General features: G+C 69.3%; 45 protein-coding genes and 2 pseudogenes. 36 read left to right on the top strand and 11 right to left on the bottom strand.

Features of this window, described 5'->3' with window-relative positions; genetic code table 11:
• Positions 1–120 precede the first annotated feature (120 nt).
• From GJ743_RS13880 to GJ743_RS13850, 7 genes are read left to right on the top strand one after another with little or no spacing between them, the layout of a single operon-like run.
• On the top strand, positions 121–1,314 hold the full coding sequence (locus GJ743_RS13880) for a MinD/ParA family ATP-binding protein (protein WP_328289189.1): 1,194 nt from the start codon (positions 121–123) through the stop codon (positions 1,312–1,314).
• A gap of 19 nt (positions 1,315–1,333) precedes the next feature.
• On the top strand, positions 1,334–1,621 hold the full coding sequence (locus GJ743_RS13875; RefSeq protein ID WP_129232918.1) for a hypothetical protein: 288 nt from the start codon (positions 1,334–1,336) through the stop codon (positions 1,619–1,621).
• 41 nt (positions 1,622–1,662) lie between these two features.
• A complete protein-coding gene (locus GJ743_RS13870; protein WP_155052509.1) occupies positions 1,663–2,307 on the top strand; it encodes a hypothetical protein in 645 nt (214 codons plus the stop codon).
• A complete protein-coding gene (locus GJ743_RS13865) occupies positions 2,307–3,707 on the top strand; it encodes a hypothetical protein (RefSeq protein WP_155052508.1) in 1,401 nt (466 codons plus the stop codon). The genes GJ743_RS13870 and GJ743_RS13865 overlap by 1 nt, the downstream gene beginning before the upstream one ends.
• A complete protein-coding gene (locus GJ743_RS13860) occupies positions 3,704–5,350 on the top strand; it encodes a hypothetical protein (protein ID WP_129232915.1) in 1,647 nt (548 codons plus the stop codon). The genes GJ743_RS13865 and GJ743_RS13860 overlap by 4 nt, the downstream gene beginning before the upstream one ends.
• Positions 5,347–6,798 (top strand): ATP-binding protein, encoded by a 1,452-nt coding sequence (locus GJ743_RS13855; RefSeq protein WP_155052507.1) that lies wholly within the window; start codon positions 5,347–5,349, stop codon positions 6,796–6,798. The genes GJ743_RS13860 and GJ743_RS13855 overlap by 4 nt, the downstream gene beginning before the upstream one ends.
• Positions 6,799–6,805: 7 nt before the next feature.
• Positions 6,806–7,882 (top strand): hypothetical protein, encoded by a 1,077-nt coding sequence (locus tag GJ743_RS13850; RefSeq protein ID WP_155052506.1) that lies wholly within the window; start codon positions 6,806–6,808, stop codon positions 7,880–7,882.
• A gap of 569 nt (positions 7,883–8,451) precedes the next feature.
• On the opposite strand, the pseudogene GJ743_RS13845 reads toward GJ743_RS13850, so the two are convergent.
• A pseudogene (locus GJ743_RS13845) lies at positions 8,452–9,270 on the bottom strand (IS256 family transposase); the annotation flags it as partial.
• A 425-nt stretch (positions 9,271–9,695) separates the two neighbouring features.
• On the opposite strand from GJ743_RS13845, the gene GJ743_RS13840 reads away from it, so the two are divergent.
• The 3 genes from GJ743_RS13840 (at position 9,696) to GJ743_RS13830 (ending at position 14,584) form a co-directional block, all read left to right on the top strand.
• Positions 9,696–10,244 (top strand): MarR family winged helix-turn-helix transcriptional regulator, encoded by a 549-nt coding sequence (locus GJ743_RS13840; RefSeq protein ID WP_155052505.1) that lies wholly within the window; start codon positions 9,696–9,698, stop codon positions 10,242–10,244.
• 268 nt (positions 10,245–10,512) lie between these two features.
• Positions 10,513–13,125 (top strand): glycoside hydrolase family 2 TIM barrel-domain containing protein, encoded by a 2,613-nt coding sequence (locus GJ743_RS13835; RefSeq protein ID WP_155052504.1) that lies wholly within the window; start codon positions 10,513–10,515, stop codon positions 13,123–13,125.
• A 754-nt stretch (positions 13,126–13,879) separates the two neighbouring features.
• A complete protein-coding gene (locus GJ743_RS13830; protein WP_155052503.1) occupies positions 13,880–14,584 on the top strand; it encodes a hypothetical protein in 705 nt (234 codons plus the stop codon).
• A 281-nt stretch (positions 14,585–14,865) separates the two neighbouring features.
• On the opposite strand, the gene GJ743_RS13825 is transcribed toward GJ743_RS13830, so the two are convergent.
• Positions 14,866–16,071 carry a flavin reductase gene (locus tag GJ743_RS13825; protein ID WP_155052502.1) on the bottom strand — a complete coding sequence of 402 codons (1,206 nt, stop codon included), beginning with the start codon at positions 16,069–16,071 and terminating at the stop codon, positions 14,866–14,868.
• 272 nt (positions 16,072–16,343) lie between these two features.
• Between GJ743_RS13825 and GJ743_RS13820 the strand changes: the two genes are divergently transcribed.
• Positions 16,344–17,150: an LLM class flavin-dependent oxidoreductase gene (locus tag GJ743_RS13820; RefSeq protein WP_155052501.1), complete on the top strand. Its 807-nt coding sequence runs from the start codon at positions 16,344–16,346 to the stop codon at positions 17,148–17,150.
• 23 nt (positions 17,151–17,173) lie between these two features.
• Here GJ743_RS13820 and GJ743_RS13815 read toward each other — a convergent pair whose 3' ends face one another.
• A complete protein-coding gene (locus GJ743_RS13815; RefSeq protein ID WP_230386791.1) occupies positions 17,174–17,743 on the bottom strand; it encodes a helix-turn-helix domain-containing protein in 570 nt (189 codons plus the stop codon).
• Positions 17,744–17,871: 128 nt separating this feature from the next.
• Between GJ743_RS13815 and GJ743_RS20000 the strand changes: the two genes are divergently transcribed.
• The 5 genes from GJ743_RS20000 to GJ743_RS20215 are packed head-to-tail and all read left to right on the top strand — an operon-like array spanning position 17,872 to position 22,781.
• Positions 17,872–18,750: a fumarylacetoacetate hydrolase family protein gene (locus tag GJ743_RS20000; RefSeq protein WP_328289188.1), complete on the top strand. Its 879-nt coding sequence runs from the start codon at positions 17,872–17,874 to the stop codon at positions 18,748–18,750.
• 29 nt (positions 18,751–18,779) lie between these two features.
• Entirely contained in the window at positions 18,780–19,151 is a 372-nt protein-coding gene (locus GJ743_RS13805) for a cupin domain-containing protein (protein ID WP_155052498.1), read from the top strand.
• The gene (locus GJ743_RS13800; protein ID WP_196217008.1) at positions 19,148–19,897 is read left to right on the top strand and encodes a gamma-glutamyl-gamma-aminobutyrate hydrolase family protein; all 750 of its coding nucleotides are present in this window, start codon (positions 19,148–19,150) and stop codon (positions 19,895–19,897) included. Before GJ743_RS13805 ends, GJ743_RS13800 begins: the two co-directional genes overlap by 4 nt.
• Positions 19,894–21,408, top strand: a complete 1,515-nt coding sequence (locus GJ743_RS13795; protein WP_328289187.1) for an aldehyde dehydrogenase family protein — start codon at positions 19,894–19,896, stop codon at positions 21,406–21,408. Before GJ743_RS13800 ends, GJ743_RS13795 begins: the two co-directional genes overlap by 4 nt.
• Before the next feature lie 17 nt (positions 21,409–21,425).
• Complete coding sequence (locus tag GJ743_RS20215; protein ID WP_196217007.1) at positions 21,426–22,781, top strand: LuxR C-terminal-related transcriptional regulator; 1,356 nt, start codon at positions 21,426–21,428, stop codon at positions 22,779–22,781.
• Here GJ743_RS20215 and GJ743_RS13785 read toward each other — a convergent pair.
• Positions 22,765–23,706: a PDR/VanB family oxidoreductase gene (locus tag GJ743_RS13785; protein WP_196217006.1), complete on the bottom strand. Its 942-nt coding sequence runs from the start codon at positions 23,704–23,706 to the stop codon at positions 22,765–22,767. The genes GJ743_RS20215 and GJ743_RS13785 overlap by 17 nt on opposite strands.
• Before the next feature lie 148 nt (positions 23,707–23,854).
• Here GJ743_RS13785 and GJ743_RS13780 point away from each other — a divergent pair, with 148 nt between their 5' ends.
• A complete protein-coding gene (locus tag GJ743_RS13780; protein WP_155052494.1) occupies positions 23,855–25,069 on the top strand; it encodes a cytochrome P450 in 1,215 nt (404 codons plus the stop codon).
• A gap of 8 nt (positions 25,070–25,077) precedes the next feature.
• On the opposite strand, the gene GJ743_RS13775 is transcribed toward GJ743_RS13780, so the two are convergent.
• On the bottom strand, positions 25,078–26,454 hold the full coding sequence (locus GJ743_RS13775; RefSeq protein ID WP_155052493.1) for a glutamine synthetase family protein: 1,377 nt from the start codon (positions 26,452–26,454) through the stop codon (positions 25,078–25,080).
• Between the two features lie 172 nt (positions 26,455–26,626).
• Between GJ743_RS13775 and GJ743_RS13770 the strand changes: the two genes are divergently transcribed.
• From GJ743_RS13770 to GJ743_RS13730, 9 genes are all read left to right on the top strand, one after another.
• Positions 26,627–27,535, top strand: coding sequence for a VOC family protein (locus tag GJ743_RS13770; RefSeq protein WP_155052492.1), 909 nt, complete (start codon positions 26,627–26,629; stop codon positions 27,533–27,535).
• Between the two features lie 97 nt (positions 27,536–27,632).
• On the top strand, positions 27,633–28,805 hold the full coding sequence (locus tag GJ743_RS13765; RefSeq protein ID WP_196217005.1) for a PucR family transcriptional regulator: 1,173 nt from the start codon (positions 27,633–27,635) through the stop codon (positions 28,803–28,805).
• A gap of 38 nt (positions 28,806–28,843) precedes the next feature.
• On the top strand, positions 28,844–29,656 hold the full coding sequence (locus tag GJ743_RS13760) for a VOC family protein (protein WP_155052490.1): 813 nt from the start codon (positions 28,844–28,846) through the stop codon (positions 29,654–29,656).
• A gap of 166 nt (positions 29,657–29,822) precedes the next feature.
• Entirely contained in the window at positions 29,823–31,199 is a 1,377-nt protein-coding gene (locus GJ743_RS13755; protein WP_155052489.1) for an acyl-CoA dehydrogenase family protein, read from the top strand.
• Positions 31,196–31,993, top strand: coding sequence for a VOC family protein (locus GJ743_RS13750; protein ID WP_155052488.1), 798 nt, complete (start codon positions 31,196–31,198; stop codon positions 31,991–31,993). Before GJ743_RS13755 ends, GJ743_RS13750 begins: the two co-directional genes overlap by 4 nt.
• A 246-nt stretch (positions 31,994–32,239) precedes the next feature.
• A complete protein-coding gene (locus GJ743_RS13745) occupies positions 32,240–33,781 on the top strand; it encodes an APC family permease (RefSeq protein WP_155052487.1) in 1,542 nt (513 codons plus the stop codon).
• Between the two features lie 73 nt (positions 33,782–33,854).
• On the top strand, positions 33,855–34,445 hold the full coding sequence (locus tag GJ743_RS13740; RefSeq protein WP_155052486.1) for a TetR/AcrR family transcriptional regulator: 591 nt from the start codon (positions 33,855–33,857) through the stop codon (positions 34,443–34,445).
• A gap of 274 nt (positions 34,446–34,719) precedes the next feature.
• The gene (locus GJ743_RS13735; protein ID WP_155052485.1) at positions 34,720–36,297 is read left to right on the top strand and encodes a 4-hydroxyphenylacetate 3-hydroxylase N-terminal domain-containing protein; all 1,578 of its coding nucleotides are present in this window, start codon (positions 34,720–34,722) and stop codon (positions 36,295–36,297) included.
• A 264-nt stretch (positions 36,298–36,561) separates the two neighbouring features.
• Positions 36,562–37,878, top strand: a complete 1,317-nt coding sequence (locus tag GJ743_RS13730; RefSeq protein WP_155052484.1) for a hypothetical protein — start codon at positions 36,562–36,564, stop codon at positions 37,876–37,878.
• Positions 37,879–37,951: 73 nt separating this feature from the next.
• Here GJ743_RS13730 and GJ743_RS13725 read toward each other — a convergent pair.
• Positions 37,952–38,152, bottom strand: a pseudogene (locus tag GJ743_RS13725) (site-specific integrase); the annotation flags it as partial.
• Between the two features lie 334 nt (positions 38,153–38,486).
• Between GJ743_RS13725 and GJ743_RS13720 the strand changes: the two are divergent.
• Complete coding sequence (locus GJ743_RS13720; RefSeq protein WP_155052483.1) at positions 38,487–38,879, top strand: hypothetical protein; 393 nt, start codon at positions 38,487–38,489, stop codon at positions 38,877–38,879.
• Positions 38,880–39,372: 493 nt separating this feature from the next.
• On the opposite strand, the gene GJ743_RS13715 is transcribed toward GJ743_RS13720, so the two are convergent.
• Positions 39,373–41,169, bottom strand: a complete 1,797-nt coding sequence (locus GJ743_RS13715; RefSeq protein WP_155052482.1) for an acyl-CoA dehydrogenase — start codon at positions 41,167–41,169, stop codon at positions 39,373–39,375.
• A gap of 230 nt (positions 41,170–41,399) precedes the next feature.
• Between GJ743_RS13715 and GJ743_RS13710 the strand changes: the two genes are divergently transcribed.
• The 4 genes from GJ743_RS13710 (at position 41,400) to GJ743_RS13695 (ending at position 47,394) form a co-directional block, all read left to right on the top strand.
• Positions 41,400–43,439: a zinc ribbon domain-containing protein gene (locus GJ743_RS13710; protein WP_155052481.1), complete on the top strand. Its 2,040-nt coding sequence runs from the start codon at positions 41,400–41,402 to the stop codon at positions 43,437–43,439.
• Positions 43,440–43,591: 152 nt separating this feature from the next.
• A complete protein-coding gene (locus tag GJ743_RS13705; protein WP_155052523.1) occupies positions 43,592–44,983 on the top strand; it encodes an MFS transporter in 1,392 nt (463 codons plus the stop codon).
• A gap of 88 nt (positions 44,984–45,071) precedes the next feature.
• Positions 45,072–45,980: an alpha/beta fold hydrolase gene (locus GJ743_RS13700; RefSeq protein ID WP_155052480.1), complete on the top strand. Its 909-nt coding sequence runs from the start codon at positions 45,072–45,074 to the stop codon at positions 45,978–45,980.
• A gap of 22 nt (positions 45,981–46,002) precedes the next feature.
• Positions 46,003–47,394 carry an MFS transporter gene (locus GJ743_RS13695; RefSeq protein ID WP_155052479.1) on the top strand — a complete coding sequence of 464 codons (1,392 nt, stop codon included), beginning with the start codon at positions 46,003–46,005 and terminating at the stop codon, positions 47,392–47,394.
• A gap of 61 nt (positions 47,395–47,455) precedes the next feature.
• Here the strand turns inward: GJ743_RS13695 and GJ743_RS13690 are convergent, their stop codons facing one another.
• Positions 47,456–47,743, bottom strand: coding sequence for an iron-sulfur cluster assembly accessory protein (locus GJ743_RS13690; RefSeq protein ID WP_155052478.1), 288 nt, complete (start codon positions 47,741–47,743; stop codon positions 47,456–47,458).
• Positions 47,744–47,854: 111 nt separating this feature from the next.
• The gene (locus GJ743_RS13685; protein ID WP_155052477.1) at positions 47,855–48,535 is read right to left on the bottom strand and encodes a hypothetical protein; all 681 of its coding nucleotides are present in this window, start codon (positions 48,533–48,535) and stop codon (positions 47,855–47,857) included.
• An 88-nt stretch (positions 48,536–48,623) separates the two neighbouring features.
• Here GJ743_RS13685 and GJ743_RS13680 point away from each other — a divergent pair, with 88 nt between their 5' ends.
• Positions 48,624–49,586 carry an aldo/keto reductase gene (locus GJ743_RS13680; RefSeq protein ID WP_328289186.1) on the top strand — a complete coding sequence of 321 codons (963 nt, stop codon included), beginning with the start codon at positions 48,624–48,626 and terminating at the stop codon, positions 49,584–49,586.
• Positions 49,587–49,761: 175 nt separating this feature from the next.
• Positions 49,762–51,828 (top strand): DEAD/DEAH box helicase, encoded by a 2,067-nt coding sequence (locus tag GJ743_RS13675; protein ID WP_328289185.1) that lies wholly within the window; start codon positions 49,762–49,764, stop codon positions 51,826–51,828.
• A gap of 193 nt (positions 51,829–52,021) precedes the next feature.
• On the opposite strand, the gene GJ743_RS13670 is transcribed toward GJ743_RS13675, so the two are convergent.
• Positions 52,022–52,591, bottom strand: a complete 570-nt coding sequence (locus tag GJ743_RS13670) for a GIY-YIG nuclease family protein (protein ID WP_155052476.1) — start codon at positions 52,589–52,591, stop codon at positions 52,022–52,024.
• Between the two features lie 174 nt (positions 52,592–52,765).
• Positions 52,766–53,782: a LacI family DNA-binding transcriptional regulator gene (locus GJ743_RS13665; RefSeq protein ID WP_155052475.1), complete on the bottom strand. Its 1,017-nt coding sequence runs from the start codon at positions 53,780–53,782 to the stop codon at positions 52,766–52,768.
• A gap of 137 nt (positions 53,783–53,919) precedes the next feature.
• Here GJ743_RS13665 and GJ743_RS13660 point away from each other — a divergent pair, with 137 nt between their 5' ends.
• The 3 genes from GJ743_RS13660 to GJ743_RS13650 are packed head-to-tail and all read left to right on the top strand — an operon-like array spanning position 53,920 to position 57,553.
• On the top strand, positions 53,920–55,443 hold the full coding sequence (locus GJ743_RS13660) for a sugar ABC transporter ATP-binding protein (RefSeq protein WP_328289192.1): 1,524 nt from the start codon (positions 53,920–53,922) through the stop codon (positions 55,441–55,443).
• Positions 55,440–56,480 (top strand): ABC transporter permease, encoded by a 1,041-nt coding sequence (locus tag GJ743_RS13655; protein WP_328289184.1) that lies wholly within the window; start codon positions 55,440–55,442, stop codon positions 56,478–56,480. Before GJ743_RS13660 ends, GJ743_RS13655 begins: the two co-directional genes overlap by 4 nt.
• Entirely contained in the window at positions 56,477–57,553 is a 1,077-nt protein-coding gene (locus tag GJ743_RS13650) for an ABC transporter permease (protein ID WP_155052474.1), read from the top strand. Before GJ743_RS13655 ends, GJ743_RS13650 begins: the two co-directional genes overlap by 4 nt.
• Positions 57,554–57,671 lie beyond the last annotated feature (118 nt).

Raw genomic sequence — 57,671 nt, 5'->3', positions numbered from 1 at the left:
GAGCCGACAACCAACGCTATCGCGGTCAAGGACGCGGCCCAGGCATGCGGGCGGTGCGGGTCGGACCAGCTCGGGTCCCAGTTCTGCACCGCCTGCGGTGCACCGCGATCCCACGCGCAGGTGCCGACCGAATCAACACCATCCGAGGCGCCGACCCCCGCGGCGCCCGTGGACGCAGCGGCGCCGGGCGTGTTCGCCGGGGCGCAGCGCGCCGCCGGGTACGTCGAGAGCCCGCACACCATCCACGGCGCCGAGCTCGCCGAGATCCGCGCGATCGCCCGGCAGCAGCACGACACCGAACCGGAGGTCGAGCTGCCAGCCGACCCGCATCCGACGGTTGACGCGACCCTGACGACGACGCCACCCGCGGCGGAGCTGAGCGTTGAGCAGTTCGTCTCGCTCACCGCCCCGCACGCATCCGTCGTGGCATCGACCGGGATGCGCGGGCTGCTCGGCAGGCTCGGTATCCGGGTCGCGCCGGGCCGTGCCGAGCAGGCCGAACGCGAGCAGGCCGATGCGGTCCGTCGGGACGAGCAGACCATCCGGCAGGCGACCTGGATCAGGGCGGTCAGCGTGCTCGTCGCCAACCGCAAGGGCGGCACCGGGAAGACCCCCGTCTCGCTCCTGCTCGGCGGAACACTCGCCGCGATCCGCGGCGGCTCGGTCGCGATCGTCGAAGTCGCAGACGACCCCGGCGCGCTCGCGTTCCGGGCCGAAGGCACGCCGCCGCGCGGCATCGGCGAACTCGTCCGCGACATCGACACCATCCGCACCGCCGGGCAGCTCGCTGGCTACACCGCTCCGCAGACCTCGTTCGCAGCTGTCATCGGCTCCCCGGGCCGCCGCGAGCGCCTCACCCGCGACGCCGTCAGCCGAGTCGCCGCGGTGATCGACGAGTACTACGCGATCCGCGTCATGGACTCCGGAAACCAACCCAGCTCCGACGCCTTCCACGCCGCCACCGCCGCCGCCGACGTCCTCGTCGTCCCCGTGCTGAACGCCGGCGACGCGGTCCTCGAAGCGCTCGCGATGCTCGAGGAATTGCGCAGCCTCGGCGGCCACGCCGCTGAGCTCGCCGATCAGGCGATCATCGTCCGCCTGACGGACGGACGTCCGGAGCACCCTCACGTCGTTGACCGCATCACCGAACTCCTCGACACCGCCCGGGTCAGCGTCGTGCTCGAGGTCCCGTATGACGCGCACATCGCCGAACGCGGGCAGCTCACCCTCGACCGCCTCGCGCCAGCGACCCGTCGGGCGTTCACCCGGCTCGCCGCCGAGACCATCACCTCCCTGCAGCACCGCATCCGATAACCAGGCAAGGAGCACCAGCATGCAAAACCCTCTCGACGGCATCGTCCCCGACTTCGCGATCTTCGGCGCCGAGTTCACCGAACTCTGGCAGAAACTCATGGCCGGCCTCTGGGGCCTCGCCCTGATCGCGTGCGCCGCGTTCCTGATCATCAGCCTCGCCCAGCTCTCCGCAGCCGGCGGCTCCAACGGCAACCCCATGGAATACAAGAACGCCCGCACCAAAGCCCTCTGGGCCGGCCTCGGACTCGGCCTCCTCGCCGCCGTCGCCGTCATCGTCGGCGCCATCCTCGCCATCTTCGGAAACTGAAACCGGCCGTGCGCGCACAACCTCGCCCACCTCGACGGATCGTGCCCTGGATCCTTGCCGCCGCTGCAGCGATCGCGCTCACCGTCGCCGGCGGCGTCTGGATCACCGACCGATGGAACGCCGACGGCGACCACGCCGCGCCCATGACGTCCGACGACGCGACCGCCACGCCGACGTTCGATGCTGACCCCACTGGATGCCTCGGTGGGGGCTCTCGCGATGCTGCGATGGTTCTCGCTGCGCAGGACCAGGCACCTCACACCAGCAATGGCGCCGTCGAAGTTGCGGCGGCGGTGTTGCGGTGGATGCACCAATATCCGGTGCCTTCGGTCGACGACATCGATCAGTTCGAGCAGCAACTGGTTGCCAGCTCGTCGCCGTACGACCTCGCCTCCGCTTACGCGGACGACCCGAACACATCCGGATCCCTCGTTCCAGACGGAACGCCCTTTCATCTGTCGACCGTGCCCGGCGTGTGGCACCTCGAGTCGTACTCCGACGTCGACGCGGTGGTCACCGTCGGCGCGGGTCTCGTGATTGACGGTGAGCTCCACCCAACCTTCCGGATGGCCAAGACCTTCACCCTTACTTGGGCAGACGACGGATGGCAGTTCGACGAGGCCAGTCTCGATCGAACGACAGAGGAACTCTTCGCGATCGGGACGCCCTTCACCGGAGGCTGCTGATGCTCACGCTCGACCCGTGCGACAACCCACTCTGCAGCCTCACCGGACTGGGCGAGACGATCGGTGGGACGATCAACTTCTGGCAGGACCCGGCGGGGAACACGTTCCAGATGTTGAAGGATGCCGCGTCGGGGTTGGCGCAAGACGTGCTACCCGCGCTGGGGACGGCAACGATGCCGGATCTGAGCGCGGAGTGGTTCCTCAACGCGTATGCGATCTCGTTCGCCGGCGGCATCCTGGTCGCGATCGTGCTGCTGCTGCCGCAGTTCGTCCGGGTCGCGCGGGGCACGATGGCAGGCCGAGACCTGCTGGATTCGATCGTGCTGTTCTGGCCCGCGTTCATGATCGGCGCGATGTTCGGGCCGATGTTCGGCATCCTGCTGGTCCAGTTCTTCCACGCCCTGTCGACATCCGTAATGGGGTGGGGCATCGCGGGCAACTACGCCGAGGTCGTCGACACCCTGGTCGTGATGATCGAGCGGGCGGACCCGGCCGGGATCACCGGGGGAGTGTTCATCGGCATCATCCTCATGCTGTGCATGGTGGTCGGGTTGTTCCTGGTCGTGCTGATGCTGATCGTGCAGCTGGTCACGTTGTATTTCACCGGGATCCTCGCCCCGCTCGTGTTCGCGTGGGTGACGACTCCGAACGGCCGCGACGCGGGCTTCCGGATCGGGTACCTCTGGCTGGGGATCCTCGCCGCGCACCCGCTGCTGTTCTTCCTCCTCGGGTCCGCCTACGGGCTGATGGCCAGCAACGTCACCACCCTCGGTGAGAAGGACGCCCTGCAGGCGCTGGTGACGTTCATCGTGTCGTTGCTGGCGATCTACATCGCCGCGCTCGCCCCGCTGATGCTGCTGAAGTTCGCGCCGATCCCGATGCCCGCCGGTGTCGGCGGCACGAACGGGCCCACGCTGAACGGCCAGCAGATCGGTCCGGCCAGCATGACCGAAGCCACCAACCGCTACGCCGACCAACCCGTGGATGCTGCCACGAGCCCGCAGCCCGCCATGTCGGAAACGACCGCCGCCGACGTCCCGGTCAGCGAGCTTGGCGGGGCAGACGGTGGTGGGTTGTCGGATGTCGCCGCCGCCCAGACAGGACCGGCCGGCGCCGTCGGCGAGGCCGGTGCAACCGGTGCGGCGGGCCTCGCAGGTGCCGAGGGCGGCACAGCCGCCGCGGCAACGGGTGCGGCGTCGACCGCGGGCGCGGCGGAGACGGTCGCCGCGGCCGGTGCCGCTGAGTCCGCGACCGGGGTTGGGGCGGCGATCGGGGTACCGACGCTGATCGCCGCGGCCGGGTTGAAGGCCGCGGAGGCGGGGCAGCAGCTCGGCAACGCCGCCGCCGAGCAGGCCGTCGAACCCATGGAAGACGGCGTCATCGGAGGGAGCCGCCCATGACCCCAACACAGGCGCCCGTGGTCCGGCATCTCGGCGGGGAGGCCGGGCACCGGTCCTTCTTCGGCGGCACGAGCTCGAAGGCCCGCACCAGCTCACTGATCGTCGTCGTGCTCGCGTCAATGCTGCTCACCATCTTCATCGGCTGGCCCGCGCTGCTGTTCGGCCTGGTCGCGGTGGTGGTGACGCTGGTGCTGACCGCGCGCACGCACCGGGGCACGATCCTCGGCCGGCGGAAGAAGCGGCGACGGTGGCGGGACCGGATCCAGGCCGGCACCGACGCGTTCGTCCCGTACGACGTCGCCGCGTGGGACCAGCTCGAGCAAGCCGCCTGCGACGCGAAAGGCCGCCACGCCAAATGGCAGGCGCGGCGCGCGTTGAACGGGATGCGGGCCAACCCCGACGGTGCCGACGGGATGGGCTGGCTGCAGTACGGGCGCGGCATCCCCGGAATCGCCTGGCACGCACCCGTCGGGGAACCGGCGTACCTGTCGGTCGTGTTCACCGTCAGCGGGCAACTCCGCGGCATCGAGTCCCGCACCGTGATGAACCGCGCCGCAACCGCCTGGGGCGCCTTCCTCGCGGCCCGTGCTGTTCCCTCGGTGCTGGTCGAGGACGTGCAGACCGTCACCCGAGTCCTGCCCGCCGACACCGCGCTGCAGGAGTTCTGGGTCCTCAACAACCTCGACCCCACCGCCCCGCCAGCTGCACGGGCGTCCTATGAGGAGGTGCTGCGCCGAACCGGGGACGGGGCAATGGTGCAACGCCACTTCATCACCGTGAAGTGGCCACTCACCCCGGAGTTCACCGCCGCCGCCGCGAAGCACGGCGACGGCCGCGACGGATGGCGGAACCTGATGGCCACCGAGATCGGCTCCGTGTACCGGGGCCTGGTCGACGCGCGCATGGGCGCGGTCGAGGTGCTCTCAGCACGGCAGGTCACCGCGGCTATGCTGCACCAGCAGAACCCGTCCCGCCCGCTCGACTACGTCGCCGACGTACACCCCTCCCGAACCGGACTGCCCAGCCACGACGAGTTCTCCGCCCACATCGTCGACGACCGCGACCCCGTCACCGGGGCACCAGTGACCTGGTGGCACCGCACCGCCCGCATCGACGCCCGCAACCTCTCCACCGGCGGCCGCACGCAGCTGTGGATGCTGGAGCTGCTCATCGGCCGCGACCTCGACTTCGTCCGCACAGTCAGCTTCCACCTCCACCTCGTACCCGCCGCGGAAGCGAAAGCGGCCGCGAACCGCGACCTCGTCCGCGACCAGGCCGACGCGATCTCCAAGACCGAGCACGGCACCGTCGACCTCGACGAAACCAGCACCGCAATGACCGCGTCCCGCCGCCGCCGCACCGACCTGCGCGCCGGCACCGGGCACCACGGCGTCGCCTGGACCGGGTACGTCACGATCTCGGCACGCTCCCGCGACGAACTCGCCCGTGCGTCCCGGCAGCTTGAGGAAGCCTGCCAGACCGCGCTCGGGATCGAGTACCTCGACTGGCAGGACAGTTACCAGGCCGCCGCGTCCGGCACGACCTGGCCCATCGGCCGCGGCCAGACCGCGACCGACCGGTCACTGTCCGCCCGCGCCTACCGGCTCCTCGCCGGCCGCACCGAGAAGGAGGCCCTCACATGACCGACACCACCCCGGCCACGAGCCGGATCTGGTCCCTCCCCGTCCTCCGCGCATTCGCCCCACCACCCGAGACGACGCCCGCCGAGCAGGCGGCGCACACCACCGAGCTCGTCCCGTGGGAACGACCTGGCGCACCCCTCCGCACCAACCACCGCGCCGCCGCGCGCGGGCACTACGCGCCCTCCGTGGTCGGTGCGCCGACATCGACCCGGCAGGCGGAGATCCTCAATACCGCACTGATCGGACCGCCCACCGGCACCAAGGGGGTCGTCAACGGACGCGACGTGCTCTCCCGAACCTCGGTCACCCACGACCCGATCACCGCGTACAACGCGCAACCCCGGGAGGTCTCCAGCCCAAACACCGTCGTCATGGGCGACGTCGGCGCCGGCAAATCCAGCTTCGTCAAGACCGTCTGCGTGCTCCGCCCCCTCGTCCTCACCGGCCGGCGGGCGGTCGTGTTCGACAAGAAGGACCAAGCCGGCGAAGGCGAATACTCCAACGTCGTCCGCCGGTACGGCACCGAACCCATCAGGTTCACCGCAGACGGCACCGGCACCCGGCTCAACCTCCTCGACCCCGTCATCGCCCGCGGCACCGGCACCCGCGGCCAAGCCCGCCTCCTCGCCACCATCGCCCGCCTCGCCCGCGACGACCAGCACCTCGACGGCGCCGAACATGAAGCACTCCGGGCCGCGCTCCGGCGCACCCTCGCGAAGTTCGAGGACGGTCGGGTGCCGACCCTCGCCGACGTGGTCCCGAACCTGGGCGTCATCGACGACGACCAGTACCGGGACCTTTCACCGAGCGCGAAGGACGCGCTCCACCATGCGGGCCTCGCGGTGCGGTGGACGCTGAACGGGCTCCTCGACGAATACGCCGGCCTGCTCGATGGGGAAACCTCGGCCAGCGTCGACCTGACCGGGAAGCTCACCTCGTTCGACATCTCCCAACTCCCCGACGACGGGCCCGCGGTGCCGGTCGTGATGGCGATCGGGAACATGTGGATGCTCGGCCGGCTCCGCGCCGACCGCGGCTGGGCGACCACCGTCGTCTACGAAGAGGGCTGGCACATGATCGGTGGCCCATCTGCGCGCCTGATCAAGGCCAACCAGAAGCTCTCCCGCGGTCTCGGCATCGCGAACGTGTTCGTCATGCACAAGGGCACCGACGTTCCCCGAGACTCACCCGGGGTCACCATCATCCAAGAAGCCCAGAGCATCTACGTGTTCCGGCAAGGGCGACCTGAAGACGCCGCCTGGTGCACCGACACCTTCGGATTCGACCCCGACACCACCGACCAGATCACCCGTCTCCGCGACGGCCACTACGTGTTCAAGTACGGCGCCCACCCCGAAACCCACGTCCAACACATCCGCTCCAACTGGGAAATCGACGTCACCAACACCGACGAAGCTCTCGCCGCCCCCACCGAGCGGAACCGGTGACCAGCGGATGCGGGCCCGGAACATCGGCATCGCCGGCGCGATCATCTTCGGCACCCTCCTCGGCGGCGCATTCATGCTCAACACCGCAACCGCCAGCTGCGGCGGCGGCACCATCAACCCCACCACCGCCGAACAGTCAGGCCCGGTCGCCGGATACGACGGTACCCAACTCGGCATCGCCGCGATGATCATGAACTCTGCCGCGAAGCTCGGCCTGCCGCCCCGCGCGGCCACGATCGCGGTGATGACCGCGATGGGGGAGAGCTCGCTCCGCAATCTCGACCACGGCGACCATGTCGACAACACCACCATCGGCGTCTTCCAACAAGGCGAGTCCTACGGAACCCGCGCCGACCGACTCAACCTCGCAACGGCCGCCACAGCCTTCCTCCGCCGACTCGCCCAGGTCCCCAGCTGGGACACCATAGAGCCATCGTTGGCAGCGCACACCGTGCAGATCAACCAAGACCCCGACCACTACACGCCCTACTACTCAGCCGCCGTCGAAGTCGTCAACGCACTCACCAGCACATCCAGCGCCGGCGCCTGCGGCATCGACGGTGACGCGACGACGCTCGCACAGGAACTCGCCGCGGCCGTCGAGGCCGGCCGGCTCCGTGTGCTCGAGCCTCGCTACCTCGAGCAGATCACCGACATCGCCGTAGGCCGCAACGTGCCCGGATGCGGCATCGAGATCGGCACCCTGCAGGTCATCGTCCTCGCCGTCCGCACCTTCGACACCGTCGGCATCAGCGACCTCAACCGACACTGCACCGGCTCACTCCTCGGCGCCGGCACCAACTCCTCACACTGGACGAAAGGCGGTGGCCACGCCGTCGACTTCTACTCGCTCGACGGACATGCCCTCACTGGTGCCGACTCATACTCCGTACGCCTCATCTCGATGCTCGACCCCGCCATGCCTGCCGGAGCCCGCGTCGGCCAGGCGCAGTGTCGAGCCGCCGTAGGTAGTGCGATCGCGTTTCGCAATCTCGAAGAGTTCGACGACAGCTGCAACCACCTGCACGTCGACCTCCCTAACGCTTCTGGCTCACTTCTCACCGGGTTGGCGAATGTGTACTGAGGAACTCGAATCCCTGATCGCCGCAACGGAACCTGACTGTCCAAACTGTGGCACACGGTGCATGCGGAATCGCGGCCACGCGTACTGTCGTCGATGCGGCGTGCTCGTGCTCCCGCGAAACTAGCTTGAGCGCGGACCCGAGGGGCGCTCCGCTCGAAGCATCGTTCCGGAAGCAGGCGCTGGCGACGCCCAGTGAGTAGAAAGCGGTGTGTCGGTCGGCTTCGCGGTGACGCCGCGAGCACGATGACATGTCAGTGACCGGGTCTACCGTCCATGACAACGAGCACACAGGAGAGGGATCATGGCGCTGAAGACGTCGCTGGCAGGTCGGGTGCGGAACACAACGCTGCCGAAAACCCATGCGCTACTCCCGCTCCACGAAGCGGTCGTCAACGGTATTCAGGCGATCGACAGTCGGTTCCCCAACGATGCCGCTGGTCGAGGTCGTCTCACGGTTCGAATCCATCGAGAGGCACAGGCGGAGTTCGACCTCGGCACCGGAGCTCCCGGCCGCGCACCGCTCAAGATCATCACAGGCTTTAGCGTCGAGGACAATGGGAGGGACTGCCCCGGAACGTGCCCCGGATCAGGTGGATGATGCAGGTCTGAACCGTCGCGAGCGGCCAGACTGTGTTGATCGATTCGGGCAGCCCCTTCAGGCCATCGCACACGACGATGCAGACGTCCTCGGCGCCGCGGTTCTTGATCTCGGTCAGCACTCCGAGCCAGAACTTCGCGCCTTCGCCGCCGTCACCGACCCAGATGCCGAGGATGTCGCGTTCGCCGTTCACGGTGACGCCGACGGCAATATAGAACGGCTTGTTCTGCACCTGCCCGTCGCGGACCTTCACGACCAGGGCGTCGATGAACACCACGGGGTAGACGCGGTCCAGCGGCCGGTTGGCCCAGTCCGTCATCTCCTCGATCACCTTGTCCGTGATCCTCGAGATCGTGTCCTTCGACACGGATGCGCCGTAGACCTCGTCGAAGTGCGCCGCGACCTCACCGGTCGTCAGCCCGCGCGCAGTCAATGAGAGGACGATCTCGTCGACGCCGGTCAGGCGCTGCTGCCGCTTCTTCACGATCGCCGGGGTGAACGACCCGTCCCGGTCCCGCGGCACATCGATCTGCACCGGGCCGACCTCGGTCAGCACGGTCTTGGACCTGGTGCCGTTGCGGACGTTGCCGCCCTCGGCGGGCTCGTGCTTGTCGCGGCCGAGGTGCTCGGTCATCTCCGCCTCGAGCGCGGATTCCAGCACCCGCTTGGTCAAGCCGTTCAGCAGCCCGTCCGGGCCCAGCAGGTCAACGCCTTGTTCCTTCGCTTGCTTCAGCAGCTGCTCAGCGAGCTGCTGCTCATCGATGATCTCTCCCGTCACGGGATCGATCATCTCGGTCGTGTCCATCACGGCCTGTTCCTTCCGGTCAGGCCGACCCAGAAACACCGAAAATCAGACAGTCCCCAATCCGCGGCAATCGGAGCGGTCTCTGCACTGTTCAAGATGATCGAGGAAGCTTGAATTCTTGCGGATCTTGGCCCAACTGCGGCCTGTTGATGGAAGGATGCGGGTTCAAATCCCACCGGTAAGCGAGGGCTGAGACATCGTTCGAACTTGACATATGGGTCGCGCGGTATCTAATCGATGGAGGTTCGCACCAAGGTCGCGCGCGGATGAGAAGGCAGAATCAGGCAGCAAGCCGCCGGTGATTGTGAGGGCAGGTACCCTCGTCGTATCGACGGCGCCTGGCGGGTCGCGGGTGCGGCCGACCGTGCCGGTCGACACTCAAGTTGCGGTGGCGCTAGGTTCGATGTGGGGTGGTGTCGGTGACGGTCCAGTCGGAGGGCAAGCAGGGAATCGTCCTGCCGATCGGCGCTGAGAGCGGATCGTCGGACTCGGTTGAGCGTGCGCAGCTCATCGCCGATGGCGTCCAGCGGATCGTCCTGTGGTCGCAGTCTAGGCGCGTGCTTCAAGGTTCCATGGAAGCGACCGGATTTCCTTTGCGGGGGGACGAATCGGCCTTCCGTTTGCTGACGGAGGTGATCCGACGAGGTCCACTCCGCCCGGCCGAGCTGGCGGAGATTCTGAGTACGGGTCGTGCGAACGTCAGCAAGATCGTCGCTCGTCTCGAATCCATTGGCCTCGTTCAACGAAGGACGAATGCTGCGGATACTCGATCGGTGTTCGTCGAGCTCACACCTTCGGGATTGGCCTTCGCGAACGAGTTTGCAGCCACGGGCAGACGGTTCTACGACCTTCTCTTCAGCGCTTGGTCCGAGCCGGATGTCGATGCCCTGGAGCGGCTGCTCCCGCGGCTCGCGGAGGACCTCGAAACGTTGACCGCAGTCCGGCTCTCGTCCAGCTGAGACGGCGGGGTGTTCGGTGGCGGTGCTGCCAAACCCATCTGAAGACCCGTCGTCGTCGGTGTCCGGGCTACAGGCTCGCCTTCGTGAGCGAAGGCTCCCGCGGCTCGCGGATCCGCCGGTGGAGGGGCTGAGCTCCGTTGAGGCCACCTTGCGCCGAGGAAGCCACGATGATAGTGTCCGCTGCGACACTATGTGACCGGTCACTTTTCTGACATCGCGAAATGTTAGCGCTAACGGGCCGGCGACTCACCTCAATGGAGAAGTGGAAATGGAACTCAAGACACTGTGCCGGCGGTTAGGTGCCCTCGTCGTTTCGGCCGTGCTCGTCGGTGGAGGCATGACCGTGCTCGCTCAGCCTGCGGCGGCCGCGCCAGCGCCAACGAGCGTGGCCGTGGACGCCCGGAGCGTCGACTTTGATGACGGATGGCGGTTCGCGTTGGGCGACCCCGATGGTGCGCAGGAGCCGGGGTTCGATGATTCGTCCTGGGAATCGGTTCAGGTGCCGCACGACTGGTCGATTCATCAGGACTTCGCTCCAGGCGGATCGACCACCAGCAACGAAGGTCTGCTGCCGGCTGGCGACGGGTGGTATCGGAAGTCGTTCACCCTGCCGGAATCAGCGTCCGGGAAGCGGATCAGCGTCGACTTCGATGGTGTCATGGGTGTCACCCAGGTGTTCCTGAACGGGCAGCAGCTCGGGGTCCACAACTATGGCTATACGTCGTTCAGCTTTGACATCACTGACCTCGTCCGAACAGACGGGGGAGCGAACGTCATCGCGGTTGGCGTGTCCAACATCAAGCCGAACTCCCGGTGGTACACGGGAAGCGGCATCTATCGGGACGTGACGCTGACGGTCACGGACACGGTCCACGTCGACCGGCACGGGACGTATGTCACGACCCCGACGCTTGAAGCTGATGTGTCGAACGGCGTCGCGAACGTCGCCGTCGAGACGACCATCGCGAATGATTCCGGCACCGAGCAGAACGTCGCGCTGGAGACGTCCGTGATCGATGCTTCAGGTGTGGAAGTAGCCAATGGGGTCTCACCGGCCAAATCGGTTGCTTCCGCTGGCGCTGAGGTGTTCAGTCAGAGCATCGCCGTTCCGGACCCTCGGTTGTGGTCGCCTGAAGACCCCTACCTCTACACGGTCATCTCCAACGTCACGGTCGACGGCAGCTTGGTCGACACATACCAGACGGTGACGGGCCTTCGCTCCTTCCGCGTCGATGGTCAGGGTGCGTACTTGAATGGCGAGCCGTTCGTCATCCGTGGTATGAACATGCACCACGATCTGGGCGCTCTCGGCGCTGCGGTCAACCGGAGCGCGGTCAAGCGCCAGCTCGAGATCCTGAAGTCCGCTGGCGTGAACTCGGTCCGAATCTCACACAACCCGGGCTCGCGGGTCCTGATCGAGGAGGCGGAGAAGCTCGGCATCACACTGTTGGAGGAGGCGTTCGACCAGTGGCGTGTCGCCAAGACCTCGAACGACTACTCCCAGTTCTTCCCCACCGATGCGAAGCAGGACATCCAGGAGATGGTCCAGCGCGACAAGAACTCACCCGCCGTGATCATGTGGTCGATCGGCAACGAGATTCCGATCAATGTCGCCAGCCCTGACGCTCGTGTCCAAGCGATTCAGGACGCCCAGAACCTGAACCAGTGGGTCAAGGAGATCGATACGACACGCCCGACCACGTGGGGCGAGCAGTCGCAGCAACCCAGCGACCCCTATGCGGCAATTCGCAACGTCCTGGATATTCCGGGTGTTAATTACGGAGACCGGAACACGCTGCGGTCGATCTCGCAGTCGCATCCGAACGGCGTCGTCCTGCAGACCGAGGCATCCTGGGGCTTCCGCAGCCGGGGCTACTACTACAACCCGAAGGGATTGATCGGTCGGTTCGCGGATCTCGTCGATCCGGTGAACGGTCAGCCGACCTACCCCGAATCGTGGCAGGCATCCTCCTACGACAACGAGTTCCCGTTCGGGGTCCCCGCCCTCTTCGACTCGTCGACCTCCCTTCGGCACGTCTACGAGGAGCCGCGAGTGCTCGGTTCCTACCTCTGGTCGGGATTCGACTACTTCGGTGAGACCGCGCCCTACGCAAGTGTCACCGCTCGGACGAACGCCAACGGTGAACTGGAGCAGCCGAAGAACTCGTATTCGGGCATGGTCGACACCGCCGGCTTCAAGAAGGACCTGTACTACCTGTACCAGTCCCAGTGGACCACCGAACCCATGGTTCATCTGCTCCCGCAATGGAACTGGGCAACCGGTGACACCGTGACCGTGTGGGCATACACGAACGCCGACTCGGTGAAGCTGTACCTCAACGACCAACTGATCGAGGAGAAGGCCTTCGAGACGAAGACGGGGCCGCGCGGTGAGTATCGGGTGAGCGCCAACGGGAAGCTCTACCTGACCTGGGACGTTCCGTTCCAGCCCGGTACGCTCCGCGCCGAGGCCTATCGAGACGGACAACTGGTCGCGAAGGACGTCGTGTCGACCGCGGGAGCTCCGGCGAAGCTGGCGTTGACACCGGATCGGTCGACCGCCTCACCCGATGGCGAAGAACTCGTGTTCATCACAGCGGACGTGCTCGACAAGAAGGGCGTCCTCGTCCCCGATGCCGACAACAGGATCACCTTCGACGTGACCGGTGGTGAGATCGTCGGTGTCGACAACGGCAACCCGATCAGCCTGGAACGGTACGCAGACAGCAACGTACGCCGGGCGTTCTCCGGGAAAGCACTCGTAATCGTACGACCGGACGGAACCGCGCCACACGTCACTGTGACCGCCACAGCCGAAGCGAACAAGGGATCCGGGCAGATCAAGGCAAAGGTGAAGGTGAAAGTAGAGAAGGCACGGTAGTTACGACCGCCTCCTGATCAACGCTCCACGAGTTCGGCCGGCCAACATCGGTCGACAGCCGGGACGGTGGCCCGCATCGCAGTCAGCGGGCCACCGTTCCTCGCTCTGCCCGCACCGGGCGCCCGGCGCGTCAAAGCGATGGCTGGCCATGGCACGCCGCCCCAGAGGCTGACCACATTTTGACCACACTTGGGCCATTCGAGCCGTGAACCAGCAGAGGTCACTGTGAGCCGAAACGGCCGTGATCTCGCCGTTCTGAAACCCAGACATCCTGGCTCCACGCCGCGAATACGAGCACACGGCTCATAATCGTGGTGTCGCGGGTTCGAGTCCCGCCCTCGCTACACGAAAACCCCCGGTCATCCGGGGGTTTTGTCGTTTCTCGATGCGGCGAGACTTGCTTGTGGTCTCGGCGGTGTCGTGGGTTCGAATATTGGACCTATCGTCCAATGCGCCGCTGATCTGGCATTTCTCGCGCGGGTGATCGCGTCGGAGTGATCCGCGTTCAACGCTTATTCAACGCTTATCCGGACTTTGGCCGGAGCCGCAGACCTTCGCGCTCGCTCCAGGATGCCGTGATTGCAGGTGGCCGCCGCCTGCACCATTGGTGGATATCGTTGGGCAAACGTCGATCTCACACGAGGGTGCAATGAGTGCAAGTGGTGGCCGTCGCGGAGCACGCCCCGCTCCGAGAACGCGTTCTTCGGGCAACGGCAAGAGCTCAGTCGCCGCGTGGCTGGGGATCAGCGCAGCTGTGGCCACCATCGTCGGCGTGGTCGTGGCGGTCGTCGCGTTGATGATTCAGCTTCAGGATCGTGAGAACAAGAACGTGCTCGCATGTCAGGAGATCGCCAAAGTCTTCACGAGGATGAGCGGACCTTCGGGCCTGAGCTCCGGTGCTCCCGGTTCGGACACTCGCACCGGAATCACCGAGGCGCTGAGTATCGCAGAGTCAGACAGTGAGGTAAAGGAGGCCCTCGGTGCCTACTTGGAATCCTACGATCGGGCGATGGTCGCTCGGGGTTCGGAATCCGTCAGTGTGCACGATCAGAACACTGCGTTCTTCGCCTGGGTCGACCAGTCGTATGAGGTGGGTGAGGCGTGTGCGAGCGTCGGTGTCCGACTAACAATGTCGAAGGGTCCAGATTCCGCGGACGGCAGCATCAACGCGGAAGACGCGCGGTCGTTCTGCAACGCCGCGCTTAGAGTTGCCACTGTCGCGAGCTCGTCCTCGGAGCGAGCCCCCGAGGATCAGGATCAATTGCTCGTGCTGAGCAGCGTCATCGACAACGGATTGCCCCGTGAAGTTTATGACGCTGCGATCGACCTGCAGGCCGCGTATATTGCGGGTGCGCTGGCACAGACGAAGAATCCGGCGGATCCGGCGTCGGTCGACATCGTGGCTGAGTTCTGTATCAGCGTGCCGGAGGCCGCGGCCTGGCCAGGCAGCTCGTCGTAGCTGTGTCGGGCTATCCGCACTACTCGTGCGGCACCGTGGTGAAGCCGGCCGCGATGATGTCGACGATCCAGAGCCCCGAGGTCGAGTGCGAACGCACCCGCCTGATGCAGCCTCGCGCGACCACTAGCCCGTCCCCATCGCATCTGGCGGGCGAGCGAACCCAGACTGCAACCCGCCTACGCAGCAGGCCTGACGGCCGATTCCGCTGGGCACCCAGATCGCCGTGGCGTGTATCCATGTGATCGCGCATGGCGCAGCCTGGAGCGGAAGCCCCATCGCGCTCAGTCGCGCGGGTCGCGCCCGCCGATCGTTTCGGTGAGTCGACGCGCTGTCTCCTGCGCGCCGCGGGTGATCGCATCGAAGCGCTCCCAGTCGGCGCCCGGGCCGAAGCCGCTCACGACCAGCTCTACGATCGCGTGCCCGTCAGCGTCGAACACCGGCACCTGGAAGGAGCTGACCTCGCGGTACCACTCACGGCTGTCGGCGAGCGCCCGGTACTCCTCGTTGACCTGCGTCCATAGCGCGGCGAGCTCGGCGCGGCTCGTGTCGGGATTCGCGACGACGACGTCGAACGCCTCGTCCATCGCCGTGCCGAGCGAGATGGCGTATCCGCGCTCGCGAACGCGATCCTGCATCGCCTGCAGCACCGGGCGGTCCACTTGGCCGAGGAGGTGCCGCGAGCTTTCCACCCACAGCTTGTGCGCCTCCTCGCTGGACCAAGTCGCAAGCGCCGGTGAGAGCGGTGCGGCGAACGGGAATGTCATGCCGAGCATGCTCGACAGGCCCCGGTTGGGTCGTAGGTTCGCTGCGGCGAGCACCACGACGCTGTCGCGCACGACGGTCGAGAGGATGCACTCGACGTCGGCGCGCTGGGCGAACTCCTCCATGGTGCCGCCCATCGCCTCGACGAGTCGGAGTTGCTCGCCGAACTGGTGGAGGTCGAATTGCAGCGATGGCACCGTGAACGAGCCGTACCCGCCCTTGAGGAAGATGAGCGGGAGGCCGCAGCTGCCGTCGCCGACGCCGAGGCTCGTGACATCCGCCAGCACGATCTGGTGGTCGCCGGCCGGCACGGTGTCGCGTACGTCGGCGGTGAACCAGGCGACGGCGTCGCGCAGGCGGGGGAGTCCGTCGGGCGTGGTGTCCCACACTCCGTATGCGAAGCGGTCGTCGGCGCCGCGCGCGAACTCGCGACAGAGCGTCTCGTGGCCCGAGCCCAGCACGTTGGCGACGAAGCGACCGGTCTCGATGATGCGGGCGGCGTTCCATGAGGTCGAGGTCGGCATGAACGAAATGATCGGTGGTTCCTCGGAGACGGCCGAGAACGTGCCGACGACCATGCCGATCGGGTTGCCGTCGCTGTCGACCGAGGTGATGAGGGTGACGCCCGTGGGGTACTCGCCGAGCACGGTGCGCCACCACTGCGACTTCTGCCGTGCCGACAGGGCGGCGGCGTCGGCCGGTTGCGTGGTGTGTGTCATGGTCATCCCTCGACCTCCTGTTCACGAGCACGCCGGTGTGCTGGGCGTGACGTCACGGTACCCGCGGCGCGGTGCGCGATCCGAGGTTCGTCGATACAGGAGTGCGGCATTCATTTGTGCACGGTGAACAACCTGTGCGGCGCCGGCGGGCTCGCGAAGGCGATCGCTGTGCACCATCTACAACATGATCGCGGTCCGGGCGGCGTGCACTCCGGTTCCGTCGCCCGCTGTCGGCCCGCACATTGCGAGGGGATGCCGTGTGCGGCTGCCATGGGCGGATGGAGATCAACTTCTGCATCCGCGTCGAGAACGAGCGCGCGGCCGACGTCCTCGACGCCGTCCGCGCCGTCGAGGACGAGGGGTTCGGCGGCGTGTCGTTCTCGGACGAGCTGATGGACCTGTCGATGGGCGGCGGTTGGAGCCACGACCCTTGGACGCTCATGGCGGTCGCGGCCGCGGTGACCGAGCAGATCACGATCGGCTCGATGGTCTTCAACGTGGCCAACCGCGATGCCGGCACCACCGCCGTGGCCGCGGCCACGCTGCAGGAGATCGCGGGCGGGCGGCTCTGGATGGGGCTCGGTGCGGGGACGAACGACGGCGAGGTCTACTCGCGCGACCAGATGGCGTTCGGCCGTCGGCCTGCGCCGCCGGCGGAGCGGCGCGCCTCGGTGCGCGCGTACATCGCGGAGTTGCACCGGATCTGGGCGCACGACCACTTCCTGCAGCCCGAACCGGTGCCGCCGCTGTTCTTCGGCGCGTTCGGGCCGCTCGCGGCCAAGCTCGCGGGTCGGCATGCCGACGGCATCGCCGCCGCGGTCGACGGGTACGGCGATGCTGCGCCCGGCATCGAGCAGCTCGTCGACATCGCGCGCGGGGCCCGGGCGGACGCGGGTCGTGCGGGCGACGTGCGGATCATCGCGCACACGGGGCCGGACGACGATGCGAGCGACCCCGAGTGGCGAGCCGGCTCGGCGGGCTACGACCGCCTCGAGGCGTTGGGCGCCGAGCGGCTGGTGCTCTTCATCCCGCCGCGCGTCGAGGCTGTGCGCGCTGCAGCGCGGTACCTGCCGCGCACGGTGTGAGCGGCGTTGCCGGCAGACGCGGCCTACTCGGCGAACGCCGCCGCGCGGGGGAACGTGTGCACGATCCAGATGGAGGCGTCGCCGTCGACCGCCTGCCAGCGGTGTGCCCGATCGGCGGGGTATGTCGCGTAGTCGCCGGCGTGCAGCACCTGCTCCTGGCCGACTGGTCCGACGCGGATGGACCCGTTGCGGACGAACACGTGCTCGCGTGCGCCCGAGCCGTGCGAGGCGCTCGTCTCGGCCTTGCCGTCGAGGAAGGTCTGGGCGTGGATCTCAAGGGAGCCTGCACCGATGACCTGGCTGCGGAGCACCCGGCCGAAGGACGAGTCGTCGCTGATGTCGACGCCTTCGCCGTCGCGGAGCACCTCGACGTCGGCGCGCGGGGGTGCCGCGATGAGCGTGGGCACGGAGACGTCGAACGTCTCGGCGATCGCGATGAGCGTGTCGAGGGTCGGGTTGGTGCGTCCGCGCTCCACCTTGAACAGCGTCGCCTTGGCCACGCCGCTGCGCTCGCTGAGCTGGGAGAGGGAGAGCCCATGGGCCTCGCGGAGGCGCCGAACGTTGTCTGCGAGCGCGTCGACGTGGTTGGTCATAGCTGCCATCCTCGCAGGCCTCGGGGGAGCCGACCGCGCTCCGGGTTGTACTCGTTTACGAGTACACATATAGTATCAAAGTAACCCGAGCGAGAATCCGTCGCTCACCTCAGATCGTGGAGGCATCCGTGTCCAAGGCAGTGCATTTCGAGACCACAGACGGCAAGCGCTGGATCGGCCGGCTCGACGGCGACGACATCGTCACCGCCGGCGAGGCGCCCGCACAGGGCTTCGTCCCCGACGAGGCCGGATGGACGGCGATCGTCGCGGCAGACGGTGAACGGCACGCCCTCGCCGACGTGCACGTGCTCGCCCCGGTCGCCCCGGGCAAGATCCTCGCGATCGGACTCAACTACCAGGCCCACGTGGAGGAGACCAACCTGCAGCGCCCCGACGTCCCCGTCGTGTTCGCCAAGCTCCCATCGTCGGTCACCGGGCCGTTCGACGACATCGTCATCCCGGTCGAGGAGACCCGCACCGACTACGAGGGCGAACTCGGCATCGTCATCTCCAAGCGCGCCTATCGCGTCAGCGAGGAGGACGCGTGGGAGTACGTCGGCGGCTTCACCGCGCTGAACGACGTGTCGGGCCGTCGCGCCCAGCTCGAGACGCCGATGCGCCAGTTCACCCTGGGCAAGAGCTTCGACACGTTCACGCCGCTCGGCCCGGTGATCGCGAGCGTCGACTCGGTGGCGAACCGCGACGAGATCGGCGTGAAGACCACGATCGGCGACGAGGTCATGCAGGATGGCAACACCCGCCAGCTCATCTTCGACATCCCTGCACTCATCGAGTACCTCACGCGCGGCGTCACGCTCGAGCCGGGCGACCTCATCGCGACGGGCACGCCCGGCGGTGTCGGCGACGAGCGCACGCCCCCGCGATACCTCGTGCCGGGCGACGTCGTCGCCGTCGAGGTGGCGGGCGTCGGCGCCATCCGCAACCCGGTGCGCGCCGAGGATGCCGCCGCCTCGGTGACCGACCGCGCGCAGGCGGACGCGGCCTGACCCAGGGAAGCTTGAGGAAGGACAGGACCATGAAGGTGCTCGCCGAAGGCAACAAGGACTACGTCTACAACGGCCGGTTCACCGGCCCGGTGCAGCTCGAGATGATCGTCGAGGCGGCGGTGCCGACCGAACCGGATGTCGCGCGCGTGCACTGCGAGCACGGTGCGGTGACGCACTGGCACTCGCACCCCGGCGGGCAGATCCTCGTGCTGCAGTCGGGCGTCGGCCGGGTCGGCAACGGCGAGGGCGCGCACGGCGGGCTCCTGCCGGGCACGACGGTCGAGACCCCTGCCGGTGAGCCGCACTGGCACGGCGCCGATGACGGCGGCGACGCCGTCTGGCTCGCGTTCACGTTCGGCGTCACCGACTGGACCGACGACAACCCCCTGGAGTCCTCGTGACCGCACCGCTCATCGCGATCGTCGCCGACCGCAAGACCGCGACCTCGGGCGCGTGGGTCGACATCCCGACCGACGGGCTCCCGCACACCTACGTCGCCGCGATCGAACAGGCGGGCGGCATGCCGCTCGTCATCCCGAGCCTCGACGCCTTCCTGGACGATCCCGACCGCGTGCTCGACCTGGTCGACGGGCTCTTCCTGCCAGGCGGCCGTGACCTCGACGCCGCCCTCTACGGCAGCGCGGCGCATCCTGCCAACGACCCGCCCTTCTCCCTGCGCGACGAGCTCGAGATCGCACTCACCCGCGCGGCGCGCCGCCGCGCCATCCCCGTCTTCGGGGCCTGCCGCGGACTGCAGGTCATCAACGTCGCGCTCGGCGGCACGCTCGAGCAGCACCTCGGCGACCGCGTCGACCTCACCCCGCACCGCGATATCGTCGGCACGTTCACCGCGCACGAGGTGCGGTTGCAACCGGGCACGCTCCTCGCATCGCTGGTGCACGCCGACGCCTTCGACATCGCCTCGCACCACCACCAGGGTGTGGGAGCGCTCGGCGACGGTCTCGTCGCGTCGGCGAGCGCACCCGACGGCGTCGTCGAGGCCCTCGAAGCCGGCGACGGCGCGTTCTGCCTCGGCGTGCAGTGGCACCCCGAGGAGCGGCTCGACCCCGAGGGCCTTGCACTCGTGCGCGCCTTCGTCGAAGCCGCCCGCGAACACGCAGGGGCGCGAGCGGGGATGGCGGCGTGACCGCCACGATGCCCGAGCGCACCGCGGGCGAGTGGGCGGCGCTCGCCGCCGGTATCCGCTGGCCCGAGCGACTCATCGTCGACGGCGACGCGCGCGCGCCCCTGGCGGGCGAGTCACGCGACCTCGTCTCGCCGCGCGACGGCCGCACCGCGGCATCCGTGCCATGGGGGAGCGTCGACGACCTCGACGCCGCCGTGCGCGCCGCCCGCCGCGCCTTCGACGAGGGACCGTGGCCCCGGATGGCCCCGCGCGAGCGCAAGGAGATCCTGCTCAGGTGGGTCGACCTCATCGAGGCCAACCGCGACGAGCTCGCTGCCATGCTCGCTGTCGAGATGGGCAAGCCCATCACCCAGGCGTGGACCATCGAGCTGCGCGCTGTGATCAGCACATACCGCTGGTATGCCGAGCTCGCCGACAAGGAGCTCGACGAGGTCTCGAACGTCGGCGAAGACGCGCTCGCGCTCATCACGCGCGAGCCGGTGGGTGTCGTCGGCGTCGTCACGCCGTGGAACTTCCCGCTCACACTCGCCGGATGGAAGATCGCACCCGCGCTCGCCGTGGGATGCACGGTCGTGCACAAGCCAGCGGACCTCGCTCCGCTCTCGGCGATCCGGATGGCCGAGCTCGCCCTCGAAGCAGGCGTGCCCGAGGGTGTGCTCAACGTCGTACCGGGCCGCGGCTCGGTGCTCGGCCGCCACCTCGGCGAGCATCCGCTCGTCGACGCACTCGCGTTCACCGGATCGACCGACGTGGGCCGCGCCTACCTCGAGTACTCGGCGCGCTCGAATCTGAAGCGCACGTGGCTCGAACTCGGTGGCAAGTCGCCGAACATCATCCTCCCCGACGCGCCCGACCTCGACGCGGCGATCTCGACGGCGGCCTGGGGCATCTTCTTCAACTCGGGCCAGATGTGCACGGCACCGTCGCGGCTCATCGTGCACGAGACGATCGCCGACGAGGTGATCGAGGGCGTGCTGCGCAGCGCCGCCGGCTACGCGCCGGCCGACCCGCTCGACCCCGCGACGGCGATGGGTCCGCTCGCGTCGGCCGCCCGGCTCGCCGAGGTCGGCTCGCACGTCGACCGTGCGCTCGCCGACGGCGCCACGCTCGCGATCGGCGGAGGCCTCGCCCGGCTCGACGACGGCCTCACGGGCGGCAGCTACTTCGAACCCACGGTCTTCACGGATGTCGCGCCCGGCTCCGCACTCGCGCGAGAGGAGGTCTTCGGGCCCGTCCTGGCGGTGCTCCGCGTGCGCGACGAAGACGAGGCCGTGCGGGTCGCCAACGACTCCGACTACGGGCTTGCCGCCGGACTCTGGACCACCGACGTGTCGAAGGTGCACCGCCTCTCGCGGCGGCTCCGCGCCGGCACCGTGTGGGTCAACTGCTACGAAGAGGGCGACCTCACTGTGCCGTTCGGCGGCTTCAAGCAATCGGGCAACGGCCGCGACAAGTCACGTCACGCGCTGGAGAAGTACACCGAGCTGAAGACCACATACGTTCAGCTCTGACGCGGCAGGATGGTGCCGTGACGGCGATCCCACCGGCGGACACCGAGGCGGAGGCCCCAGCGGCGCTGGGTCGCGCCGTCGCGCACTGGTGGCTCGCCCGCGCCCGAGAGGTGTCACGCACGTGGTTCGGTGGCGGTCAGGCGGGGCTCTTCGCCGCCGTCGAACGCGAACTGCCGCTGCTGGATGCGCTCCTCGACGAGTCGTCACGACGTCCCGACCCGGAGAAGGATGCCGCGCTCCTGCAGTCGGTCGCGCTGCTCTGGCCGCACTGGGGGGCGACGGGCCGGGTGACGACCACGCTCGACCGCCTCCGGAGCCTCGCCGGTCGGCTCACGGTGGACCCGCTCGCGCTCGCCTCGCCCGCCGTGCGGTCGGCGGTGCAGGACGCCGGCTGGGCGCACGCGTGGCTCGCGCTCTGCGTCGACGATGTGGCCGACGCCGACCGGGGGATCGACCTGCTCCGCCGCGCGACACCGGCCGTCGCCACCGCCGCCGAGGCCGCGAGGATCGCCCAGATCTGCGGCATCCGCGAGCTGTACGCAGGCGATGCCGATCGTGCGCGCACGCTGCTCGCGGACGCGCTCGACCACCACCTCGACGCCGGCGGTGACGCCGACGTCTTCGTGGACCTGTCGTTCCTCGCCGCGGCCGACTCGGTCTCGGGTGACCAGGAGTCCGCGTTCGACCATTGCGAGCGGGCGATCGCGCTCTGCGACGATCGAGGCGAGCGCTGGATCCGCACGTACGTCGTGTGGGCGTTCGCGCTCAGCGCCTGGCGCGACGGCGACCGCCACCGTGCCTTCGTGCTGGCACTCGACGGCATCGCCGCGGCCGGCGAGATCGGCGACGCGTACGCCGGCGCCATCTGCCTCGAGATCGCGGGATGGTACGACGCGATCGATGGCGACGTGCGGCGCGGGGCGCGATTGCTGGGCGCGGCGGACGCGCTGCGCGAGGCGACCGGGCTGCCGCTGCACTTCTGGGGCACGGGTGAGCAGCACGACGAGGCGGCCGAACAGGGCGCGGCGCGCCTGGGCGAAGCGCTGTTCGAGCGCGAGGTCGAACGCGGTCGAGCCGCCGGACTCGCCGAGGCGGCTGGTTGGCTCGCGCCGCCGCCCGCCGACCACGCCGACCACGCCGACGACGGCGTGGCGGGCGGCGACGTCGCGCATGGCGCTGCCCTCACGCCGCGCCAGCGCGAGATCGCCGACCTCATCGCGGACGGTCGCACCAACAAGGAGATCGCCCGTCTGCTGCTCATCACCGTGCGCACCGTCGAGACGCACGTCGAGCACCTGTTCGCGCGGCTCGGGGTCTCGTCGCGCGCACAGGTCGCGGCGTGGAGCGTGCGCGAGGCTATGCGTCGATCGTGAGCGCGCGGCCGTGCGCACGCGACACGCACGGGAAGAAGCACGCGTGCTCGGCCCGCTCGGCGTCGTCGAGCACGGAGTCGCGATGGTCGACCTCGCCGGCGAGGACCGGCAGCTCGCACGATCCGCAGATGCCCTCGCGGCAGGAGCTCGGCACGAAGACGCCGGCGTCGCCGAGCGCGTCGAGCGCGGAGCGGTCGGCCGGCACCAGGAGCGTGCGGCCGGTTCGGGCCAGATGCAGGTCGAACGGTCGATCGACCGCGACCTCTGTGGTCCGGCGGTCGATCGCCTCGAACCGCTCGATGGTGACGGATGCGGCGCGGCCTCGAGCCGCCGCGGCCTCGCGCACGTCGTCGATGAGCCCGGCGGGCCCGCAGCAGTAGATTGCGGCATCCGGATTCGCATCGAGCACCTCGCCGACGTCGACGCGTCCGTCCCGCGCGCTCGACCACAGCGTGACCCGAGGATCTGCGGGAAGGTGGTCGGCAAGGGCGTGGCCGTCGGCATCGCGAACCGTGTACAGCAACGTCCAGTCGGCACCGTCGGCCGACGCACGATCGAGCATCGACAGCACCGCGGTGATGCCGATACCGCCCGCGATGAACGCGTACCGCGGTGCCGACCGGAACGGAAACGTCGAGCGCGGCGCCCCGAGGTCGATCCGGACGCCGATCCGGGCCGTCTCGTGCAGCCATCGCGACCCGCCGCGGCCGCCGGCATCGCGGCGCACCGCGATGGTCCAGGCGCCGTCGTCCGGACGACCGCACAACGAATACTGGCGGAGACCGTACGGCGTGCCGACGTCGACGTGGTCTCCGGCGGCCCAGACGGGCGTGGGCGCACCGTCAGCGGGGCGCAAGCGGAGCACCGCGATGCCGGCCGCGGCCTCACTGCGGTCGACGACGGTCATCGAGATCGACGGGGTCATTGGTGCCTCCGGTGCGGGGTCGGGCGGGGATTGGCTCCAGCGTCCGGCTCGCCGGCCGCGCGGTCCATCGGTGATTCCCCCGATAGGCCGACGAAGCGCGCGATGCGAACCTCGCAGCATCCGACCGACTCGCCCGAGAGGGGCAGCCATGACCATCACCCCATCGCCCGTCACCCCCACCTCGATCGACCCCGCGTCGATCACCCTCGCCGACCTGGAGCGCGACCCCTACGCGATGTACGCCGCCCTCCGTGCGAGCGCGCCCGTCGCCCACCTCCCCGCACTCGGCGAATGGCTCGTCACCCGGTGGGACGACTGCGTCGCGATCGGCGGCCGGCACGACGACCTCGTGCCGGGGCACGAGATCGACGACGAGTTCTTCGGCTCGCCCAACGTGCTGCGCATCGAGGGCGACGAGCACCGCGCCCTCCGGGCCGGCATCGACGCCCGGCTCCGCCCGAGGGTCGTGAACTCATACATCGAGGATGCCGCGCGGCCCGTCGTAATCGAGTTCCTCGAGCGCATCCGCCCGAACGGCGAGGCGGACCTCACGAGTGAATTGTTCGAACGGATCAGCGTGCGCGTCGTCGGCGATCAACTGGGACTGGCCGACATCGACGACACCACCCTCGTGCGCTGGTTCCACACCCTGAGCGACGGCCACACGAACGCCGACGGCGACGAGGAGCGCGCGGCCGCAGCATCCGCATCTCTCCGCGAGATCGACCGCTTCCTCCGCGACCGGGTCGAGCGCCTGCGCCGGGAGCCCGACCACAGCATCATCGCCCACATGCTGCACGGCGGCATCCCCGACGGCGTGGAGCCACGCGGCTACGACGACGTGATCGCCTCGATCCGGGTGATCATCCTCGGAGGCTTCCAGGAGCCCGGCAACGCCGTCGCCAATACGTTCCTCGGCCTGTTCTCACGCCCGGAGCAGCTCACGGCGCTGGCCGCGGACCCGGAACGCCTCGCCGGTCCGGCCCTCCAGGAGGGGCTGCGGTGGATCGCCCCGATCGGCACGGTCGCCCGCACCGCCCGGAACGATATCACCCACGGCGCCATGCGCATCCCGGCAGGCGCCCGGATCCAGCTCGCTGTCGCGTCGGCCAATCGCGACGAGTCCCGCTACGAGGATGCCGACCGGTACGACCTCGACCGGATGATGCACCCGAACGCCACCTTCGGCTATGGCGAGCACTACTGCGCCGGCCACTTCCTCGCGCGCGGGATCGGACGCATCGCGATCGAGGAGACCGTGCGCCGGCTCCCTGGCCTACGGCCGCACCCCGAGCGCGCTCCGGAGGTCTTGGGATTCGTGTTCCGCGGCGCGAAGCACCTCCCCGCCGTGTGGGACGCCTGAACGCGTGGCTACGCGTGCGAGTGGTACAGGTTCCACTCCCAGTCGGTGACGGAGGCCTCGAAGGCCTCGATCTCGCGGCGCTTGACGGCCGCGTAGACGCCGACGAGCTCGGCCCCGAACGCGTTGGTGAAGAGCTCGTCGGCCTCGAGTGCCGCGATCGATTCCTCGAGCGAGCGGGGGAGCGGCGCACCGTCCGGGGTGGGCACCATACCCCGCGCGATGCCGTCGCAGGCGGCGTGCAGCATCGCAGCGGTGAGCAGGTGCGGGCTCGCGCTCGCGTCCCCCGCGCGCAGCTCGAAGCGCGTGGCGGGGCCACGCTCGGCGGGGACCCGCACGAACGTGTAGCGGTTGTCCTCGGCGACGTTGCTGCGCCGTGGCGAGAGCCCGTTTCCGCGGAGCCGCTTGTACGAGTTGACGGTCGGTGAGGCGAATGCGAGCAGCGCCGCCGCGTGCGCCTGGATGCCGCCGATCGCGGCAGTGAGCACATCGCTCATGCCGCCGTCGTCGGTCGCGAACACGTTGCGGCCGGCCTCGTCCCAGAAGGAGAGGTGCACGTGGAGGCTGCTGCCCTCCTCGCCGGTGACGGGCTTGGCCATGAACACGGCCTCGAGCCCCTCGATGCGGGCGAGCTCTTTGATGGCCGTCTTGAGGAGGAACACCTGGTCGGCGGCGACCTGCGCTTCACCGTGGTGGAGGTTGACCTCGAACTGGCCGGGCGAGAACTCGCGGTTGACGACGGTCACGCCGATGCCGAAGTCGATGAGCGCCCGGTGCATCCGGCCGACCGCGCCATCCGGGTCGGTGATGCGGTCGATCGTGTACGAGACGCCGTCCGGGGCGTACGGCGCGCCGCGACCGCCGTCGCCGGTCGGCTGCTTGAAGAGGTAGAACTCGGGCTCGCCGGCGGCTTGGGCGGTCAGCCCAAGCGCAGCGGCGAGGTGTTCGCGCGCAGCGGCGAGCTGCCCGCGGGCGCAGAGTTCGGATCGGCGACCGTGCTCCCAGAGCGAGGCGAGCACCCAGATCGCGTCGGGCTCCCACGGCGGGATGACGGCGGTGTCGGGCTCGATGCGGGCGTGCAGGTCGGGGTGGCCGAGCAGCTGCGGGAACTGCGTCTCGTCCACCGGCACGCCCAGCAGGTCCTCCGCCACGCTCATCTTCGAGTAGGCGATGCCGCCGAGGAGCTGCGGCAGAGACGAGACCGGGAACTGCTTGGCGCGCTGCCGGCCGAACAGGTCGGCGTGCACGACGCGGATGACGCGGATGCCACGCGCGAGCAGCCGTTCCAGGTGCTCCAAGCCGGGCTCGGTCTGCGAGGCCGCGGCGTCGTGGTCCGGGTCAGGGCGGCCGGGCGTGCCGGCCTCGGTGGATGAGGCGGTGAGGGTCATTCGATCCGGCCTTCCGCGAGTTCGTGGTGGGGCGAACGGAGTCGGGGCGACCGCCGCGTCATCCGTTGCTTGCGAGTGATGTTGATTATAGTACTATGACCGTATCGACAAAAGAAACAGTCGAGACGCGGACGACCGCCCACGATCACCACCGGCACGGCAAGGAAGCATCATGATCAAGCTCTACGACATCGACCACGTCAAGTTCGGCGTGGAGGACCTGGACGCCTCGAGCCACAGCTGGCAGGCCGAGTTCGGCCTGCACGAGCGCGAGCGGGAGGGCCGCACCTCGTTCCTCGCCGTCAACTACGAGCCGTACTCGATCGTGCTCGAGACCTCGAACGAGGTCGGCATCCAGTACGCCGCCTACAACCTGCACCCCGACTTCTCGCTCGACGACGCCGAGGCCCACCTGAAGTCCGTCGGCGTCGACTACACGCGCACCGACGAGGCCGTGAGCTTCACGGACCCGGAGGGCAACGGCGTGCGGTACGTGCCCTTCCGCCCCCGCACCGGGCAGGATGTCTTCCCGGTCGCCTCCCGGCTCACGACAGACCAGGGCCCCGGCCTCTTCCGCCGCATCGGGCACGTGAACTACCTCACCGCCGACGTGAACACGATGGTCGACTTCTATGTCAACGTCGTCGGCCAGCAGCTCACCGATCGCCTCGGCAGCGACGCCGGCGCCTTCCTGCGCGTCGGCGCCGACCACCACGTCAACGCGTTCGTGAACACCGGCACGCCCCACTTCCACCACGTCGCATTCGAGATGGCCGACTGGGGCATGGTCCGCCAGTCGTTCGACCACCTCTCGCAGCACGGCCGGGTGTTCCCGTGGGGCCCGGTGCGCCACGGCATCGGCGGCAACCTCGCCGGGTACGTGCGCGTCCCCGAGAACGACTGCTTCGTCGAGCTCTACTGCGACATGGAGCAGATCGACTTCGCGCACGAGGTGCGCGAGTTCCCCGACGACCGGCACAGCTCGAACGTCTGGGGCATGCTGCCGCCACGTTCATACTTCCGGTTCGACGAGGCGAGCATCGCGGCCGAGCGCGAGAGCCTCCGCGGCATCTACGAGTGAGGTCGCCGGGTGGGATGTCGCGGCATCCCACCCGCGGTTGAGACGGATGCCGCGCCCCGCCAGACTTGGACCACGCCCGCCTACGATCGGAGGTGACGTGAGCGCCGTTCGCTCCGACGATGTCGCCGATGCCCTGCGGAGGCTCGTGTTCGCGGCGCGCTCCGGCGGGCTCACCCACCTCGTCGGCGCGCTCCGGAGCGCACTCGGCGCCGAGGTCGGCCTCTTCGATCTCGGCGGCAGCATGATCGCGACCGCTCCCGCCCGCGCCATCTGGGATGCCGAAGCCGTGCGCCGCGCGGCCGGTCGAACCGGCGAGGCGAACGGGTTCCTCGTGCACCCGGTCGAGTACGAGGGTGAGCCTGTCGCGCTTCTGGCGGCGCGTGTGCACGACGACCGCGGTCGACTTCTCGACGCGGCGGCCGACCTCATCGTGCTCGAGCTCGCCCGGCTGCGGGCGGCCCAGCAGGGTCGTCGGGAACTGGCCGCGAGCCTCATCGACGACGTGCTCGCCCGGCGCGTCGACGAGGTCGAGGCGATCGGTCGGCTGCGCGCCGTCGGCGTCGACGCCACCGTGCCGCACCGGGTGCTCCTCGGCTCGGCCGAGATGCCCGGGTCGGCGCTGCAACGACTGCCGTGGGGCGGCATCTACGCCTTGATGGGGAATCGGCCCGACCCCTTCCTGCGAATCGTGCGCGACGACTCCGTGCTCATGGTCGTTCCCGACGATCCGATGGTCGAGCGGATCGCGCAGAACCTGTGCGGGCAGCTCGCCGAGATCGGCGCGCACGCGCGCGTCGGCGTCAGCCGATCGCACGTCGGCGGGGCAGGTCTGCGCGCGGCCTACCTCGAGGCGCTGTCCGCGCTGCGCGACGGTGACGTCGACGGCGTCCGTCACCCGGGCCGTCTCGACCTGAGCCGGCTGCTCGTCATGACCAACACGACCGTGCCGTTGGCCGATGTCGCGCGCGACCAGTTGCGGCCGCTCATCGAGCACGACGCCGCGCACGGCAGTGCGCTCGTCGAGACGCTGCACGTCTACCTCGAGGCCGACCGCGACGTCGCGGCAGCGACCGGCCGACTGTTCATCCACAGGAACACCCTCCGCTACCGGTTGCGGCAGATCACCGAGATCCTGGGTGCCGACATCGAGTCGAGCGCGACCATCGCGACGCTCTGGCTCGCGTATCTCGCGCTCGCGGACGAGCCAGGTCCGATGTTGGCGTCCACGACGCCTTCGGGAGCAACGCCGTCGACGGGAGCCGCATCGTGAGCCGCACGGCCCGGGCCGGGGAACAGAAGGGAGGCGGCGTGGCCGCCATCGACCGATCGGGCGACGACGTCTTCGTCGGCCTCGAACTCGAAAGCGCCGCGCCGACGGACGCCGCGGTGTACTACGAGTGGCTCCTGGGACTGTCGCCGGGTTCGCGCCCGGGCGAAGCGCTCGCGCGCGTCGGTGTCACCGCAGTGAGGGGGCAGACGGCGCCCGACGCACCTACGGGGTGGACGCCCGCGTTCCTGGTCGACGATGCCGCGCGTGCGGTGATGCGTGCGCAGCAGCTCGGCGGTCTCGCCGAGCAGGATGCCGACGGCCGCTGGATCGTGCATGACCCGGCGGGCGTGCGCTGCCGGCTCGTCGAGGCCGTCCCGCCCGAGATCGCGGGCAGGCACGCGAACGTCGACTATTCGGCGTTCGACGTCGAGGAGACCGAGGCGTTCTACCGAGCGGTGTTCGACGCTCGACGCCTGCGCATGGTCGACGACCCGTACGACATGCGGTTCCTGTGCCGCGGCCGGCGCATCGCGGCCGGCGTCTTCCGACTGCACGGCGTGGCGGGCTTCGCGGTGCGACCGTGCTGGATCGTGTACTTCGAGGTCGCGGACCTCGTCATGCACGTCGCGCGCGCCGCCGAGTCGGGTTCGCGCGTACTGATCCCGCCGACGCGCTCGCCCTTCAACCTCTACGCGGTGCTCGAGGACCCATGGGGCGACCTGTTCGCATTCAGCCAGCTCCTCCCGCGGCCGCTGCTCGGATCGCTGCCCGTCACCGACGACGACGACGCACCGGGCGAGCTCATCGACCACGTCGACCTGTTCCCGGCGCACCACGGTTCGATTGCCTGAGCCACGATCGCGCCGGCCATCCATGCACCGTGCACAACGAGCACGGTCCTGATTGGCGATGCGACCATTGGGCACCCACGCCGGCGCGCCGAGACTTGAGGCACCCATCGACCCTTCGAGGAAGTGCCACATGTCCCGAGCCAAAGTGTCAGCGACACAGAACCCCATGGCCACCAATTCCGGCCTCGCCACTCCGCCGCTCACCGGAGAGCCCGGGCTCTCCGGGCCGTACTCGGTGTTCCCGGTGACGAACGACGACGCGCGGGTGCGCGGCGAGCTCGAGCGCCTGCTCGCGGCCGCCCGCGACATCCGCCCCACCCTGCGCGAGCGGCAGGCACGCACCGAGGAGGACGGCCAGTACGGGCCGGACGTGCACGAGTACTTCCTCGAGCATGACTTCTACAAGGTGCTCCTTCCGCGACGCTTCGGCGGGCTCGAACTCGGCGTGCCCGCGTTCTTCGCCCTGATCGCCGAGGTCGGCCGTGGATGCCCGTCGACCGCATGGTGCCTGTCGCTGTCGGTCGCGCACACGCTCACGCTCTCGTCGTACTGGCCGCTCGAAGCGCAGGACGAGGTCTTCGGCAAGCTCGGATACATGATCGCGCCCGCCAGCGGCAACCCGACCGTCGCGACCGCGGTGCCCGTCGAGGGCGGCTTCCGCGTCTCGGGCAAGTGGCGCTACTGCTCGGGCGCGCCGTACTCGACGCACTTCTTCCCGACCGTGATGATCCCGGCCACGGACGACGAGCCCGAGTACCGCGCCTGGATCGTCGTCGACCGCGAGGACTACACGGTGCTCGACGACTGGGGCCGCGTGATCGGCATGCGTGGGAGCGGCTCGAACGGGATCGAGATGACCGACGTGTTCGTCCCGGCCAACCGAGTCGTCGCCGAGACCTGGACGAGCGAGGTCGCCGAGCCGACCGTCGGCTACTGCATCCACGGCAACCCGCTCTACTCGGGCGTTTTCTTCGGTTTCGCCGAGGGCGAGGTCGCGGCGGCGGCGGTCGGTCTCGGCTATGCCGCGGTCGACGAGTACGAGCGGATCATCCGCACGACCCGTGCCCCGTTCGACCCGAACGGCGGCCTCCGCGCCGATTCCGACGACTGGCGTCGCGTGCTCGGCATGGCGATGGCGAAGGTGGATGCCGCGGCCGGCGCCCTCTTCGACGGTGGCCGCAAGTACGAGGAGTTCGCTCGGCGGCTCGTCACCGCCGGCGAGACCTTCGACGCCGGCCGCGCGATGCGCCTGAACAACCAGTACTTCGTGGTCGAGGAGCTCGTCTGGGAGGCGCTGCAGGAACTCATCCGCACCGCCGGCACCGGCTTCTCGGCCGATGGCCAGGCCATGCAGCGGTACTTCCGCGACATCTGGACGACCGTGAGTCGCACCGACCAGTTCCAGTTCTTCGCGGCGCCCGCGATGGCGTTCCATTTCGCAGGCGAGGCCGGCTACGACCAGGCCGTCGAAGCGGATGGCGTGGCGGAGACGGATGATGCCACCGACGATCGTGCGCCCCTGACTGGCGGTGCGGCCGCATGACGACGACGACGAAGACCCAGGGACAGCAGACCGTGACGTACCGCGACTACCCCGTCGGCACGACCGTGTGGCAGGAGCTGGAGGCGCGGAGCGCCGACGGACTCGCCGACTTCTATGACGCCGTCCTCGGCTGGCGGCTCGAACTCGACGGCGATCGCGGCCTGTTCACGCGCAACGGCGACGTGGTGGCCGGGGTCCGCATCGATCCTGCGCTCGACGACGGTCGCATCGGATGGCGCTGCTACCTCGGCGCCGACGACCTGGATGCGGCAGTGGCCCGCGCCGTCGCGGCAGGCGCCGTGGTGCAGACGCGAGACAAGCGCATCGGAATCCCGGGACGCGCGATCGAGCTCACCGACCCCTTCGGCGCGTGGTTCGGCCTCGCCGAGCCCGATGCGGGACACGCGGTGATCCCCTCGACGGAGCTCGGCAGGATGTCACTCGTCGACCCCACGAACCACGACCTGGGCGCCGAGATCCGGTTCCAGCACGCCTTGTTCCCGGGACAGCGAGTCGAGGCACTCGACCACGGCATCCACTTCTTCCGCGACGAGGAGGGGCGTGCCTTGCGCGGCTCGTATGAGGTCGCGGAGGAGGCGCGTGCGTTCCTGCCGCCGCACTGGCTGCCGTGGTTCAACGTGGTCGACCAGCAGCGTGCGACCGAGATCGCGGTCGAACGCGGCGGCCGCGTCAACACGGTCGACAACGAGCTGAGCTTCGGCCTCTGGGGCGTTGTCGTCGACCCGGCCGGCGGCGAGTTCAAGGTGCTGCAGCTCACCACGGATCGCCTCTGACGGGACATCGGGGCGGATGACGGGGACGGCGCGACGAGCGCCGTCCCCGTCGTCGTGACTGCGAGGGCTGTTGTGTACATATGTTCCGCAGCGTTTCGTTCTCGTAAAACATCACGTTAATGGTTGTAAAAAAACCAGATCGAACGTACTGTCGGACTTGACACCGCGGCCAAGGCCGCACCCCGCACCCCTCGGCAGCGATGCCACAGCGGAGTGACATCGCCCGACCACAACCCGGAGGACCCCATGTCCAGTCCCACCCACGAGGCCGACGCGCACGCAGGCACTTCGCAGCGGCTGAGCGGCAAGCTCGGTCCGATCTCCATCGTCTTCATGGTCGTCGCCGCAGCCGCACCGCTCACGATCTTCGTCTCCACGCCGGTCAACATGCTGAACGGCAACGGCCCCGGCATCGCGTTCAGCTATATCGTCGGGCCGCTGATCATGCTGCTGTTCGGCGCCGGCTTCGCCGCCATGTCGATCCACGTCGAGAAGGCGGGCGCGTTCTACTCGTACATCACCGCGGCCATGGGCCGTCCGGTGGGCGTGGGTGCCGGATTCCTGGCCATGCTGGGCTACTTCCTCTTCCAGGCGTTCGTCTACATGCTGCTCGGCTTCTCGGTCGAGGGCCTGTTCGTGAGCCTCATCGGCACCGGCATCCTCCCCTGGTGGGGCTGGACCCTGGTCGCAGTCGCGATCGTCGCGCTCCTCGGCTACCTCAGCATCGACCTCAGCGCAAAGGTCCTGGCGGTCGCACTCATCCTCGAAGTGATCGTGATCCTCGTGATCGACTTCGCCATCCTCTTCCAGGGGGGCGGGCCCGAGGGAATCCAGGTGGCGCCCTTCTTCAGCGTCGACGCCATCACCTGGGGTTCGCTCCCACTCGGCATCCTCTTCGGCATCAGCGTCGGACTCGGCTTCGAGGCCACCGCGATCTTCCGAGACGAGGCGCGCGAGCCGCGCAAGACCATCCCGCGGGCCATCTTCATCTCGATCATCGCCGCGGCCGTGTTCTACGGCTTCGCCATCTGGGGATGGATGCAGGCCTTCGGCGTGAACGGCGTGATGGATGCGGTCGCCGAGGACCCGGTGAACATCATGTACACGACCGCAGCCGAGTGGGTCGGCCCGGTCTTCATGCAGGTCATGAGCGTGCTGGCGATCACCTCGATGTTCGCGTGCGTGCTCTCGTACCACAACATCGTCACGCGCTACCTGCACTCGCTCGGGCACTCGGTACTGCCGCAGCGGCTCACCTGGGTGCACCGCAAGCACCGCTCGCCGTACGTCGCATCGCTCGTCACGACCGCGATCGGAGCCGTCGTCCTGCTCGCCGTCGTCGTCAGCGGACTCGACCCCTTCATGGTCTTCGGATGGTTCATCGCGGTCGGCACCCTTGCGCCGCTCGTGCTGTTCACGTTGACCAGCGTGGCGATCGTCGTGTTCTTCCGACGCAATCGCGGCCTGCCGGTGAGCATCTGGAGCTCGACGATCTCGCCGATCCTCTCCTTCCTCCTTCTCGGCGCGATCGCAGTCACGGCATTGCTCAACTTCTCGGTGCTCTCAGCGGCCGACCCCGCTGTGAACGTCGTCCTGCAACTCCTGCCCGTCGCCGTCTTCCTGATCGGGGTCGTCGTCGCACTCGTCGCCAAACGCGTCGACCCCCAGCGGTACGAGGGCTTGCGCGAGCACGGCACTGCGTCTGTGCGGGTCGTCGACACCGGCGATGGGTCCGACGCGCCGCCCGCATCCGACTCGACGACGGCGGTCGGATCATCCGAGCGCTGACCGACGGCCCCGCTCCCGCCGAACGCCCGCGAGGTGTCCGGCGGGAGCGCGGCGTCATCCCTAGGGTGGAGCCGTGAGCACCACGCATGGCACCGGTCGGCGCTACGACCCGGAACGCCGCCGCCGCATCGTCGAGGCCGGCCTCCGGGTCGTCGCCGAGCGTGGCATCAGTGGGCTGACCTTCCGCGCGGTGGCGGACGCCGCCGACGTTCCGCTCGGCTCCACCACCTATCACTTCGCCGACAAGGACGAACTCCTCGAGGCGGTCGTCGAGCTCTCGCGGGAACGCAATCGCGAGTTCACCGAGCGCACGCTCCGCGACGGCGTCGAGCGGCTCGGCCTCCTGGGCGGCATCTGCAACCTCGTCGAGGAGCTCACGGTCCGCCAGCACCGGCTCCTCGTTCTCGAACACGACCTGTTCCTCTCCGCGCTGCGCCATCCTCGCCTGCGGGAGCAGAGTCGCCAGTGGTCCCACGATTTCGTCGACACGGTGAGCGAGTACACGGGCCCGGCCACGGCCGAGACGCTCGGGCTCCTGTTCGATGGCATCTGCCTCCAGTCGGCGCTCTTCGATGTGATGTTCTTCGCCTCCGACGTCGAGCCGCACCTGCGCGTGGTGCTCGGCGCGGCCGCCGACGCGCCCGTCGACGGCCGCCGTCGCTGACCTCGCCACGCCTCGGCGACGCTCGACACCGCGACGGTGTGCCCCGCGGTCGCTGCTTGCGCGGGCGTGTGTACGCGCGTTCTTACAAGCACGAGGGCGCGCCGCAGGTCATTCTGCACAGGAGTCAAGGCCCGGATTGGGCCCCTGCACAAGATTGACCGCCATGGGTCACGAGTGCGGTCCACATCGCTTGCGCACGAGCTCGGTGTGAACTAGCTTCGCCGTTACGTACAGCCGTACATAACGATGAAGACTCGCCCCGAGGAGGCCCCCCATGAGCACCACCGAGACCCGCGTCGTCGAGGCATCGATCGCCTCCGGCGCGTCCGATCGTCCGCAGACCGCCGATGAGTACCTCGACAGCCTGAACGACGGCCGCGACGTCTTCATCTACGGCGAGAGGATCGACGACGTCACGAGCCATCCCGCCTACCGCAATTCGGCTCGCTCCATTGCTCGCCTCTACGGTTCCCTCGCCGACCCGTCGCGGAACTCGGAACTGATCCTGCCGACCGATACCGGCAACGGTGGCTTCACTCACGCGTTCTTCAAGGTGCCCCGGACGACCGAGGACCTTCGCGCCGCGCGCGGTGCCATCCGCGGCTGGCAGAAGCAGGTCGCGGGTTGGATGGGCCGCACTCCGGACTACAAGGCGTCGCTGCTCATGACGCTCGGCGCCGACCCGTCGTTCTTCGGCGAGTACGCCCCGAACGCCGCGTACTGGTACCGCCGGGTGCAGGAGGAGGTCTTGCACGTCGGTCACGCGATCGTGCACCCGCCAGTCGACCGCTCCAAGCCCGCCGACGAGGTCGGCGACGTGTTCGTGCACGTCGAGGAGGAGACCGACAATGGCCTGATCGTGAGCGGCGCGAAGGTTGTCGCAACGGGGGCGCCGCTCACGCAGTACACCTTCGTCTCGCATTTCGGGGCCCTCCTCGGAAAGAAGGAGTTCGCGCTCATCTTCATGGCGCCGATGAACGCGAAGGGCGTGAAGCTCTACTCGCGCCACTCGTACGAGGCGGCGGCGGCAAAGGCCGCGAGCCCGTTCGACTACCCGCTGTCCAGTCGCTTCGATGAGAACGACGCGATCCTCGTGTTCGACCGTGCACTCATCCCGTGGGAGAACGTGCTCGTCTACGACGCCCAGAAGGTGCAGGAGTTCAACGACGGCCCGCTCGGCTGGATGCAGCGCGCCGCGTTCCAGGCGTCCACGCGTCTCGAGGTCAAGCTCGACTTCATCTCGGGCCTCGTGTCGAAGGCGCTCGAGATCACCGGCGCCGGCGGATTCCGCGGCGTGCAGGCGCAGCTCGGCGAGATCCTCGCGTTCCGCAACCTCGTCTCGGGTCTGCGCGACGGCATGATCGAGCGAGCCGAGGTGGGCCCTGGCGGCATCCTGATCCCCGACGGCCGCTACGCACTCACCTACGCGGCGACCGCGCCCGGCATGTACTTCCGGATGCGGCAGATCGTCGAGACGATCATCGCCTCCGGCCTCATCTACCTGAACTCCAACGCCGTCGACTTCCAGGTGCCCGAGTTCCGGGCCGACCTCGACCGCTACCTGCGCGGCTCGAACGGGAAGACGGCCCTCGACCGCTCGAAGACCATGAAGGCCCTGTGGGATGCCATCGGCAGCGAGTTCGCAGCCCGGCACGAACTGTACGAACTCAACTACTGGGGCCAGCCCGAGAAGACGTATGTCGACATCCTGGGCATGGCCGGCGCCGACGGCCAGCTCGATGATGCGAGGGATCTCGTGGACGGCATCCTGTCGGAGTACGACCTCGATGGATTCACCGCACCGGACCTGATCAATCCGACGGACGTCACGACGATCCGTCGCCCTGAGTAGGTTGCTTCCGCGACGGATCGCAGTGTTCCCCCCGGGTGGTTAGCTGCGTCGGCCGTATGGGCGGGAAAACTGAGATGTCGCCCACGCGTGCAGCAGACCCCCATCAAAGTGAGAATCCCTTGCTTGAAGGCAGAGACGAGCCAATGCTTACCTTCCCGCAAAGGCGAGGAAATGTCATCATTGATGTCTGGGGACGGCGTGTTGATAGGTGCCCACTGGCTCAGTCCACTGTGGTCACGCAATCCGCAAGCAACGGGGGGCGCCATGGACGAGTATGCAGAAAACGCCGAGAAGAACCCGTCCGGTGATCGCCTACGGGCCGCGCTGTCCACGGATATCGGGGAGTTGAGCAAGCGGGTCGACGCTGTCCGGTCTGACCTTGAACATGCAGCCGCGTCCGACGCCGAAGACTTGGCAAGCTTGGTTCTTCGCATTGAGCAGGAGATCGCTCAGAAGCGAGCCGACCTTGAGGCGATCGCAGCCACGGACGATCCGCCGCTGCGGGATCCGCAGGTCCTTGGCTGGGAAGCTACACAGGGCTTGGTCGAATACGAGCTCGTTGCAGGCAAGGACACACTCATCCGAGTGTTCGTCCAGGCCAGGCCCCCGGTCGCCCTGCCCGCCCGTATTGCGGGGATCGAGGTCGCACGCCTTGACTTCGGTGGGCCCGATCTGTTGGTATCGCGGCTCGACTTCGCATCCCTCGAAGTCAAGGCGCCAAATGGTGCCCGCTTCAGGGTTCCGGCGACGATGTCGGGCCGGTTCCTTCTTCCGAGCCGATCCGAGCAGGACAACGTCAATTTCTATGTCGATGGCGATCAGTTGTCGCACGCGGGAACGTACGAGTTCATCGCTCGGTTCTACCGTGACGGGCAGCTTGTAGGTACGAATTCGCTGGGAAGCCGCAATTTCCTCCCGACTGCTGACCTTCGACTCCTGATCAAGGTGAACACCTGGCCGATGACCGACGAGGGGTGGGACACCGTCCTGATGGCGCTCAAGTATCTCCAGCGCAACCTTCCGGTGCGGGCTGGCTTGGCCCCTATGGACAGCGACGTGACTGCCGGACTTCGGTACTACATTGACCCGCGCCCGTACAATCCCGGCTGGACACAGACGCCGAAGTGGGCCAATGCGAGACTCGCTCTCACCTTGTTCAACCGACTCGGGCTTCCGTTCGGACGTGGCGACAGGGCGCACATGCTAATGAACGTTCGCGAGCAGCAACCCGGTCAGGACCACGCGCCCGGTTCGTCGGAAGGCTCTGGGAATGGAGTCAACAGCACGGGCCAGATTCTGGGGGTCCAGATCAGAACTGACCCACCAGGTGGTCGTGACTTCTTTGCCACCGTCGTAGGCCAGGAGATCGGTCACAATCTCATACCACTGGACTCGCACACCATAGACCCCATCATCGACACGGCAAGCGCATTCGATCTGCTGAATCGACGGATGGTGCCCGAAGCACGGACGATCATGAACTCAACGGTCGCCGGAGCGGCGTTCGCCAATGAGATCTGCTTCTATGAGCCCCAACATTGGAGTGCGATGCGCAAGAACCTCGTCGCCCTGAACTCGTAAGACGAACCTGATCGGATGTGATTCGGGCATGCGAACGTGATCTACGCCCGTCGACTTCTCGTTCGGCGTCCGATCAGTTGAGGGCGCCGAGCGCGAGTGCTGCGGCCTCGTCGAGGCGGACTGCCACGGCGTCCAAGTCGTCGTCGAAGAGTTCCGAGTAAGTGTCGAGCGTCCTCGCCGCCGAGGCGTGTCCGAGCATCCGCTGCATCGCCTTGACGTTTGCACCCGACGAGACTGCCAGACTCGCGGCCGTTTGGAGGTCGTGAATGGTCATTGCCTTCAGCTCAGCCGTCTCAAGAGCCCGGTCGAACCTGGAGTTCTCCCGAACGGTGGGGTCTGGCCCGAGTTTGGTTGATGGTCGGGGTTTGCAGTGGTCAGGCCGCTGGTGCGGTCCGGCTGTGCCGCACCAATACGGACGCTGCTCTCGCTCGCCACAGGACCGGACGTCATTGCCTGATCGGGCTCGTCGATGTGGAGCGGGTCCACTTGCTTGGCGAACCCGCAGACTTCTTCGGTTCGTGGCCCCGGCCATGAAGGGCGCGGGCCCTTCAGCTGAGATTGCACTTGGCTCTATGCTGTGGCGCACACAGCACCGTGGGAGGGCATCCATGCCGTTCATCGTTTTCGTCGTCGTGTTCTATGCCCTGCTTGCCTGGCTTGGGAGCGGCTACCTCGCGGTGGCGCTGGGACTCGGGCTGGGTGTCTGCGCGTTCTCGGTCTGGCTGTGGTGGGGCGGAAAATACCACGGCCGGGCCTCGAGATGGTGGTCCGCGTTGACTCCGCTAGTTGGAACGACGCTCTGCCTAGCCCTGCTCTACCCGTTCTCATCCACCACGAATGGGCCCGACATGTTCATGGCGGTTCTCGTCATCGGAGTTGGCGGTGCGGTGTTCTTCTCTGCCATCGGGATGGCGATCTTCCTCTTCGCGGGTGTGCTCCCTGCGAGTCGAAGCAGTCTCGGGCAGCAACAGCCGAGCGGCAGGTGGCACGATCTCGAGTGAGGGCGGAGGTCTGCTGCACAGATCGGTGACAGTCTGCGATCCCGTGTCGCCGCTGTGAGGATCCCACCGCCCGGCGGTCTCGAGTGACTTCGAGGGACTTGATGCGCGCACGCTTATTCAACGAGTATGCATCCGAGCCCACCCGAGGCGTTCCCAGCTCTCCCGAGTAGAGTCGGCTCGGCAGCATCCGTTCTCTCAAGGAATCCCGGGCCAGTCCGAGACCATTCGAGATCTCCGGATCGCGAGGAAAGACACGAAGCCCACCCCGTCCCATCCGTGGTGTCGCGGGTTCGAGTCCCGCCCTCGCTACCGCAGAACCCCCGGTCATCCGGGGGTTCTCTCGTTTCCGGACCTCGCGTCACCTCAGGGTCTGTTGAGGTCGACGCGGCGCGCGCGACGGCGATGCTGACCGCAACGCGCGGTCAAGCGCGTCTCGTCGTACGACCGCGGTGGCCGTGCCGATCGGCACGACCCCCGCGGTATCGGTGAGGCGTCAGACGCGCGCCGTGCGCCGCGCCACGTCGCCGAGTGCGTCGGCGTCGAGCGCGAACAGGTCGCGCGACCCGGCCGTCGCGGCGCCGACGAGGCCGGAGACCGCCGGGAGCAGCTGCTCGGCGTAGAACCGCGCAAGCGGCAACTGCGCCGCGGCGATGGCGTCGCCGTCGAGCTCGCGAGCGGCGAGCGCGGACTTCGCGAGCAGCCATCCGCCCACGACCAGCCCCCAGATGCGCAGGTACGGGCTGGAGCCCGCGAGCACCGAGTTGGGGTCGGAGGCGCCGGTGTTGAGCATCCACGCCGTGGTCTGCTCGAGCACGTCGAGACTCGTGTTCAGCTGGGCCCGGATGGACGCGAACTCCTCGCCCGCCGTCGCCAACTCGCCGTCGAGCTCGCGCATGGTCGCGATGAACTCGAGGGACGACGCCCCGCCCCGGACGCCGAGCTTGCGCCCCACGAGGTCGGCGGCCTGGATGCCGTTGGTGCCCTCGTAGATCGCGGCGATGCGCACGTCACGGTAGTGCTGCGCGGCGCCCGTCTCCTCGATGAAGCCCATGCCGCCGTGGATCTGCAGCGCGAGCGACGTGAGCTCGTTGCCGAGGTCGGTGCCGAACGACTTGCAGATGGGGGTGAGGAGGCCGACGATCTCGTCCGCGCGGGCGCGGGTCGCGGCATCCGGGTGGTGGGTCGAGATGTCGACGTACACGGCGTTCAGGAGCATCATGCGGCGGAGCGCGGCGATGTACGACTTCTGCGTCATGAGCATGCGGCGCACGTCGGGGAAGTCGATGATCGGCGAGTCCTGCGTGGCGCCGAGCGCGCGGCCCTGGATGCGGCCCGTCGCGTAGTCGAGCGACTGCTGGTACGCGCGCTCGGCCACGGCGAGGCCCTGCGTGCCCACCGAGAGGCGGGCGCTGTTCATCATCACGAACATGATGCGCATGCCGAGGTTCTCCTCGCCGATGAGGTACCCGGTGGCATCCTCGTACGACAGCACGCAGGTGGGGGAGCCGTGGATGCCCATCTTGTGTTCGACGCCGACCGTGTGCACGCCGTTGCGCTCGCCGAGCGAGCCGTCGTCGTTCACGAGGAACTTCGGCACGATGAAGCACGAGATGCCCTTGGTGCCGGCGGGCGCGTCGGGAGTGCGGGCGAGCACCAGGTGCACGATCTGGTCGCTCAGGTCGTGGTCGCCGAAGGTGATGAAGATCTTCTGCCCGGTGATGCCGTACGTGCCGTCGGGGCGCTTGACCGCCTTCGTCGTCAGGGCGCCCACGTCGGAGCCGGCGTGCGGCTCGGTGAGGTTCATCGTGCCGGCCCACTCGCCGGTGACCATCTTGGGCAGCCAGGCCTGCTTCTGCTCATCGCTGCCGTAGTGCAGGAGGGCCTCGATCGCGCCCTGCGTGAGGAGGGGCGCGAGCGAGAAGGCCATGTTGGCCTCCATCGTCAGTTCCTGGATGGCGAGCCCGACCGTGCGCGGGAAGTCGCCGCCGCCGAAGGCCTCGGGCAGGGGAACCGATCCCCAGCCGGCCTCGACGTAGGCGGCGTACGCCTCCCGGAACCCGGTCGGCGTGGTCACCGTGCCGTCGGCGTTCAGGCGGGCGCCCTCGAGGTCGCCGGCGCGGTTGGTGGGGGCGACGACCTCGGCCATGAAGCCGCCGACCTCCTCCAGGATCTCGGTGACCATGTCGAGGTCGGCATGTTCGAAGCCCGGAAGCTCGGCGACCCGGTCGTAGCCCACGACGTGCGCGAGCGTGTAGGCCAGGTCGGCGACGGGCGGACGGAAATCAGTCATCTTCGGACTGTAGGCGCGGGTATGCGCGTGCGGGCCGAATCTGTCGCCATCCACGAAGCGTGTCGGCCGAACCGATGCCGACCTTGTGCCTCCCGGCAGTCGGGGAGGCCGGGCATCGATGCCTGCCTGTTGGGGCATGGGACTGGCCGAGCGTGCTCGTGGTTCCCTAACATCGGTGTCACGGCATCGTCTGCGATGCGGCGTCGCGGTGCCGTGAGCGGGGGGACCGGATGGCCGATCGCAGCTGCTGGAACTGCGGTGCGATGAACGCGCCCGACGCGCGATGGTGCACGAACTGCAACTCCTACCTGGGCTGGGACAAGGAGGCGGCCGCGTCCGGCGGAAGCGGGTCGGGCGGCGCGACGCCGTCGCCGCCGTCCGGAGGCGGCGGTGGCACGACGCCCGAGCCGGAGCCCGGGCCCGAGCCGCCTCCCGATGGGGGAGGCGAGCAGCCGGGACCGTCGGGCGACGGCGGCGGGGCCGGCCCGACCGGGAACGAAGGCACGACGGATGCCGCGGCGCCCGCGCCCGGCTCGCCGGTGGTGACGGTCGCGACGCCCGAGGTCACGGTCACGCGAGACGAAGCCGCCAGGGTCGAACTCGCGATCGAGAACCCGACGAAGGTCGTCGACGGCTACGACGTCCGGATCATCGACCAGCCGGACTGGATCGACCTTGTGAGCCCCGAGGTCCACCTCATGCCGGGCGCCTCCGACGACGTCGAGCTGTCACTCGTGATGCGACCCGGGCCGATGGTCGTCGCCCAGCGCATCGAGCTGTCGCTGCGGATCAGCTCGCAGGAGGATGCCGGCCGGTACGCGATCGTCGGGATCGTCGTCCACGTGCCGCCGTACGGCCCGCGGGTCGGCGTCACCGCGAACCCGGCGATGATCCGGCTCGACGACGTCGGCGAGGGCGCGTTCACGCTCCACTTCGACAACCGGTCCGCGAATCACCCGCAGACGCTCGCGCTCGCGGGCAACGACCCCGAGGACGTGGTCGACTTCCGGTTCTCCGCGTCGACCGTCGAGGTCCAGCCGGGGTCCACCGCCGAGGTGCACGTGGACTTCACCGCCCCGCAGCCGCCGCCGGGGCAGCAGCGGAACCGGCAGCTCGCCGTGGCGGCGACCGACGACGAGGGTCCGATCGCGGCGACGATCACGCTCGTCCAGAGCACCACGGCGGCCCCGGTCGACGAGCCGATCACGGTGCAGGTCAAGCCGAGCGCCATCCGCCTCGAGGACGCGCACGACGCCGAGTTCGACGTGCTCATCGACAACCGCGGCGGGCACTCGGGCGTCATGGTCAGCCTCACGGGAGTCGACCCCGAGCAGCGGCTCTCGTTCGCGTTCGTCCCGGCGCAATTCGTCGCGGCCCCGGGGAAGATCACGCAGGCGAGGGGCCTGGTCCGGGCCGACCCGCCGCCTCCGGGTTCGCAGGCGACGCACCCCTTCACCGTGGTCGCGAGCGACGGCACGACGGATGTCTCGGGGCAGGCGCAACTCGAGCTGTCGAGTTCGGCGGCGGCGATCGCGACCGCCGAGCTGCGGGCGAACCCGGAGCGCCTCGACCTCGGTCACCACCGGCAGGGCCGGTTCACGGTCGAGGTCGACAACCGGCGCGGGGTCCGCCCGCTCAACGTGGCGATCTCCGGTCGATCCGACGACGGCGCGGTGCGTGCGACCTTCGCCCCGGCCGTCGTGGTGGTCGCGCCCGGCGCGATCGGGTACTCGAGGGTCTCGTTCTCGAGCCCGCGGCCTCCCGCCGGCCAGCAGGGCACACGCCGACTCCACGTCACCGCCTCCGACGGGAGCCAGGATCTCGACGCGAGCGTGGAGATCGCGCAGACGAGGCCGAACCACCGTCCGGCCGTCGGGAGATGGCTGATCGTCCTCGGGTCGCTCCTCGTCATCGTCGGGGCGCTGCTGCTGCCGTGGTTCGTCTCGATCTCCGTGCCCTCCGTGAACCCGCTCGAGATCGCCTTCGCGATATCGCAGGCGAGCGGTCTCCAGGCGGCTTTCGTCGAAGGCCCCCTGCGGATCCTGCTCGTGGCGCTCGGGGTGATGATGCTGCTCGGCGTCGCAGGCAAGGAGGGCGGCCTGACCCGCAAGATGGCTGTGCTCGTCGTGCTCCTCGCGGCCGGTTACCTCGTCTTCCTCGCTGTCACGCCGGGGATGGCGCTGTCGGCCCTCGACATCGGGCTGCCCCTGATCTGGATCGGCGCCGCGATCGGCTACGCCGGCGGCATCCTCGTCCGCATGCGGGACTGACGCCGCCGCCGTCCGCGGGAATGCACGGCGCTCGATCGCGTTGGCTCTGAGTGGGCCGTGTCGCACCTCGACCGACCCGGTGAGGAGAGCGCGTGACCGAGCAGACCGCCGTGGGATTGCGTTCAGAGCGCGGGCCGGTGCTGGCCGCGCTCATGCTGTGCACCGGGCTCGTCGCGATCGAGGCGACGATCCTCGCGACGGCGGTGCCGTCGATCGTGGCCGACATCGGCGGCTTCGCGCAGTTCCCGTGGCTGTTCTCGATCTACCTGCTCGCGCAGGCGGTGTCGGTGCCCGTCTACTCCAAGCTCGCCGACACGATCGGCCGCAAGCCGATCATGCTCGTCGGCATCGGCGCGTTCCTCGTCGGGTCGATCCTCGCCGGCTTCGCGTGGGACATGACCTCGCTCATCGTCTTCCGCGCGATCCAGGGCCTCGGCGCGGGCGCCGTGCTGCCGGTCTCGATCACCATCACGGGCGACATCTACTCCGTGCGGGAACGCGCGCGCGTGCAGGGGTACATCGCGAGCGTGTGGGCCGCGTCATCCGTCATCGGACCGACGCTCGGCGGTCTGTTCGCGGAGTTCCTCTCGTGGCGGTGGATCTTCTTCGTCAACATCCCGCTGAGCCTCATCGCCGCGTGGATGCTGATCCGCAGCTACCACGAGACGGTCGAGCGCAAGAAGCACCGCATCGACCTCGCCGGGGCGAGCGTGCTCACCGTCGGGCTGACGCTGCTCATCCTCGCGGTGCTCGAGGGCGGCCAAGCCTGGGCATGGACCTCGTGGCAGAGCATCGGGGCGTTCGCCCTGGCTGCCCTCCTCATCGTGGCGTTCGTGCTCATCGAGCGACGTGCGGCCGAACCCGTGCTGCCGCTGTGGCTGTTCTCGAGACGGCTGATCGTGACCACCTCGCTCATCTCGCTCGGCGTCGGCGCCGTGCTCATCGGGCTGACCTCGTACGTGCCGACCTTCCTCGAGGTGTCGGCGGGCGCGACCCCGCTCGTCTCGGGGCTCGCGGTCGCCGCGCTCACGCTCGGGTGGCCGATCTCGGCGTCGCAGTCGGGCCGGCTGTACCTGCGGATCGGGTTCCGGAACACCGCGTTCCTCGGCCTCGGCATCGCCGTGATCGGCACGGTGGGCCTCGTCGCGGCGACGCTCGTGCCGAACCCGGTGACGACCGCGCTCGCGTGCTTCGTCGTCGGCCTGGGTCTCGGTCTCGTCGCCTCGCCCACCCTCATCGCCGCGCAGTCGTCGGTGCCGTGGTCGGAACGCGGCGTCGTGACCGGCGCGAACATGTTCCTCCGCTCGATGGGCAGCGCCGTCGGCGTCGCGATCTTCGGCGCCGTCGCCAACGGCGTGATCGGCGAGTCGGGGCTCGGGGCGCATTCGGGTGCGGCGATCCAGGCGGCATCCGCTGCCGTGTTCATCGGGGTCGTGATCGCCGCCGTCGCCACGATCGCCGGCGCGGTCGCGATGCCGCGCGCGCACGTCGACGACATCGAGCACCGACCCGCCGAGCAGGAGGCGCCCGCGCGGGCGAACTGACGACGCCCCCGATCCGCGCCGCGGGTCGGAGGTCCCGCCGGCCGAGCGGGCGTTCGTGGTCTGATGGGCCCGACGAGGGGGTGCGTCGATGGCCAAGACGAGCGCGGCGGCCGCCGATCGGTGGCGCGAACGGCGGACTCCGAGACGCGCGGCCTCGCGACTGATCGACCGCTGGACGGTCGTCGACGGCGTCGACGTGTTCTACCGGGAGTCGCCGAACCCGCCGAAGGACGCCCGCGTGATGATGCACGTCCACGGGTTCGGCATGTCGGGCCGGTACCTCCTGCCGACCGCCGAACTGCTCGCGGACGAGTTCCACACGTTCGTGCCCGACCTGCCCGGCTTCGGTCGCAGCGGCCGGCACCCGCAGGGTCTCGACATCCCCGACCTCGCGGCCGCGGCCGCCCGCTTCCTCGACGATCGCGGCGTCGAGAAGGCGACGCTCGTCGGGAACTCGATGGGATGCCCGGTGATCCTCGAGTTCGCCGACCGGTTCCCGGACCGCATCGAGCGAGCCGTGCTCGTCTCGCCCGCCGGCGGTGTGTTCAACCGGCCGTTGTCGCGGGCGATCCGGCAGCTCGCCCAGGACGGCACTCGCGAGCCGCCCCGGATGGCACGCGTCGCCGTGCCCGACTACGCGCGGTTCGGGGTGCCGAGCACTCTGAAGCTGTTCCGGGCGCTCACGCAGTACCCGTCGCTCCAGCGCCTGCTCGAGCTCGAGCTGCCGACGCTCGTCGTCCTCGGCGACCGCGACCCGCTGATGCCCGGACCCGCGCGCGTGCAGGAGGTCGCGGGGCAGGTCGACAACCACGTGCTCGCCGTCACGATCGAGGGCGCCGCGCACGCGATCAACTTCAGCCACGCCCGCGCGCTCGCGCACCTCATCCGGCGGTTCATGGACGACCTGTCGATCCTCGACGACCCGACCTGGACCGGAGGCGCCCGGGTCGTCGAGATCCACCGCGGCGTGCACCATCCGTCGGCGAAGGACGACTGAGCGGGCTCGCCCGGGAGGGATCATGGCCGAACCGAGCACGACCGACCGGCTCGACCGGAGCGCGATCATCACGCTCGTCGCCCTGTCGCTCGGCATCCTCGTCGTCGCGAACGACTTCACGGCGCTGACCGTCGCGGTGCCGAGCATCGAGCACGACCTCGACACGACCCTCAACCGGGCGCAATGGGTCATCAACGGCTACACCGTCGTCTTCGGCGTGCTCATCGTCACGGGCGGCCGGCTCGCCGACCTCTTCGGCCGGCGGCGCATCTTCGTGATCGGCGCGCTGATCTTCGGCGCGTTCTCACTGCTCGGCGGGTTCGCGCCGAACATCGGCCTGCTCATCGCCGCCCGCGCGCTCATGGGCATCGGCGGCGCGATGATGTGGCCGTCGGTGCTCGGCATGGTCTACGACATCATCCCGAAGTCGCGCAGCGGGCTCGCGGGCGGCCTGATCATCGGCGTCGCGGGGCTCGGCAACTCGATCGGGCCCCTGCTCGGCGGCATCCTCACCGACACCCTCGGCTGGCGGTGGATCTTCTTCGTCAACGTTCCCGTGGCGCTGCTCGCGGTACTGGTCGTGCTCCGGAACGTGCCCGAGTCCAAGCGCGGGAGCGGCATCCGCGTCGACTACGCGGGCATCGCGAGCCTGTCGGCCGCGGTGGTGCTCGTGCTCGTCGCCCTCGACGTCGGCAGCGCGAACACCTTCGCGTCGCCGTGGGTGCTCGGGATGATCGCGCTCGGCGTACTGCTGCTGCCCGTCTTCGTGCTCATCCAGCGCCGGCAGGGCGACGATGCGCTCGTGCCGCGCCGCGTGGTGGCCAGCCGCCAGTTCAGCGGCGCACTGATCTCGATCCTGCTCCTCGGGTCGGTGTTCTTCGGCGTGCTCGTCTACGTGCCGCAGTACCTCGAGAAGGAACTCGGATGGAGCGCCTTCGCCGCGGGCGCGGGCCTCCTGCCCATGATGCTCACCTTCGCGACGGTCTCATTCGCGGCCGGGCCGCTGTACCACCGCATCGGGAGCCGGCTCGTCGTCGGGATCGGCGCGGCCTGCCTCACGGCCGGCGTGCTCGTGATCGCCCTCGTCATCGGGACGGGATACCTGCCGCTCGTCCCGGGGCTCGTGCTGTGCGGCATCGGCGTAGGGCTCTACTTCTCGGCGGTGACGACGGCGGCCGTCACGGCCGTGCGGCCGGAGGACTCGAGCCTCGCCGGCGGCATCGTCTACATGGGCAACGTCGCGGGCGGCTCGCTCGGCCTGGGCGTGAACACCGCGATCGTGCTCGCCGCGTCCGCCTTCACGGTCGGCATCCGGAACGCGTTCCGCGTCGACGCGGTGCTCGGCGTCGTGGGCACCATCGTGGCCGTCGCGCTCCTCCGATCGGAGGGGTCGCGGACGCGCACGCCGTCCTAGCGACGCGGAGCCGGCGGGCCGACCCGTCGCCCCTCGCGCCGCACGCGGCGCGAGGGAGCCGTCAGAGCGCCTGCGGCAGGATGTCGAAGGACACCCGTCCGTCCTCGGCGACGCTGGCGTCGAGCGTCTTGTCGTCGAGCGCGATGGTCGCGCGCTCGCCGAGGTAGACGCGGGCGCCCGACTGCTCGACCACGGCGTCGCCCGATTCCGGGGCGGGCGTGATCGAGACGCCGAACTGGGTGGCGTCCTGGTCCTCGGCCTCGATGCGCAATCCCGATCCCTCGGGGGCGCCGTTGCCGGCGACGATCTCCTTCACGACGGTCGCCGCGGTGTCGGTCAGTGTGAGCATGTCGTCCTCCTCTGATCGCGAGTCGGCCACGATTCCAGATCGGGCGGAGGACCGCCACCCCGCAGCAGGCGTTTCGCTCGTCGCGTACGCTCGCGCCCGCGCGCGTCGCGCTCAGGCCGTCGGCAGCGGTTCGCTCGTTCCCCTGAGCAGCACGGGCAGCGTGCGCGTCGCGTAGGGGGACGCGTCGAAGTCCTCCTCGCGGTTGCCCATGAGCAACCAGCTCTCGAAGGACCGCTCGTACGTGTCGACGACGACGCGCACGGCGAGCGTCGGCGACCACGTGAAGCGCCGGTCGAGCTTGGCCATGAGGTCCTCGAACACGGGCACCAGGCGTTCGACGAACGACCGCTCGGCCGCCGCCGCGGCGTCGCCGCCGCCGGCCTGCGAGGTCAGCGCGCGCAGCCGGCGCTGGGCGCGGATGATCAGTCCGCCGCGATCCAGCGGCCACGAGTCGGCGAGCATGCGTGCCGCGATCTCGAGGGGAGTGGTCGTGTCGGCGGCCTCGCCGACCTCGCCCTCGTCCTCCGACTCGACGAGGTGGATCGCGTCGAACGCGTCGACCGCCGACCGCAGCCGGCTCACGCAATCGTGCACGAGCTGCTCGTTCACGGCGTCGAGCAGCTCGTCGTCGGTGGCGAAGAACCGGCGGAACGCCTTGGGGTCCACGCCGTTCTGCTCGCAGATGTCGGCGATCAGCCGGTCGTCCAGCGTCCGCCCCGACCCGAGCGCGACGCGCGCCGCGCGCGTCAGCCGGTCGAGGGTCACCTGACGCTGCTCGCTCCCTCGGCTCACGCGCGGCCTCCGCTTCCGTCTCGTCCGACCCTCGACGAGCGTACTCCGCCGATGCGCGCGTCGGCGGTGGCGCGTAGGCTCACGCAGCGTGCAGGCATCGCCGAAATCCGGGACACCCCGGCTCGCCCCGCTCGGCCTGGGCCTCGCCGCCCTCGGCCGCCCCGCGTACATCACCGCCGGCCGCGACGCGTCGCTCGGCGACGACCGCAGCGTCGACGCGATGCGGAGCCGGGCGCACGCGATGCTCGACGCGGCGTGGGAACGCGGCATCCGCTTCATCGACGCCGCCCGGTCGTACGGGCGGGCCGAGGAGTTCCTCGGGTCATGGCTCGCCGCGCACCCCGAGCGTCGCGCCGACCTCGCGATCGAGTCGAAGTGGGGCTATGCCTACGTCGGCGACTGGCGCATGGACGCCGACGTGCACGAGCGCAAGGAGCACTCGCTCGCCATGCTCGAGCGGCAGTGGCCCGAGACGCTCGCCGCGCTCGGCGGGCCGCCCGACCGCTACCTCGTGCACTCGCTGACCCCGGAGAGCCCCGCGCTCGCCGATGAGGCGCTCCTCGACCGGCTGCGCGAGCTCGCGGCATCCGGCGTCGCCGTCGGCATCTCGACGAGCGGACCGCACCAGGCCGACGCGCTCGACGCCGCCCGAACCCTGCCCGACTCGCCGTTCGGCACCGTGCAGGCGACCTGGAACCTGCTCGAGCCCTCGGCCGGCCCCGCGCTCGCGCGCGCCCACGACGCCGGATGGTTCGTCGTCGTGAAGGAGGCGGTCGCGAACGGGCGGTTGACGCCGGCAGGCGACGAGACGGATGCCGCCGCGCTCGCCGCCGCCGACGGGCAGGGCCTCGACGCGCTCGCGATCGGCACCGCGCGCGCCCAGCCGTGGGCCGACGTCGTGCTCTCCGGGGCGATGACGCCCGAGCAGCTCGACGCGAACCTCGCCTCGCGGGCCCCGGCGACGGATGCCGCGGTGCTCGCGGCGCTGGCGGCGCTCGCCGAGCAGCCCGAGGCGTACTGGGCGGCGCGGAGCGCACGGACCTGGGGGTAGGTGCGGCGCGCCGGCGCGGCCGGGCGTGGACGACTTCCGGGAAATGGCGGCGACGGTCGCCATTTCGCGGGACTCGCGCGATTCGGGGGCCGGGAGCGTGGAGGCGTGCGGCGCGCCGGCGCGGCATCCGTCACCGCATAGGGCGGTTGCACAGGGCCGAGGTCTACCCTGAAATGTGACTTCCGACGACATCTCCACCGAGGCCGAGGCTCCCGAGGAGCCCGCGACGCCCACCTTCGCCGATCTCGGACTCGAGGGGGCGGTGCTCAAGGCGCTCGACGACGTCGGCTACGAGACGCCCTCCGCGATCCAGGCCGCGACGATCCCGACGCTGCTCGAGGGGCGCGACGTCGTCGGCCTCGCGCAGACCGGAACCGGCAAGACCGCCGCGTTCGCGCTGCCGATCCTCGCCCGACTCGACACCTCCGATCGCAGTCCGCAGGCGCTCGTGCTCGCCCCGACCCGCGAGCTCGCCCTCCAGGTGTGCGAGGCGTTCGAGAAGTACGCGGCGCACCTGCCCGACCTGCACATCCTGCCCGTCTACGGCGGCCAGGGCTACGGCGTGCAGCTCTCCGCGCTCCGGCGCGGCGTGCACATCGTCGTCGGCACGCCCGGCCGCGTCATCGACCACCTCGACAAGGGCACGCTCGACCTGTCGGGCCTCAAGTACCTCGTGCTCGACGAGGCCGACGAGATGCTCAAGATGGGCTTCGCGGAGGACGTCGAGACGATCCTCGCCGACACCCCCGACGAGAAGCAGGTCGCCCTGTTCTCCGCGACCATGCCCGCCGCTATCCGCCGCATGTCGGAGCAGTACCTGAACGACCCCGAGCAGATCACGGTCAAGGCCAAGACGCAGACCTCGGCGAACATCACGCAGCGCGTGCTCGTCGTCGCGCACGCCCGCAAGGTCGACGCGCTCACGCGCATCCTCGAGGTCGAGGACTTCGGCGGCGTGATCATCTTCGTCCGCACGAAGAACGCGACCGAGGAGCTCGCCGAGAAGCTCCGCGCACGCGGCTACGAGGCCGCGGCCATCAACGGCGACATCGCGCAGGCCCAGCGCGAGCGGACCGTCGAGCAGCTCAAGAGCGGCAAGCTCGACATCCTGGTGGCGACGGATGTCGCGGCCCGCGGCCTCGACGTCGAGCGCATCACGCACGTGGTGAACTACGACATCCCCACCGACCCCGAGCCGTACGTGCACCGCATCGGCCGCACGGGTCGCGCGGGCCGCACGGGCGACGCGATCAGCTTCGTCACGCCGCGCGAGCGCGGCCTGCTCGGCCGCATCGAGCGCACCACCAAGCAGCAGATGACGCCCATGCAGCTGCCGAGCGTCGACGAGATCAACGAGTCTCGGCTCTCGCGGTTCGACGACCGCATCTCGGCCGCGCTCGAGCAGTCCGCCCGCATCGAGGGCTTCCGCGACATCATCGCCCACTACGTGCGCCACCACGACGTGCCCGAGACGGATGTCGCCGCCGCCCTCGCCGTCGTCGCGCAGGGCGATTCGCCGCTGCTCATGGAGGCCGAGCCCGAGCCCGCACCGCGCGAGCGCGGCCGCGACCGGTTCGACCGCGACGACCGCAGTGGCCGCGACGGCGACCGGGATCGCGGCGACCGCGGACCGCGCCAGCCGCGTGAGGGCATGGCGACCTACCGGCTCGACGTCGGCAAACGCCACCGCGTGATGCCCGGCCAGATCGTCGGTGCGCTCGCGAACGAGGGCGGACTCGCGCGCGACGACTTCGGCGCCATCCGCATCCAGGCCGACTTCTCGCTCGTGGAGCTTCCCGCGAACCTGCCTGCCGACGTCTTCGAGCGGCTTGCCGACACGCGCATCTCCGGGCGCCTGATCGACCTCCGCCTCGACACCGGCGGGCGGCCGCGCCGCCAGTACGACGACCGCCGCGGCAGTGGCGGCGGCGGGCGCTACGACCGTGGCCGTGGGTACGACCGGGATCGCGGGTACGACCGCGACCGCGGGCAGGGCGGGGGCGGCCGTGGGTACGACCGCGACCGGCGCGACGGCGACCGGGATCGCGGGTACGACCGCGACCGCGGGTACGACCGCGACCGCGGCCAGGGCGGCGGCGGGCAGGGCGGCGGCGGGCGCGGGTACGACCGCGACCGCGGGTATGCCGACCGGGATCGCGGCTATGGCGACCGCGAGCAGGGCGGCGACTCGGGCGACCGCAAGCCGCGCAAGCCGAGGCACGGCAAGTCCGAGCGCTCCTGATCATCCACGAATAAGAATCCGGTGCCTGGCCCCGCACGGCGGGGTCTGGGCCGGATGCTCATGCGTGCGCACGCGGGTTCCGCGCGCAGCCATTGAGCGCGAACCAGCCCTGCATGAAGATCCGGCGGATGTCGCCGCGCAGCGGGGGCTGAGCCGGATTCTCATGCACGGGAACTGAAGAGTTCGGGCGCGCTCACATGCGGCGGGCGAGCTCCTCGCTGCGCCACCGGTCGTAGCGGCTCCACGGGTCCTCGCCGTCGGCGGCGAGCTCGGCGACGTGCCGCACGATCGGTTTGTCGAAGCGGAACCACTCGCCCCCGGGCCAGCGCGATGCCGCGAACCCGGCGTGGCGGCGCTGCTCGAGGGCTCGACCGCCGCGCTCGAACGCGAGCACCTCGTCGTGCGGGATCGCCGCGAGGCGCTGACGCGGGTTCGACGAGGTGCCGATCTTGACGCGCTCGCGCCAGCGCACGTAGTACACGACGTCGACGCGCGGCGGCGCGAGCTCGCCATCCGGAACCTCGCCCACCCGCCACTCGCAGACCGCGCACACCCAGCCGGACGGATATCGCACGCCGACCCGCGAGCCGCACAGCAGGCACGCGCCCGGCAGGACGTCGGTCACGCCGTGCTCGCGCGCGACCCAGTCGTGCGCCGCGAGCAGGTGCGGGGTGCACAGCGCGAGCGGTGCGCCGGGCTCGGCGTGCGCGCCGCACGGCCCGAACTCGTCGACGGCCGTGCAGGCCGCGGCATCCGTCACCATGCGCCGAACGCTACGCCGCCCCACCGACGCCCCGCCGGTCACCGGCGCCCCGTCGCGCCGCCGCGACCGGTGCCCTCCAAGTGCGATTTCTGCGGTGGAGTACGCTCCGAAACCGCCCTCCACCACAGAAACCGCACTTGGATGGGGGCGACCGGCGCACGCGCGAGCGGGCGCTCAGCGTCGCGGGGTCGTGCTCGCGCGCACCACGAGCTCGGGCTGGAACACCGTCTGCCGGGGGATCAGCTCGGGGTCGGCCGTCTCCTCGAGGAGGATCCGGAGGGCCGTGCGGCCGATCATGCGGCTCGGCTGGCGCATCGACGACAGGGGCACGGCGGCGGCAGCGGCGAACGAGATGTCGTCGAAGCCGATGAGGGCGATGTCGTCGGGCACGAGCACCCGGCCGTCGACGATGAGCGATTGCAGGAGCCCGAGGGCGAGCAGGTCGTTCGCGGCGAAGATCGCGTCGGGCCACTGCGAGCGCGGGCGTGCGATGATGCGCGCACCGGCCGCGGCGCCGTCGGCGACGGTCAGCGCATCGGTCGCGACGACCTCGAGGTCGATGTGCTCCCCAGCGTTCTCGGCGGCGGCGCGGGCCCCCGCAAGGCGGTCGGTGACCTGGCGCATCTCGAACGGACCGCCCACGAAGGCGATGCGGCGGCGTCCGGTCGCGATCAGGTGCTCCACGGCCATCCGCCCGCCCGCGACGCTGTCGACCGAGACCGAGCTGAAACGGCCGTCGCCGCTGAACCGGTCGACGAGCACGGCCGCGATCCCGCGCGAGCGCAGCCGCTCGAGGCGGGGGTTGATGTCGCCGTAGGGCGAGATGAGCACGCCGCGCACCTGCTGCTCCTCGAAGAGGTCGAGGTACATGCGCTCGCGCTTCGGGTCCTCGTCGGTGTTGCCGTAGAGGATCGCGATGCCCGACTTCGAGCCCTCGTCCTCCGCGCCGCGCACGACGTCGCCGAAGAACGGGTTCTGCCCGTCGAGCACGACGAAGCCGACGGTCGTGCTCACGCCGGCGCGGAGCTTGCGGGCGGCGTCGTTGCGCACGTAGCCGAGCACCTCGATGGCCTCCTGCACGCGGCGGACCGATTCGGCCGATACCTCGCCGGGGCGGTTGAGGACGTTGGAGACCGTGCCCACCGAGACGCCCGCGTGCTGGGCGACGTCGCGAATGCTGACCGCGGCCATCCTGCTCCTTCGCAATCGATCTTCGGGGTCATCCGTCCGGGTCGGACTTGACCCTCGCCGATGTCCTCCATAGAGTATGCCTGAATCGAGCCTGAATCGATTCATAAAGTTTTCACCTCAAGGAGGAGGACGTGACCGTGGCCCAGCCCCCCACGACGCCCGCACCCCCGGCGCTCGAGCTCTCGAAGGTCGTGAAGTCGTTCGGCGCCGTCGTCGCCCTCCGATCCGGCACCGTCACCCTGGAGCAGGGATCGATCCACGCGCTGATCGGCGAGAACGGCGCGGGCAAGTCGACGCTCGTCAAGATCATCGCCGGCCTCTACCGCCGCGACGCGGGCACCATCAAGCTCCGCGGCGAGGAGGTCGACTTCCACTCGACCGCGCAGTCGAAGGCGGCCGGCATCGCCGTCATCTACCAGGAGCCGACGCTCTTCCCCGACCTGTCGGTGACCGAGAACATCTTCATGGGCCGCCAGCCCACCAACCGGTTCGGCCGCATCGACCGCAAGGCCATGCGCGCCGAGGCGCAGGAGATCTTCGCGCGGCTCGGCGTCTCGATCGACCCCGACCGCATCACCGAGGGCCTCTCGATCGCCGACCAGCAGATCATCGAGATCGCCAAGGCCATCTCGCTCGACGCGCGCGTGCTGATCATGGACGAGCCGACCGCCGCCCTCTCGGGCGTCGAGGTCGAGCGCCTCTTCGCCGTCGCCCGGAGCCTGCGCGACGAGGGTCGCGCGCTCATGTTCATCTCGCACCGGTTCGACGAGGTCTTCGCGCTCTGCGACACCGTCACGGTCATGCGCGACGGCAGCTACATCGCCACGGAGGCGATCAGCGAGACGAGCGTCGACGAACTGGTCCGCCAGATGGTGGGGCGGGATGTCGCCGAGCTCTTCCCGAAGCTCCCGGCCGAGATCGGCGACGAGGTGCTGGTCGTCGAGGGCCTCACGCGCACGGGCGTGTTCCACGACGTCAGCTTCTCGGTGCGGGCGGGCGAGATCGTCGGGCTCGCGGGTCTGGTCGGCGCCGGCCGCAGCGAGGTCGCGCGCGCGATCTTCGGCGTCGACCCCTACGAGTCGGGGCGCGTCACGCTCGCCGGCACCGCGCTGCCGAAGGGCAACCCCCGCGTCGCGATGGCGCGCGGCCTCGCGCTCGTGCCCGAGGACCGCCGCAAGCAGGGCCTGGTGCTCGACGAGAGCGTGTCGCGCAACGTGACCCTCGCCATCCGCGACTCGCTCGCGACCGCCGGCCTCATCACGAACCGCACCGAGAACGCCGCGGCCGCCGTCTGGGCGAGCCGGCTCGAGGTGAAGACCGCATCGCTCGACGCCGAGACCGGCACCCTGTCGGGCGGCAACCAGCAGAAGGTCGTGCTCGGCAAGTGGCTCGCGACCGAGCCCAAGGTGCTCATCGTCGACGAGCCGACGCGCGGCATCGACGTCGGCACGAAGTCCGAGGTGCACCGCCTGCTCTCCGAGCTCGCCCAGCAGGGCATGGCGATCCTCATGATCAGCTCCGAGCTTCCCGAGGTGCTCGGCATGGCCGACCGCGTCCTCGTCATGCGCGAGGGCTGGCTGACCGGCGAGTTCCCCCGCTCCGAGGCGACGCCCGAGACCGTCATGTTCGCCGCCACCGCTGACAAGGAGGAGGCGAAGTGACCGCCACCGCAGCCCCGCCCGCCAAGCCCGGAACCTCCGCGGCCTCGCGCGCCGTCTCGCACCTGTTCAAGGCGCGCGAGACCGGCATCGTCATCGCACTGCTCCTCGTCATCGTCGTCGCGACGATCGTGAACCCGAACTTCCTGTTCTCGAGCGACGGGTTCCGCGACCTGCTGCTGACGCCGTCGCTGCTGCTGCTCGTCGCGGTGGGCCAGGCGGTCGTGATCATCACGCGCAACGTCGACCTCTCGGTCGGCTCGGTGCTGGGCCTGACCGCCTACCTCACGGGCCGCCTGTTCATCGACGTGCCCGGCATCCCGATCATCGTCGTGTTCATCGCCGGCATCGCCCTCGGCGCCGCGCTCGGCCTCATCAACGGCGCGCTCGTCGCGTTCGCGAAGGTGCCCGCACTCGTCATCACGCTCGGCACGCTCTACGTCTACCGCGGCATCAACGTCGCGTGGACGGGCAGCGACCGGATCAACGCCTCCGACCTGCCCGCCGCGTTCCGCGGGCTCGGCACGGGCCAGATCCTCTACATCCCGATCCTCACGATCATCGCGGTCGTGGTCCTCGTGATCGCCGCGTGGGTGCTCCGGAACCTCCGCAGCGGCCGCGAGTTCTACGCGATCGGTTCAGACCCGGATGCCGCGCACCTCTACGGCCTCCGCGTGACGCGCCGCATCCTCACCGCGTTCCTGCTGAGCGGGGCGCTCTCGGGCCTCGCGGGCGTGCTCTACGCCGCCCGGTACGGCACGGTCAGCTCGCAGGCCGGCACCGGCTGGGAGCTCCAGGCGATCGGCGCGGCCGTCATCGGCGGCGTCGCGATCTCCGGCGGCGTCGGCACGCTGTGGGGTGCCGCGATCGGCGCGTACCTGCTGCTCACCATCAACCGGGCGCTGCCGATCCTCGGCATCCAGGACTTCTGGCAGCGCGCCGTGGTCGGTGCGCTCATCATCGGCGCGATCGTGCTCGACCGGGTGCTCGCGCTCCGACAATCCCGCAAGCTGCTCGAGATCAGGGAGGAAGGCCGATGACCGCCACGGCACCGGCGCCCGCGCCGGACACCCGGACCACCCGCACCTACAAGACGTACAGCAACCCGCTCTGGCGGCGCGTGCTGCTCACGCGCGAGTCCGCCGTGATCGGACTGCTGCTCGTCGTGATCGCGGTCTCGCTCGCGGTCGTGCCGAACTTCGACAGCCCGCTCACGGTCACCTACCTGCTGCGCGACATCGCGCCGATCCTGCTCATCGCGCTGCCGATGACGCTCATCATCATCACCGAGGAGATCGACCTCTCGGTGGCGTCGATCGTGGGTCTCTCGAGCGTGATGACGGGCATCCTGACCCAGGCGGGCCTGCCGTTCCCGGTCGCCGCCATCGCGGCGATCCTCGTCGGCACCGTCGCGGGCGTGATCAACGGCTTCCTCGTGACCGTCGTCGGCCTGCCCTCGCTCGCCGTCACGATCGGCACGCTCGCGCTCTTCCGCGGCATCGCGGTGGGCCTCCTCGGCACGACCGCGGTGACGGAGTTCCCCGAGTTCTGGTCCGACCTCGCCCGCGACAACATCCCCGGCACGCCGATCCCCGGCATCATGATCCCGTTCGTCGTGCTCGCGATCGCCTTCGCGATCCTGCTGCACTTCACCCCGTTCGGTCGCTCGCTCTACGCGATCGGCCTGAACAAGGAGGCCGCGGCCTTCTCGGGCGTCGACGTCGGCCGCACGAAGTTCCTGCTCTTCGTCATGAGCGGCGCGGTCTCGGGCTTCGCCGGCGTGTACTTCACGCTGCTCTACAACAACGCCCGCGGCGACAACGCGACGGGCATGGAGCTGCAGGTGATCGCCGCGGTGCTCCTCGGCGGCGTCTCGATCTTCGGCGGCCGCGGCGCACTGCACGGGGTCATCGCGGGCGTGCTCCTCATCGGCACGCTCGGCAGCGCACTCCGCCTCGCCGGGGTCACGAGCGACATCATCAACGTCATCACGGGCGTGCTGCTCGTGCTCTCGGTGGTGTCGGCAAGCCTCCTCGCCTGGCTCCGCCGTCGGCGGATCTCGGCGATCGGGAAGAAGAAGGAGCGCGAGCTGGCGGCGGCCTCGTCGTCCTGATCGCTCCACCTGGAATCACACACAGTCGGTATCCGGCACCAAGGAAGGAAACAACGATGTTCACCAGCAAGCGTTCGCGCCGTTTCGGCGTGGCGATCACGGCGGCGGCGGCCGCGAC

The organism is Agromyces bracchium (assembly GCF_009709675.1).
GTDB classification, from domain to species: domain Bacteria; phylum Actinomycetota; class Actinomycetes; order Actinomycetales; family Microbacteriaceae; genus Agromyces; species Agromyces bracchium.
Note: the sequence above shows the minus strand (reverse complement) of the source record. Positions and strands in the feature narration are given on the sequence as shown.

Bases quoted from the DNA above. Each gene is read 5' to 3' on its own strand.
- GJ743_RS13875 (WP_129232918.1), top strand. From the start codon at position 1,334: ATGCAAAACCCTCTCGACGGCATCGTCCCCGACTTCGCGATCTTCGGC.
- GJ743_RS13865 (WP_155052508.1), top strand. From the start codon at position 2,307: ATGCTCACGCTCGACCCGTGCGACAACCCACTCTGCAGCCTCACCGGA.
- GJ743_RS13860 (WP_129232915.1), top strand. From the start codon at position 3,704: ATGACCCCAACACAGGCGCCCGTGGTCCGGCATCTCGGCGGGGAGGCC.
- GJ743_RS13855 (WP_155052507.1), top strand. From the start codon at position 5,347: ATGACCGACACCACCCCGGCCACGAGCCGGATCTGGTCCCTCCCCGTC.
- GJ743_RS13850 (WP_155052506.1), top strand. From the start codon at position 6,806: ATGCGGGCCCGGAACATCGGCATCGCCGGCGCGATCATCTTCGGCACC.
- GJ743_RS13835 (WP_155052504.1), top strand. From the start codon at position 10,513: ATGGAACTCAAGACACTGTGCCGGCGGTTAGGTGCCCTCGTCGTTTCG.
- GJ743_RS13825 (WP_155052502.1), bottom strand. From the start codon at position 16,071: ATGACCATGACACACACCACGCAACCGGCCGACGCCGCCGCCCTGTCG.
- GJ743_RS13820 (WP_155052501.1), top strand. From the start codon at position 16,344: ATGGAGATCAACTTCTGCATCCGCGTCGAGAACGAGCGCGCGGCCGAC.
- GJ743_RS13815 (WP_230386791.1), bottom strand. From the start codon at position 17,743: ATGACCAACCACGTCGACGCGCTCGCAGACAACGTTCGGCGCCTCCGC.
- GJ743_RS13805 (WP_155052498.1), top strand. From the start codon at position 18,780: ATGAAGGTGCTCGCCGAAGGCAACAAGGACTACGTCTACAACGGCCGG.
- GJ743_RS13785 (WP_196217006.1), bottom strand. From the start codon at position 23,706: ATGACCCCGTCGATCTCGATGACCGTCGTCGACCGCAGTGAGGCCGCG.
- GJ743_RS13780 (WP_155052494.1), top strand. From the start codon at position 23,855: ATGACCATCACCCCATCGCCCGTCACCCCCACCTCGATCGACCCCGCG.
- GJ743_RS13775 (WP_155052493.1), bottom strand. From the start codon at position 26,454: ATGACCCTCACCGCCTCATCCACCGAGGCCGGCACGCCCGGCCGCCCT.
- GJ743_RS13770 (WP_155052492.1), top strand. From the start codon at position 26,627: ATGATCAAGCTCTACGACATCGACCACGTCAAGTTCGGCGTGGAGGAC.
- GJ743_RS13755 (WP_155052489.1), top strand. From the start codon at position 29,823: ATGGCCACCAATTCCGGCCTCGCCACTCCGCCGCTCACCGGAGAGCCC.
- GJ743_RS13750 (WP_155052488.1), top strand. From the start codon at position 31,196: ATGACGACGACGACGAAGACCCAGGGACAGCAGACCGTGACGTACCGC.
- GJ743_RS13745 (WP_155052487.1), top strand. From the start codon at position 32,240: ATGTCCAGTCCCACCCACGAGGCCGACGCGCACGCAGGCACTTCGCAG.
- GJ743_RS13735 (WP_155052485.1), top strand. From the start codon at position 34,720: ATGAGCACCACCGAGACCCGCGTCGTCGAGGCATCGATCGCCTCCGGC.
- GJ743_RS13730 (WP_155052484.1), top strand. From the start codon at position 36,562: ATGGACGAGTATGCAGAAAACGCCGAGAAGAACCCGTCCGGTGATCGC.
- GJ743_RS13720 (WP_155052483.1), top strand. From the start codon at position 38,487: ATGCCGTTCATCGTTTTCGTCGTCGTGTTCTATGCCCTGCTTGCCTGG.
- GJ743_RS13715 (WP_155052482.1), bottom strand. From the start codon at position 41,169: ATGACTGATTTCCGTCCGCCCGTCGCCGACCTGGCCTACACGCTCGCG.
- GJ743_RS13710 (WP_155052481.1), top strand. From the start codon at position 41,400: ATGGCCGATCGCAGCTGCTGGAACTGCGGTGCGATGAACGCGCCCGAC.
- GJ743_RS13705 (WP_155052523.1), top strand. From the start codon at position 43,592: ATGCTGTGCACCGGGCTCGTCGCGATCGAGGCGACGATCCTCGCGACG.
- GJ743_RS13700 (WP_155052480.1), top strand. From the start codon at position 45,072: ATGGCCAAGACGAGCGCGGCGGCCGCCGATCGGTGGCGCGAACGGCGG.
- GJ743_RS13695 (WP_155052479.1), top strand. From the start codon at position 46,003: ATGGCCGAACCGAGCACGACCGACCGGCTCGACCGGAGCGCGATCATC.
- GJ743_RS13690 (WP_155052478.1), bottom strand. From the start codon at position 47,743: ATGCTCACACTGACCGACACCGCGGCGACCGTCGTGAAGGAGATCGTC.
- GJ743_RS13670 (WP_155052476.1), bottom strand. From the start codon at position 52,591: ATGGTGACGGATGCCGCGGCCTGCACGGCCGTCGACGAGTTCGGGCCG.
- GJ743_RS13665 (WP_155052475.1), bottom strand. From the start codon at position 53,782: ATGGCCGCGGTCAGCATTCGCGACGTCGCCCAGCACGCGGGCGTCTCG.
- GJ743_RS13650 (WP_155052474.1), top strand. From the start codon at position 56,477: ATGACCGCCACGGCACCGGCGCCCGCGCCGGACACCCGGACCACCCGC.